44 protein-coding genes and 2 tRNA genes (2 of these 46 cut by a window edge) are annotated in these 57,671 nt (G+C 46.6%); 13 read left to right on the forward strand and 33 right to left on the reverse strand.

The features are described from left to right. From glmS to BOCO_RS03470, 8 genes are all read right to left on the reverse strand, one after another. Positions 1-1,485: the 5' portion of a glutamine--fructose-6-phosphate transaminase (isomerizing) gene (glmS, locus tag BOCO_RS03435; RefSeq protein WP_094722684.1), read on the reverse strand. It extends 408 nt beyond the left edge of the window; the window shows 1,485 of its 1,893 coding nt (coding positions 1-1,485); the start codon lies at positions 1,483-1,485; the stop codon falls past the left edge of the window. Positions 1,486-2,256: 771 nt separating this feature from the next. Beyond that, on the reverse strand, positions 2,257-2,733 hold the full coding sequence (gene smpB / locus BOCO_RS03440) for an SsrA-binding protein SmpB (RefSeq protein ID WP_094722685.1): 477 nt from the start codon (positions 2,731-2,733) through the stop codon (positions 2,257-2,259). A 124-nt stretch (positions 2,734-2,857) separates the two neighbouring features. Beyond that, on the reverse strand, positions 2,858-4,189 hold the full coding sequence (locus BOCO_RS03445) for a CHAP domain-containing protein (protein ID WP_094722944.1): 1,332 nt from the start codon (positions 4,187-4,189) through the stop codon (positions 2,858-2,860). A 191-nt stretch (positions 4,190-4,380) separates the two neighbouring features. Continuing rightward, the gene (gene ftsX, locus BOCO_RS03450) at positions 4,381-5,304 is read right to left on the reverse strand and encodes a permease-like cell division protein FtsX (RefSeq protein WP_094722686.1); all 924 of its coding nucleotides are present in this window, start codon (positions 5,302-5,304) and stop codon (positions 4,381-4,383) included. Continuing rightward, the gene (gene ftsE, locus BOCO_RS03455; protein ID WP_094722687.1) at positions 5,301-6,437 is read right to left on the reverse strand and encodes a cell division ATP-binding protein FtsE; all 1,137 of its coding nucleotides are present in this window, start codon (positions 6,435-6,437) and stop codon (positions 5,301-5,303) included. The genes ftsX and ftsE overlap by 4 nt, the downstream gene beginning before the upstream one ends. A gap of 126 nt (positions 6,438-6,563) precedes the next feature. Then, positions 6,564-7,688: a peptide chain release factor 2 gene (gene prfB, locus BOCO_RS03460; RefSeq protein WP_094722688.1), complete on the reverse strand. Its 1,125-nt coding sequence runs from the start codon at positions 7,686-7,688 to the stop codon at positions 6,564-6,566. 172 nt (positions 7,689-7,860) lie between these two features. Next, positions 7,861-8,640 (reverse strand): type I methionyl aminopeptidase, encoded by a 780-nt coding sequence (map, locus tag BOCO_RS03465; protein WP_094722689.1) that lies wholly within the window; start codon positions 8,638-8,640, stop codon positions 7,861-7,863. A gap of 71 nt (positions 8,641-8,711) precedes the next feature. Then, on the reverse strand, positions 8,712-9,404 hold the full coding sequence (locus tag BOCO_RS03470) for an HdeD family acid-resistance protein (protein ID WP_094722690.1): 693 nt from the start codon (positions 9,402-9,404) through the stop codon (positions 8,712-8,714). 189 nt (positions 9,405-9,593) lie between these two features. On the opposite strand from BOCO_RS03470, the gene BOCO_RS03475 reads away from it, so the two are divergent. Beyond that, positions 9,594-11,678, forward strand: a complete 2,085-nt coding sequence (locus tag BOCO_RS03475; protein ID WP_094722691.1) for a M13 family metallopeptidase — start codon at positions 9,594-9,596, stop codon at positions 11,676-11,678. A 27-nt stretch (positions 11,679-11,705) separates the two neighbouring features. On the opposite strand, the gene BOCO_RS03480 is transcribed toward BOCO_RS03475, so the two are convergent. After that, a complete protein-coding gene (locus BOCO_RS03480; protein ID WP_094722692.1) occupies positions 11,706-12,125 on the reverse strand; it encodes a single-stranded DNA-binding protein in 420 nt (139 codons plus the stop codon). A 308-nt stretch (positions 12,126-12,433) separates the two neighbouring features. On the opposite strand from BOCO_RS03480, the gene BOCO_RS03485 reads away from it, so the two are divergent. Continuing rightward, on the forward strand, positions 12,434-13,306 hold the full coding sequence (locus BOCO_RS03485) for an exodeoxyribonuclease III (RefSeq protein ID WP_094722945.1): 873 nt from the start codon (positions 12,434-12,436) through the stop codon (positions 13,304-13,306). 143 nt (positions 13,307-13,449) lie between these two features. On the opposite strand, the gene BOCO_RS03490 is transcribed toward BOCO_RS03485, so the two are convergent. From BOCO_RS03490 to BOCO_RS03525, 8 genes are all read right to left on the reverse strand, one after another. Continuing rightward, positions 13,450-15,267 (reverse strand): proline--tRNA ligase, encoded by a 1,818-nt coding sequence (locus tag BOCO_RS03490; protein ID WP_094722946.1) that lies wholly within the window; start codon positions 15,265-15,267, stop codon positions 13,450-13,452. An 82-nt stretch (positions 15,268-15,349) separates the two neighbouring features. Next, complete coding sequence (locus BOCO_RS03495; protein WP_094722693.1) at positions 15,350-16,762, reverse strand: PIF1 family DEAD/DEAH box helicase; 1,413 nt, start codon at positions 16,760-16,762, stop codon at positions 15,350-15,352. A gap of 39 nt (positions 16,763-16,801) precedes the next feature. Further along, the gene (gene orn / locus BOCO_RS03500; protein ID WP_094722694.1) at positions 16,802-17,506 is read right to left on the reverse strand and encodes an oligoribonuclease; all 705 of its coding nucleotides are present in this window, start codon (positions 17,504-17,506) and stop codon (positions 16,802-16,804) included. Between the two features lie 98 nt (positions 17,507-17,604). After that, positions 17,605-19,152, reverse strand: coding sequence for an IMP dehydrogenase (gene guaB / locus BOCO_RS03505; protein WP_094722695.1), 1,548 nt, complete (start codon positions 19,150-19,152; stop codon positions 17,605-17,607). A gap of 78 nt (positions 19,153-19,230) precedes the next feature. After that, positions 19,231-20,385, reverse strand: a complete 1,155-nt coding sequence (locus tag BOCO_RS03510) for an MraY family glycosyltransferase (protein ID WP_094722696.1) — start codon at positions 20,383-20,385, stop codon at positions 19,231-19,233. Beyond that, positions 20,382-21,041, reverse strand: coding sequence for an L-threonylcarbamoyladenylate synthase (locus tag BOCO_RS03515; RefSeq protein ID WP_094722697.1), 660 nt, complete (start codon positions 21,039-21,041; stop codon positions 20,382-20,384). Before BOCO_RS03515 ends, BOCO_RS03510 begins: the two co-directional genes overlap by 4 nt. Before the next feature lie 174 nt (positions 21,042-21,215). Beyond that, positions 21,216-23,456, reverse strand: coding sequence for an LTA synthase family protein (locus tag BOCO_RS03520; RefSeq protein ID WP_094722698.1), 2,241 nt, complete (start codon positions 23,454-23,456; stop codon positions 21,216-21,218). A gap of 108 nt (positions 23,457-23,564) precedes the next feature. Next, positions 23,565-24,515 carry a metal ABC transporter solute-binding protein, Zn/Mn family gene (locus BOCO_RS03525; RefSeq protein ID WP_094722699.1) on the reverse strand — a complete coding sequence of 317 codons (951 nt, stop codon included), beginning with the start codon at positions 24,513-24,515 and terminating at the stop codon, positions 23,565-23,567. A 192-nt stretch (positions 24,516-24,707) separates the two neighbouring features. On the opposite strand from BOCO_RS03525, the gene BOCO_RS03530 reads away from it, so the two are divergent. Together BOCO_RS03530 and BOCO_RS03535 are read left to right on the forward strand one after the other, a co-directional pair. Continuing rightward, positions 24,708-26,072: an alpha/beta hydrolase-fold protein gene (locus tag BOCO_RS03530; RefSeq protein WP_094722700.1), complete on the forward strand. Its 1,365-nt coding sequence runs from the start codon at positions 24,708-24,710 to the stop codon at positions 26,070-26,072. 20 nt (positions 26,073-26,092) lie between these two features. Further along, a complete protein-coding gene (locus BOCO_RS03535) occupies positions 26,093-28,837 on the forward strand; it encodes a bifunctional lysylphosphatidylglycerol flippase/synthetase MprF (protein WP_094722701.1) in 2,745 nt (914 codons plus the stop codon). Positions 28,838-28,870: 33 nt separating this feature from the next. On the opposite strand, the gene BOCO_RS03540 is transcribed toward BOCO_RS03535, so the two are convergent. Beyond that, a complete protein-coding gene (locus BOCO_RS03540) occupies positions 28,871-29,284 on the reverse strand; it encodes a Fur family transcriptional regulator (RefSeq protein ID WP_094722702.1) in 414 nt (137 codons plus the stop codon). Between the two features lie 752 nt (positions 29,285-30,036). Between BOCO_RS03540 and BOCO_RS03545 the strand changes: the two genes are divergently transcribed. From BOCO_RS03545 to BOCO_RS03560, 4 genes are all read left to right on the forward strand, one after another. Then, positions 30,037-31,233, forward strand: coding sequence for a thiolase family protein (locus BOCO_RS03545; protein WP_244568720.1), 1,197 nt, complete (start codon positions 30,037-30,039; stop codon positions 31,231-31,233). A gap of 120 nt (positions 31,234-31,353) precedes the next feature. Further along, a complete protein-coding gene (locus tag BOCO_RS03550; protein WP_094722703.1) occupies positions 31,354-32,616 on the forward strand; it encodes a hydroxymethylglutaryl-CoA reductase, degradative in 1,263 nt (420 codons plus the stop codon). A gap of 111 nt (positions 32,617-32,727) precedes the next feature. Beyond that, positions 32,728-33,891, forward strand: coding sequence for a hydroxymethylglutaryl-CoA synthase (locus tag BOCO_RS03555; protein WP_094722704.1), 1,164 nt, complete (start codon positions 32,728-32,730; stop codon positions 33,889-33,891). Between the two features lie 164 nt (positions 33,892-34,055). Next, a tRNA-Arg gene (locus BOCO_RS03560) sits at positions 34,056-34,132 on the forward strand. Positions 34,133-34,256: 124 nt separating this feature from the next. On the opposite strand, the gene BOCO_RS03565 is transcribed toward BOCO_RS03560, so the two are convergent. Next, positions 34,257-34,889: a 3'-5' exonuclease gene (locus BOCO_RS03565; protein WP_244568721.1), complete on the reverse strand. Its 633-nt coding sequence runs from the start codon at positions 34,887-34,889 to the stop codon at positions 34,257-34,259. 166 nt (positions 34,890-35,055) lie between these two features. Between BOCO_RS03565 and BOCO_RS03570 the strand changes: the two genes are divergently transcribed. After that, on the forward strand, positions 35,056-35,652 hold the full coding sequence (locus BOCO_RS03570; RefSeq protein WP_094722705.1) for a DNA-3-methyladenine glycosylase: 597 nt from the start codon (positions 35,056-35,058) through the stop codon (positions 35,650-35,652). A 17-nt stretch (positions 35,653-35,669) separates the two neighbouring features. Here BOCO_RS03570 and BOCO_RS03575 read toward each other — a convergent pair whose 3' ends face one another. The 5 genes from BOCO_RS03575 to BOCO_RS03595 all read right to left on the reverse strand — a co-directional run bounded on the left by BOCO_RS03575 (position 35,670) and on the right by BOCO_RS03595 (position 45,009). Then, positions 35,670-36,926, reverse strand: coding sequence for an MFS transporter (locus BOCO_RS03575; RefSeq protein WP_158520406.1), 1,257 nt, complete (start codon positions 36,924-36,926; stop codon positions 35,670-35,672). A 419-nt stretch (positions 36,927-37,345) separates the two neighbouring features. Continuing rightward, positions 37,346-38,758 carry a uridine transporter UriT gene (gene uriT / locus BOCO_RS03580; RefSeq protein WP_094722707.1) on the reverse strand — a complete coding sequence of 471 codons (1,413 nt, stop codon included), beginning with the start codon at positions 38,756-38,758 and terminating at the stop codon, positions 37,346-37,348. A 5-nt stretch (positions 38,759-38,763) separates the two neighbouring features. Continuing rightward, positions 38,764-39,705, reverse strand: coding sequence for a uridine-preferring nucleoside hydrolase UriH (gene uriH, locus BOCO_RS03585; RefSeq protein ID WP_094722708.1), 942 nt, complete (start codon positions 39,703-39,705; stop codon positions 38,764-38,766). Positions 39,706-39,943: 238 nt separating this feature from the next. Continuing rightward, entirely contained in the window at positions 39,944-42,121 is a 2,178-nt protein-coding gene (locus BOCO_RS03590; protein WP_158520407.1) for an AAA family ATPase, read from the reverse strand. A gap of 239 nt (positions 42,122-42,360) precedes the next feature. Then, positions 42,361-45,009: a DEAD/DEAH box helicase gene (locus BOCO_RS03595; RefSeq protein WP_094722710.1), complete on the reverse strand. Its 2,649-nt coding sequence runs from the start codon at positions 45,007-45,009 to the stop codon at positions 42,361-42,363. Between the two features lie 65 nt (positions 45,010-45,074). On the opposite strand from BOCO_RS03595, the gene BOCO_RS03600 reads away from it, so the two are divergent. Beyond that, on the forward strand, positions 45,075-45,245 hold the full coding sequence (locus tag BOCO_RS03600) for a MazG-like family protein (RefSeq protein ID WP_244568722.1): 171 nt from the start codon (positions 45,075-45,077) through the stop codon (positions 45,243-45,245). Between the two features lie 59 nt (positions 45,246-45,304). Here the strand turns inward: BOCO_RS03600 and prmC are convergent, their stop codons facing one another. The 3 genes from prmC to rpmE all read right to left on the reverse strand — a co-directional run bounded on the left by prmC (position 45,305) and on the right by rpmE (position 47,972). Beyond that, positions 45,305-46,246 carry a peptide chain release factor N(5)-glutamine methyltransferase gene (prmC, locus tag BOCO_RS03605; protein WP_094722950.1) on the reverse strand — a complete coding sequence of 314 codons (942 nt, stop codon included), beginning with the start codon at positions 46,244-46,246 and terminating at the stop codon, positions 45,305-45,307. A 252-nt stretch (positions 46,247-46,498) separates the two neighbouring features. Beyond that, positions 46,499-47,587, reverse strand: a complete 1,089-nt coding sequence (gene prfA / locus BOCO_RS03610) for a peptide chain release factor 1 (protein ID WP_094722711.1) — start codon at positions 47,585-47,587, stop codon at positions 46,499-46,501. A 166-nt stretch (positions 47,588-47,753) separates the two neighbouring features. Then, positions 47,754-47,972, reverse strand: a complete 219-nt coding sequence (gene rpmE / locus BOCO_RS03615; RefSeq protein WP_094722712.1) for a 50S ribosomal protein L31 — start codon at positions 47,970-47,972, stop codon at positions 47,754-47,756. Positions 47,973-49,363: 1,391 nt separating this feature from the next. On the opposite strand from rpmE, the gene BOCO_RS03620 reads away from it, so the two are divergent. Beyond that, positions 49,364-49,828, forward strand: coding sequence for a DUF4234 domain-containing protein (locus BOCO_RS03620; RefSeq protein WP_244568723.1), 465 nt, complete (start codon positions 49,364-49,366; stop codon positions 49,826-49,828). Between the two features lie 217 nt (positions 49,829-50,045). Here BOCO_RS03620 and BOCO_RS03625 read toward each other — a convergent pair. From BOCO_RS03625 to BOCO_RS03635, 3 genes are all read right to left on the reverse strand, one after another. Beyond that, positions 50,046-50,122 (reverse strand) — tRNA-Ile (locus BOCO_RS03625). Positions 50,123-50,216: 94 nt separating this feature from the next. After that, on the reverse strand, positions 50,217-51,857 hold the full coding sequence (locus tag BOCO_RS03630; protein ID WP_094722713.1) for a peptide ABC transporter substrate-binding protein: 1,641 nt from the start codon (positions 51,855-51,857) through the stop codon (positions 50,217-50,219). 47 nt (positions 51,858-51,904) lie between these two features. Next, the gene (locus BOCO_RS03635; RefSeq protein WP_094722714.1) at positions 51,905-52,558 is read right to left on the reverse strand and encodes an ECF transporter S component; all 654 of its coding nucleotides are present in this window, start codon (positions 52,556-52,558) and stop codon (positions 51,905-51,907) included. A gap of 389 nt (positions 52,559-52,947) precedes the next feature. Here BOCO_RS03635 and ettA point away from each other — a divergent pair, with 389 nt between their 5' ends. Together ettA and BOCO_RS03645 are read left to right on the forward strand one after the other, a co-directional pair. After that, a complete protein-coding gene (gene ettA, locus BOCO_RS03640) occupies positions 52,948-54,624 on the forward strand; it encodes an energy-dependent translational throttle protein EttA (protein WP_094722715.1) in 1,677 nt (558 codons plus the stop codon). 145 nt (positions 54,625-54,769) lie between these two features. Next, complete coding sequence (locus BOCO_RS03645; RefSeq protein WP_094722716.1) at positions 54,770-55,672, forward strand: acyl-CoA thioesterase; 903 nt, start codon at positions 54,770-54,772, stop codon at positions 55,670-55,672. A 27-nt stretch (positions 55,673-55,699) separates the two neighbouring features. Here the strand turns inward: BOCO_RS03645 and BOCO_RS03650 are convergent, their stop codons facing one another. The 3 genes from BOCO_RS03650 to ftsH form a co-directional block, all read right to left on the reverse strand. Beyond that, on the reverse strand, positions 55,700-56,227 hold the full coding sequence (locus BOCO_RS03650; RefSeq protein WP_094722717.1) for a DUF3180 domain-containing protein: 528 nt from the start codon (positions 56,225-56,227) through the stop codon (positions 55,700-55,702). Beyond that, positions 56,224-57,273 (reverse strand): dihydroneopterin aldolase, encoded by a 1,050-nt coding sequence (locus BOCO_RS03655; RefSeq protein ID WP_094722718.1) that lies wholly within the window; start codon positions 57,271-57,273, stop codon positions 56,224-56,226. Before BOCO_RS03655 ends, BOCO_RS03650 begins: the two co-directional genes overlap by 4 nt. A 79-nt stretch (positions 57,274-57,352) precedes the next feature. Then, positions 57,353-57,671: the final stretch of an ATP-dependent zinc metalloprotease FtsH gene (ftsH, locus tag BOCO_RS03660; protein WP_094722719.1), read on the reverse strand. The gene runs 1,802 nt beyond the window's last position; only the last 319 of its 2,121 coding nucleotides appear in the window; its start codon lies beyond the right edge, outside the window; it ends in the stop codon at positions 57,353-57,355.

Genomic DNA, 57,671 nt, shown 5'->3' on the forward strand with positions numbered 1-57,671 from the left:
TGGATAACCCACATGCCTTCCTAAGAAGAGGAAAGATTTAGCAGTAATAAGGCTCTTTGCAGCGCGTGCGATCGTTTGAGTTTGTGTATCTAACACCCATTGGATTTTACGCGGCATATCCTTTAAGGATTCCACTACCTGATGAATTTCGTCACGGAACATAGTTCCTTTGACTTGTGCAAGATATAAACCAAGCAGGTATGCTGCTACAACCTGTGAGACAAAAGCCTTGGTTGAAGCCACTGCAATTTCCGGGCCCGCATGTGTATACAAAACGGCATCAGATTCACGGGGAATAGAAGATCCCTGGGTATTACATATTGCCAAAACACGTGAACCTTGCTCACGAGCATGCCTCAGGGCCATGAGGGTGTCCATCGTCTCTCCAGACTGAGAGATGGCAACCACAAGTGTACGAGGTGTCAAAATTGGGTCCCTATAACGGAATTCATGAGCTAGTTCTACTTCTACTGGAATGCGCACCCAGTGTTCAATGGCATACTTGGCAACGAAACCCGCATACGAAGCGGTTCCACAAGCGACTATGATAATTTTATCTATTTGCCGGAACACTTCAGGCTCAATGTGGACTTCATCCAAGTTCAAATCGCCGTTAGGATTGAAACGACCAAGTAAGGTGTCAGCGACGGCCGTCGGATCCTCGTGAATCTCTTTATCCATGAAGGAGTCCCAACCACCTTTTTGGGCAGAAGAAGCATCCCAATTAATGGTGAAACGGTGTGAATCTGTAACAGGATTGCCATCAAAATCAGTAACTTCAATTGATTCTCCGCTGATACAAACGGCCTCATCCTGCCCCAACTCCATAGCCTGCTTGGTATGAGCTACAAAAGCTGCTAAATCGGAGCCCAAGAAATTCTCATGCTCACCTAGTCCAACCACCAGTGGTGAATCATGTCGTATTCCCACCACAATTCCTGGTTGACGCACATCTACTGCAAGAATAGTGAAAGCTCCAGTAAGCATTCGGGCAGTGCGGCGAATAGCTTCAAAAAGATCAGGTTTGCCGGTTTCCGCTATGATGGTATCAGCGACTTTACCTGCCAATTTGGCCACAACTTCAGTGTCTGTATTAGATACGAACGTATAGCCTTCAGCTTGCAGGTCGAATTTGAGCTGAGCCGCATTTTCAATAATTCCGTTGTGAATAACAGCGATTTTCTCGTCTTGGCTGATATGAGGATGTGCGTTCACGTCATTAGGTTCGCCGTTAGTGGCCCAACGGGTATGGCCTATACCGACTGTAGCTTCGGGCATAGGTTGGGACTCAATACTGTGGACAAGGTTATTGAGCCGGCCCGCCTTCTTACGCCAAGCAACTTTCCCCATACCAGGTGCAACAAGAGCCACACCTGCTGAGTCGTAGCCACGATATTCTAACCGTTCAAGTCCTTGTAGGCAGACCTCAAGAGGTTTGGCACAGGCAGTATTCGTCAATGAAGCATATCCAACAATTCCACACATAAGTATCTATACTATGCCGCATGCTGCCAAAGTTGTACTGCAAGCGTACCTCTTGCCGAAATTTCTACATACTTCTGCTCGTCTACTCTTAGATTTCAACTCCTGATTCATGCCACAAAGCCACCTTGGCTGCTACCAGCATCATATACCATCCATAAACTGAGGTCTGGTGACACTCACAGTAGGCTGAGACTACCTGTGAAATTCACGAACAGTGACAGTCTTAATCTTTCATGCAGCCTCTCGAGAATAGCTGTTTGTGGAACTTGTACCCTGGTATATCTTGCAACACAGAGACGGAATGTAGTCGCTGTGCTGATAGTCGCAGTCCATGGAAACAGTTGTCTTCTAAGAATTAAACTACCATCAGAAGTTGCGGTCCTAGTTGGGTTGTTTTGATGATATGCACAGGACGAATCTAGTCAGCGACACTATACTCATTCAGGCAGGCCTCTGACCAGTGCTGATTACCTATCACTATCCTCTGCCGAACCATTCGTCTTCCAGTTTTTGACCTGCATAGGTATGCCACTCCGGCATACACTAGGTATTGTTGTGGGTAATGCCGTATCTGTATACGGTTATAGTGCCCCATGTTTTTAACCCAATAATCAGTGCAGTTCAAACATATGGAGATGATCCAGCTCGCTGTCTTCAAGAAATGAACAACTATGCAAGTCGTAAACATTTCATGTACGTAAGACAGGAATACAGCAAGCTCTAATGACGCTATTAACAAGCGTCCGGGTGCAGCTTGAGAACAGTCAACACTTATCCATGTAAGTTCTTGTATCGCATAGCCCTCTGAGCTTCGCGCTTATCTTGTTCCTCTTTTAAAGCTTGTCGCTTGTCATACTCATGTTTACCTCTGGCCAAAGCGATGGAAGCCTTGACCCTGCCATCTTTGAAATACAAACTCAGAGGCACAATCGTATAGCCCTTAGCCTCAGTTTGTCTGCTTAATTTGCCAATCTGCTTGGCGTGTAACAATAACTTACGCTTACGTTTGGGAGCATGATTATTCCAAGTACCGTTCAAATACTCAGGAATATTTGCACCCTCAAGCCAAACCTCACCTGCCCGATCGATCGAAACGAAGGCCTCGGCAAGGGACGCCCGGCCCTCACGCAGGGACTTAACTTCAGTACCTGTTAAGGCAATGCCAGCCTCATACTGATCTTCAATCACGTAATCATGACGAGCCCTACGGTTTTGGGCTATCACCTGAGTGCCTTCTTCTCTGGCCACTTCAGCCCCCTTCCATAGAGCACTTTTTGTAAAACCGCAACAGCTTGCAGTAGTAACCCTCTTAGACGATAGCAGAATGTTGCTCTGAATTCATATCCTTACGAGATGCATACGTGTTTTATATTTAGTAATGCACATACTGGTAGTTGCTAGCATTGTATATGACTTCAGCATATGGGAAGGTTGGAAAACCTGTTCCTCCCTCAGACACTAAAACAGAACCATCTGAATTAACGCGCTCAACAACAGCAACATGCCCATACGTAAGGTCAGCAGTCCAATTCGTCACTCGTTGCCCACGAGCAAACACCATTGCAGCGCCGACATGAGGTGTGTTGTTAACCAAATATCCTAGACTCCGACCTGTATCTGCCCATTGCGCGCCGTTACCCATATACGAACCGACCGGTAATCGTAACTCAGAACGCCGTAAGTAAGCCCACAAGGTGCACTGACGGGCAGGGTATGCCGAGCCACCTACCGTATTGCCGGTATTGTGTCCATAACAGAAACCAGACCCAGGTGGGCAGGAACCTGGAACTGCATAATTCATTCCCGATGCAGATCCACCACCGATAGGAGCATTAGGTCCTGGAGCAGGTACACTCGGTGCGGAGATTGGACCAGTTTGCTGCACCCCTCCTGTACCAGGAGTTGCTACAGCATTGACAGCAGATTGCTGCGCTGCCATAGCATCAATTTCAGATTTCATAGCAACGATATCTGCGGCTTCTCTAGCGCTCTGCGAAGATAAGCTTCCTTTTTGCGCCTCCAGTGCAGCTCTTACCTGGCTACCTTGATCCCGCAAAGCTGTGAGTTGGGTCTGCTTATCCTGAGCATCCTGCGCAGCACGCTGTGCTGCAGCCTCTTCCTGATCGGCCTGTTTTTTCAAGACCGCTATTTGTTGTTCAATAGCTTCAAGACGATCTTTACGATTCCTTGATGTGCTTATAGTACCCGCAGCATCATTAGCCGCGTTAGCTTGGCTACGAGACAAAGCCGCATCAGATTGCATCTTATCAACAAAATCTTGGGTTGACGCTGACTTAGTTACCACATCCATAACTGCTGATGCATCTGAACCATGGAAACTGTTCCGGGCCATTTGTGCCACTGCATCCTTAGCATCATCATATTCGATACCAGTTTGCTTGATTTTATCTTGCAACGTCTGTTTGTCTTTTCGAGCAGCTTCAAGCCGGTCATTGGTAGCCATAACCTGGCTCTTAGCCTGATCCAACCGTTGCTGGGACTGAGTTAAGGCCATCTGAGCTGCAGGAATCTGATGAGAATTCAAATCATCCAGAGCTTCGATTTGTTGCACTAACTGGGCATTGACTCCAGCAAGCTTACTTCGTAAAGCTTCATTATTGTTGACCTTCTGCTGATATTCACCCCATGTTACAGCCTGCGCAGGTTCATAATCTGTAACAATACTGACTACGCCAACAACCATAAAGGCGCAGCAAGATACCACAAATCCAACACCAGTGCGCAAGCGTCGTACTTGTTTCACGATGAATATTCCCTTTCGTCAACTACCTGTATGTAGGTATTCTATACAGCACAAGTTTCTATTGGTTGAAACATCCGCAATCTTTCCTCGAGATGCTCACTTCAACCTGGCAACTGTTGCTTTACTGAGTTTCACACTTGCAAATACCGTCGTAGAGAAATCGTGGATGCCAGAGCGGAAAGCAGCATAGCCCCTAAGATTAAGGCTGGAGCCATGATCCAAACAGTTGTCTGACTGATGTATGGCATCCACTGTACGGTCTGCGCTAGCCAGTCGGTCACAAATACCTTCACAATGGCACTCAGGGCAGCAACTGAAAGTACAGAACCCAAAAGTGAAGCTACCATGCCTTCCAAGATAAATGGCAATCTGATTGTCCAATTAGACGCACCAACGAGGCGCATAATCTCAGTTTCGTTTTTCCTGGAGGCAGCGCTTAGCCGAATAGTTGTACCGGTAAGAAGGATAGCCACCAAAACCATGACCGCAGCTAACACGACAGTTACAACAGTTGCACGGTTTAGTACACTAAAGACGGGATCGAAAATCTCTCTTTGATCCTGTACTTCTTCCACACCTTCACGACCTGTTAAGACCTCTGAAACCACTTGGTATTTGGTAGGATCAGTCAGCTTGAGCCGCAAGGAGTCCTGCATATCAGCAGCTGTGAGTGTACGTCCTTGGTAAGAACCATTAGGATACTGCTTGAGAAAAGTATTCTTATAAAAATCTTCCCGGCTCTCATACGCAATATTCGAGACAGACTTACCTAATTCTGAATGGATTGTGGACTCCAAATCAGCAATTTGTGTCTGCGAAGGTGCTTTCCCTGATGCACAAGAAGCAGCTTGACTAGCCCCATCAGGACATAACCAAACTACGACTTCTACCTGGGTGTACCAATCTCCTTTAGCTTTTGCAATCTGAGCTTGCATCAACCCAGAGGCACCGATAAAGAGGAAGGAAATAAAGGTAACAAGCATGACAGAGAGAATCATGGAACCGTTGTGCTTGAGGCTGTCCCAAGTGCCAGACAGGATAAATCTCAACCTCATAGCGCACCTTCTTCGTTCTTGCCTTGTTTCCCGCTGTCGCTGTTGGTCTCACCTTCAACATGACCTTGGCTACCCTGCTTATCTCCTGGCGAACCAGCAGTCTTTTTACCAATACGTGTGAAGTGTTCAGTTATAGGAGACGGAGCCGATGGTGCGTCTGGGGCTGGAGGCACAAATGTATCACTACCCCTGCGTTCAGCCTCCGCCGCTTCCTCTTCTAACCGTAAACCTTTACCCCATGTCAGAGTTTGTTCAACAGGAGCAAATACTTCTCCGTAGCGCCCGGTCCTGCCTGAGTGGACTGAAGAAGCCAATCGAGCAATGCCTTCGTTACTGAATTGAGTGTCTGTCATTACAGTCGACTGAGGGTTGCCAGTATGCAAAGGAGCTGTACCCAGAGCCTGTTGAGCCTTAGCCTCCACATCCGCATCTGGAAAGAACTTAGCTGAATCATATGAGCCATGCGCTTCATCTCGCATAATGTGACCTGAGTGAAGCTCGATAACCCTCTTACGCATAGAATTGACAATTTCTTCGTTATGCGTAGCCATGACAATAGTGGTACCTGTACGATTAATCGCATCCAGCACTTCCATAATGCCTAAGGATGTCGTTGGGTCCAAGTTTCCCGTCGGCTCATCAGCTAAAAGAATACCTGGATGATTCACATAAGCTCTCGCTAAAGCCACACGTTGAGCTTCACCACCTGACAGCTCATGAGGATAATTATTTTCTTTACCAGTCAACCCCACTGTCTTGAGCACCTGAGGAACCATAGTCTTGATGGTTGATCGACGGGCACCAATCACTTCCAACGTAAATGCGACGTTCTGCCAAACTGTTTTGTTAGTTAGTAGTTTGTAATCCTGAAAAACGAAGCCGATGGAACGCCGATACAGTGGTATCTGCCGGCTTTTTAATCGTCTGAGGTCATTGCCAGCAACACGAATCTCACCTTCAGTGGCCTCTTCTTCACGTAGAAGGAGACGTAACAGTGATGTCTTACCTGAACCTGAAGCACCTACCAAAAAAACAAAGTCGCCACGCTCGATATCGAGATTAATACCATCGAGAGCAGGACGAGAACCTTTTGGATAAATCTTGGTCACGTCTTTCAATGAAATCAGCGCCATGCCCTCTCCAATCCTTTTGCACTATCCAAAGATTTAGACTACATGAGTTATGAAGTAAGTCCACTCTTTTTCATGAGCTTACTCAGAAGTATTACTCTTGAATGTCAGGCACAGTAGAGGAATCTCCTACTGTGCAGTCTGCTCCTGCCTGCGCTGCTGGTGACGCCAGCGGATACCAGCTTCGATAAACGCATCAATATCACCGTCAAAAACAGCTTGTGTCTGAGAGGTTTCGTAACCAGTACGCAAGTCCTTAACCATTTGGTATGGATGCAAGACATAAGAACGCATTTGATCACCCCAGGAGGCTTTAATATCTCCTGCGAGTTCTTTCTTCTTCTTTGCTTCCTCTTCATGACGCAAGACCAGCAAGCGCGATTGCAATACGGCCATGGCAGCTGCTCGATTTTGAATTTGACTGCGTTCATCCTGCATAGTCACCACGATGTTAGTGGGTAAATGCGTGATACGAACAGCTGAATACGTAGTGTTAACACCTTGCCCACCCGGTCCGGATGAGCAATAGGTATCTACTCGAATATCCGAATCTGGAATATCAATATGGTCGGTAGGTTCAACCAACGGGATAACTTCTACAGCCGCAAAGGAAGTTTGCCTTCTACCTTGGTTATCAAAGGGCGATATACGCACCAAACGATGGGTACCACCCTCTACCGAAAGACGGCCATAGGCATAAGGAGCATTCACTTGGAATGTTGCAGACTTAATGCCCGCTTCCTCCGCATAGGAAGTATCCATAACTTGGGTCTTGTAACCATGCCGCTCTGCCCAGCGTAAGTACATGCGCAGCAACATCTGAGCCCAGTCCGCCGCATCAACACCGCCGGCACCAGAGCGAATAGTAACCACTGCCGGACGTTCATCATATTCCCCGTCAAGCAAAGTCTGAATTTCCATGTCAGCTAAATCTCTACCGATAGACTCAACTTCCTGCTGAGCCTCCTCGAGAGTTTCACTGTCGTTCTCTTCCCTGCCCATTTCTTCGAGAGTTTGGACATCATCTAAGCGGTCTTTTGCTGACTCCAATTTACGAAGTTGGGACTGCAAGCTAGAAAGCTTGCTAGTGACTTGTTGTGCATGTTCTTGGTTGTCCCACAGACCTGGCTGACTGGCCTCTTGTTCCAGTTCATCAATGCGAGCCTGTAAAACGTCTACATCGAGTGCCTTCGCAATCATAGTGTATTTAGCCTGAGCTTCGCCCAAGGCTTGAGTAAAATCAAATTCTGCCATTTTCTGCCATCTCTTTACAACTGCTGCTGTTTTTATCGTTGGTGAGAGACCTGATGTCAAAGATCGTGCTTGACGGCTATAGCGCTGAATTTGTTGTATATACTCATAGTGTTTCTAGTCTAACCAGAGCTGGCCCCAGACACACTGAAACCAGCTCTACTAAGGTCAGACTTTATTCATCTCTCGCGGTAAGGATGATAGGATCCCCTTCAGTGATCGCAATCGTATGTTCACTATGGGCTCCACGAGATCCATCTTGAGAACGCAGTGTCCATCCATCGTTGGGATCCTGATAAATTTCATCTGTTGTAGCCATAAACCAAGGCTCGATGGCAATCACCAACCCCGGTCGCAGCTTAAACCCATGGTGGGCTCTACCATCATTAGGCACTAATGGGTCACCGTGCATAACGTGACCTACACCGTGACCTCCAAACTCTACATTTACACTGTACCCTTGCTCATGGGCCACTGCACCAATGGCTGCGGAAATATCACCCAAACGGTTACCGGGCTTTGCCTGCGCAATACCAGCCTGTAAAGCATCCTCAGTGGCTTTGATAAGACGCAGGTCTTCGGGGTCAGCTTGCTCACCGACAACTAAGCTGATAGCCGAGTCTCCTACCCAACCATCCACATCAATAGCCAAATCCATGGATAACAAGTCCCCATCAGTGAGGGTGTAATCAAAAGGAACTCCATGAAGTACCGCATCGTTCACGGAGAGGCAAATATAGTGGCTGAAAGGACCCGTCCCAAAATCTGGAGCATAATCGACATAACACGAAGTCGCTCCCTTTCGGGATTCAATCTGCTGTTTGACATAATTATCAAGGTCTAAAAGATTAACTCCCGGCTTGGCCATATTCCGTAGATTGTTGAGGATGGACCCCACAAAGCGACCTGCCGGTTTCATCTGTTCAATCTCTTGTCGCGTTTTAATTTCAATCACTGATTGTCAGTCCTTTCACTCACGCAATCTGCTTCTCACTGTATGCGCTAGTACCCCCTGGCACTAAAACCTCAGCGTTGCTTTCCAAAAGTAAAAGCACGAATTAAAGAGGTAATACCCAACACCAGCAAGGCACAGCCACCAAATATAACAAGAACGACCGTGGAGCTCAAAGGATTGATGAGGACGAAAATACCGGCAATTATAGAAACTACTGCGCTGAATATAGCCCAACCACTGTGAGGTACTGCCCACGTTTCAGCAAGTGTCATCACACCTTCCATGATCCAGCCAATTCCCACAATCAAGGTGACCATCACCATAAGAGTAGAGGCTGAAAGAGTGGTGTTCTTCACCACGATGATTCCACCGATAGTCAACAAGAGCCCTACTATGATACCGAGAACTCTCCAACCAGTCGGCATACCCTGTGCCACAATAGAAGTAATCAACCGAACAAGCCCAGAAATAATGAAGTACACACCCAGTGCGACCGTGAAGACGATGAGCGTTTTACCGGGTACCAGCAAAAGGGCTAAACCAATAATGGTAGCTGCGGCACCTACAATTCCAATAACAGTACGAATGGCATTGACAGACCGGTGAGACAGTTCTTCTACGATTAAGCGGAAGGGGTCATTCACAGGTGTAGGCCCTTGATACTGAGCCTGATATGGCCCTTCATATTGTTGCTGCTGACCTTGTGGTTGCTGTGCATCTTGATCTTGATTGTGATTGTACTGCCCATACTCTGGCTCGCTCATAGTGTCTACCTCCAATATCGAAACGTAACAAACGCTTTCAGTCTATGCCCCCCAACAGAGCTAATACGCCAGTTTATGCAATAAATTGGTTATTATCCAATTTCTCTCGCAATGTAATTCTGTGATAATCCTCCAGTAACGAGTCGGCATCCTTGCAACAAACCCCATTAGGGTTTAGTCTCGAATAGTATGATTAACAAACAGCCCATGTCCGGCCTGGATCCGGCATCATTCTCTTCGGTTATCAGTCCCAAAGATGACCTATTCCGTTTTGTAAATGGACCGTGGATTGACACATACTCCTTACCAGCAGACCGATCTCGTTTTGGTTCATTTGACAAACTAGCAGAAAATGCTGAAGAACAGATTCGCGATATTTTGGAAGATCCGGACAGCCCAGCACGCAAGTCAGCTATCATATATCGGAGCTTTCTGGATACAGATTCTATTGAAGCAGCAGGCTTAACTCCAATACAATCCACTTTAGACCGCATTGATCAGGTATCGAACAAGATAGCTCTCACAGAGCTACTAGGAAGCTTAAGTCCCTTTGGAAGTCCTGACCTGTTCAACATGGGTATCTACGGCGATCCAGGCAACCCTAAAGTGAATGTAGTACATATGGAGCAAGGCGGTATTGGACTTCCTGACGAGGCTTATTACCACGAAGACCGCTACCAAACTATACGACAAGCATATATAGAAATGGTCTGCCAGATGCTACAGCTTGCTGGTTATGCACATAATGAGGCAGAGGCTCAAGAACAAGCTGAGCGTTTTATGAGCTTTGAGACCAAGCTTGCTGCTCAACATTGGGACAATGTATCTACTCGTGATGAGGACAGAACATATAACCCCACTAACTTCAGGGATTTACAATCTGCATTATCTTATTTTGATATCGAATCTTGGGCGCAAGCTTGGCAGCATTCATACAATGAGACAACAAGCGCTCAGTCTCAACCCGTCAACCTCCTCGACGCACTCAATCTTGTTATCGTCCACGAACCTAGTTTCCTAGAAGGTTTGAATGCACTCTGGAAGTCCACTGATATAGAAGATTTGAAGTTGTGGCTTCGTGTCCACACTCTTATTGGGCAAGCGTCGTACTTGGACCATAGTTTTGATCAAGCTAGTTTTAACTTCTATGGGAAAGTACTTTCCGGCACCACCGAAATGCGAGACCGTTGGAAGAGAGCTGTCTCTTTAGTAAACAACGTTTGCGGTGAAGAAGTTGGTATGGAATACGTTAAGCGTCACTTCCCCGAGTCCTCAAAAAATCGCATGGAAACACTTGTCACTAACCTGATAGCTGCATACAGAGCTTCAATCTCAACATCGGACTGGCTCAGTGAGGAAACTAAAAACAAAGCATTAGACAAGCTCCATAAGTTCGAGCCGAAAATTGGTTACACCAACAACTGGCGTGATTATAAGGCACTGCATGTGTCTTCAGATTCGAGCCTTGTTGAGAATATGAAACAGGCAGCCTTATACGAATCTGGCTATCAATTTGCAAAAGTTGGCAAAGCCGTCAATAAGGATGAGTGGCTCATGAACCCGCAAACGGTGAATGCATACTATGAGCCTTCGCTAAACGTAATCGTCTTCCCAGCAGCCATTCTACAACCTCCTTTCTTTAATGCAGACGCCGATGATGCCGCAAATTACGGTGGTATTGGATCAGTAATTGGACATGAAATTGGACATGGTTTTGATGACCAAGGAAGTAAATATGATGGCGATGGTCGCCTCAACGACTGGTGGACTAAGCAAGACCGGACCAATTTCGAGGAGCGTACTACTAAACTCATAAACCAGTACAACGCTTTCGTACCCCGGCAACTAGCGGATAAATATGCCGACAGCCCGGAATCTGCTCCACATGTGAATGGAGCATTGACTATTGGAGAAAATATCGGCGACTTGGGGGGTGTCAATATTGCACTCAAGGCCTATGCGTTTTCCATACAGGAGCGGGCTGGCAAAGCCCAGGATGCTTCAGATAGTGGCATTAAATCTGCCCTAGAACAAGCACCTGAAATAGATGGATTTACTGGATTACAGAGATTCTTCCTCTCCTATGCTTCTATCTGGCGTAACAAGCAACGAGACGAGCTAGCCGAACAGTATTTGCAAATCGACACACACGCACCGGCAGAATTTAGAACCAACGGTATCGTTTCAAACGTCGATCTGTTTTACGAAGCTTTTGACATCAACGATGAAGACAGAATGTGGCGCTCTCCTGACGAACGAGTGAGTATTTGGTAGATTCTTTTCTCTTCACAATATCTCTCATCAGAAGGCATCTGAACCTGCTTCAGATGCCTTCTGTTCTACCGAATTGTCAGCAATCTTAAGCCGCTGAAAGTGTGAAACTCCCAAATTTAAGTCATGCCCCAAACTATCAGCTTCAAGAATTAATGATGACTTAATGCTCCCATCTTTCGCCCATTCCTGTGTAACTAGCGAGCCAGTAACCAATACTGGATCTCCCTTGTGCACAGAACGAAGAACATTATTAGCCAAGGATTTGAATGCTTTTACGGTCAGCCAAGTAGTTGGCAATTCTCGCCAGGTCCCAGCTTTACCATCAAAATAGCCATCCGCTGAAGCTATGCGAAAACTACAAACCGGAGTCGATCCCTCCTGACCTATGCGTATAGGGTTCTTACCCACAAAACCTGCTATCGTTATTCGAGCCTGGTGTAACGTCATAATCAGTTCCTTTCCATCCGTCTTACCTTCATCCCCTAAGCCGGGTCTTGGGTTGGACCACTCGGGTTGAATCGGTCAGCTGAGAGCGTCTGCACAAGAAAAAACATACGCCACCAGTTCCGTGCGATTCAAACCCGGCGGTGAAACTATCATGCATCAGTACACGTTCAAAAAATACGCAACAGTTACAATGTGGTTAACTGTGTTTTTTGGTTTCAGATGTGGGCAAGACTACTTTGCGCAGGCTTCCACCATGCAACGAAGCCACATAGACTAGTGAATGAAAGATGTTTCGAGAGGACACAAGTATGGCTTACACGTTCATTTCATGGAATATTGATTCCCTCAACGCTGCATTGACTGGTTCCAGCGATCGTAGTGCACTTTCACAGACAGTTCTGGACAATATAGCCCAGACTAGTCCGGATGTGCTCGCTGTACAGGAAACAAAACTCAATTCGTCAGTCCCCAAGAAAACCGCTAACCTTACCGACCTCCTCTACCAGCGCTTTCCTGACTACAACATCGTATACAACACCTCTGAGCCGCCAGCCCGCAAGGGATATGCAGGCACAATGATGTTATACAAAAAGTCGTTGCCTACTCCCCAAGTCCAGTATCCTTCTATCGGTGCTCCTGAGCCCATGGATAGCGAAGGTCGAGTTATAACACTGGAGTTCCCGGACATGTACGTTGTAACTGTGTACACACCAAATGCAGGATCTGGTTTAGTTCGTTTGAGCGAACGCGGTCTGTGGGACGATTGTTTTCGCCAGTATGTACAAGGTTTAGACCAGTCGAAACCCGTTTTTGTTGGTGGAGATTTTAACGTGGCACATGAAGAAATCGATCTAGCAAACCCTGAATCAAACCATCATTCTGCAGGATTCACTGACGAGGAACGTAACAAATTCAGTCAACTACTTAGCGCTGGGTTCACCGATACCTTCCGCCAGCTATACAAGAGCGCATCTCCCACCTTCTCGAGTGAAGATGGCGAGCATAGCATCTACACCTGGTTTGCGCAACGAGTTCCAACCGCTAAAGCTCACAACTCTGGCTGGAGAATCGATTACTGGCTCGCTTCCGACCGAGTAGCAGACAAGATTACCGTATGCCGCCCGCTTGATACTGGTGCCCGCCAAGACCACGTCCCACTAGAGTTACAGTTTAGCCTGTAAGTGTTGTTAACTCAGTTTTTCTTGCAACATGATATCAACACAATTGTCCGGTTGAACCTTACGAAGGCAGAGCACATGTGATACACGTGTGCTCGTGTCGGAGATCACAAAAATTCTCGAACACGAACACCGTTGCGATTCATTCAAGCCAGAGCAGCAATCCTATTTGCTATGGTCTGAGCTGCTTCATCTACTGGAACTGAAATTGATTCAGAACCATCGCGATTACGGATTTCAATAGTGCCATTGTCGATCGTATCCCGTCCAGCTATAGCAATAAGGGGCATACCTAACAGCTCAGCATCCTTGAACTTCACACCAGGAGAGACCTTGGGACGATCATCGTATATCACTTCGATATCGCGTTCCTCCAGTTCTGCTACCACCTTCTCAGCAGCTTGGAAGGCTTCTTCCTTCTTACCAGTAGCGAGAACATGTACCTGTGCCGGAGCAATAGCCAACGGCCACGCCAAGCCCTTCTCGTCATGATGAGACTCAGCAATACAAGCCAGGACTCGCGAAACACCTATACCGTAGCAACCCATCCACACAGGGACAGCCTTACCATTTTGATCCAGAACTTGTAAGTCCAGAGCCTTTGAGTACTTGAGGCCAAGTTGGAAAACCTGCCCTATTTCTACACCACGTTCAAAGCTCAATGGACCCGAACCGTCTGGACTCATGTCCCCCTGACGCACTGCTACTGCTTCAACTGTGCCATCAGCTTCAAAGTCTCGTCCATAGACCGCGTTGAAAATGTGCATTCCATCACGATCACCGCCAGTAATCCACTGTGAACCTCGAGCAACATGTGCATCCATAAGATAACGCACTGGCTCAGAGATCTCCTCCTTCGCACGAGCTTGGGGTCCTAGAACCATAGGCCCAATGTACCCCTTAATGAACTCAGGATGAGCCTTCAGATCTTCCTCAGTAGCCTCCTCAATCTCGTAGGGCGCAAACTGTGCTTCCAAACGTTTCATATCTACCTGGCGGTCCCCGGGTAGGCCAATAGCTACGATCTCTCGCCACGGCATATCGTGGTTCTCATCTTCTGTACGCTTGACGGCAATGATCAAGTTCTTCAGTGTATCCGCAGCAGTCCAGTCTTCTCCATTCTTGCGGTGATGCAGAGCATTCGACTGGCTGACCAACTGGTCAATAGTACGAGAATCAGGGGTTTCTAAGGCTGTCATCTCTGGAATTCCAGAGCAGTCTATGTCCTCAACTTCTGGCGTGGTCAAAGCTTCAACATTCCATGCCTTTCCCGAAGGAGCTAGAGCAAAGGTATCCTCACCAATAGCCAGCGGTGCCAAAAACTCCTCAGACTCGGACCCACCCATCGGACCAGAAACAGCATGAACAATAACATATTTCAAACCAAGTCGCTGAAAAATGCGCTCGTAGGCTGTTCGCTCATTCTGATAAGCCTCTTGCAAACCTTCTTGATCAAGGGTAAACGAATAAGCATCCTTCATGACAAATTCGCGTCCACGAACCAAACCGGCCCGGGGACGGAATTCGTCACGATATTTGGTCTGAATCTGGTATAGGGTGACGGGTAAATCCTTGTAGGACGAATACATGTCCTTCACCAGAAGGGTAAACACTTCCTCATGCGTGGGAGCCAACAGATAATCTGCTCCGTGGCGATCCTTGAGACGAAAAATGTTGTCGCCGTATTCCTCCCAGCGATGGGTTGCTTCATATGGCTCTCGGGGCAGCAATGCCGGAAAATGAACTTCCTGTGCGCCAATAGCATTGATTTCTTCACGTATGATGTCTTCAACCTTGTTCAGGACACGCAACCCTAATGGCAACCATGTCCAAATACCAGGAGCAGCCTTGCGAATATAGCCTGCACGCTGGAGCAGCCGAGCTGAATCTACGTCTGCATCGGCAGGGTCCTCACGCAAGGTGCGCACGAAAAGGGTTGACATACGTAAAGCACTGGATTTCATAGCCTCAAGAATAAGTGCTTTCACAGACAAGAGAAAACACCAAGCGGGCGTCTCACACAGAGATAACCTATCTGATCTTATCTCAGAAAAGCCCACCTTGGCTAAAGTCGCTTCCATCAAATTCTTGTACACTCGAGTGTTTGCTGAAAGAACCTGCACCTTCACCTGCCAGCCGTGAGCATGCTGCTTTAGAATTTGCCCGTAAGTCAGCATCAAGGATGACAGCATCAGGCGACACTAAGAATGCATGTTCGTTGATACCGTCCAGATAGAGACCGTCCAGAGCTTCCACGCGAGAAAGAGCTACATAGCCCATTCCCGGTGCAAATGTCCGACGCAAATCCATGACAGCCCTGTCCAGCGTCATACCTTGAGACTTATGAATTGTGATAGCCCAGGCGCAGCGTAGGGGAACCTGGTTGACTGCCGCCAACACCACATCACCATCTGTCATCTCCCAAGCGGCAGGTTTCATGGTTACCGTATTACCGTTATCAAATGCAACAATTGGCCAGCCGCCTTGAGACTGAGGCATAAACCCCTTTACCTTACCAATAGAGCCATTGACATATTGATGGTCTGGGTCATTACGCAAGGCCATCACTGCGGCACCAGTCTTGAGCAGAAGTTGTTCAGGGGCAAGCATATTTTTCTTCAGGCGGTCTACTAATAGGGGGTCTCCAGACTGAGTAGCCGCATACTGATGAGCCTCCTCCCCTATTTGTCCAAGACGAAAATCGTTCAAACTGTCAGCTTGTTTATTGACCGGGAAAAGATGAACCGCTACTTGACCTGATTCAGGTTGAGTACCCACTCGACCTGCGAGCACATTGTGGTCATCTTGAGTAACAGAACCCTCTCGAATGTCGGTCAATACCGTTAATAGCTGGCCGTCATCTTGACGGTGCTGCTCGGTCAAATAGCAAATTACCGGATCCAACTCCTGCCACACTAATGACTCGGTCACAAAACCCTCAGGATTTCTTCCAGCATCTGCATAACGAGCACGCGACTCTTGAAACTCTGGGCTTGCCGCCAGCACATCAGTATTACGACCAGAACGAGACACCGGCGGCAACTGAAAGAAGTCACCAGAAAGAACGACTTGTAACCCACCAAAAGGTTCAGGACTGTGTCGAATAGACCGGCATGCCTGATCCACCATATCGAAGAGCCAAGCATGCATCATAGACACTTCGTCGATTACGAGTATGTCGGTTTTACCTATCTGCCGCTTGCGGCGAGACCGAATCCTCTTGAGAAGACTGTCGGTCATAACACTGGCTATGCCCACACCCGACCACGAGTGTATTGTTTGCCCATTGATATGAGTAGAGGCTATACCCGTAGATGCGGTGATAGCTACAGTAGCTCCTCTTTGGCGGGCAGTGTCAATGAACTCATTGAGAACAAAAGTCTTACCAGCGCCAGGTGCACCTGTAAGAAAAACGTTGGCACCAGCATCGAGAATATTGAGAGCTTCAGATTGCCGCATAATGTAATACTGTCATTGTAGAGCGCACATTCTGACAGCTTAATAGTCTTTCTTTTCAGGAGTAGAAGCATCCTCAATCGGCTGACCTTCTTGTTCGTAAGTACGCAAAAGAGAAGTCTGCTCAATCTGCTGCGCTCCAGCCTGGGCAGCGATCTCATCCGGCCCAGGTGTTGGCAAAAAGAACATATCACGGTAATAACGCAGCTCGTCAACTGACTCAATGATGTCAGCCAGTGCCCGATGCCCACCGTGCTTGGCAGGCTTATTCCTGTAGACAGCAGGGTACCAGCGACGTGAAAGCTCTTTCAAGGTAGACACATCGATGACCCTGTAGTGAAGGAGTTCCATCAGATTGGGCATATACCGGTCCAAAAACTTCTTATCCGATCCAACTGAATTACCAGCTAGATGAGCTCTGCCATGCGCCGGTAGGAACTGTTTTACATACGCAACAACCTGCCTCTGAGCCTCTTCCAGTCCTAATCCTTCTTTGTTCCATTCGTCAACTAATCCTGAGGAAGTGTGCATATTACGGACGAAATCGTCCATATGGGCCACAGCCGTATCAGAAGGTTTGATGACTACATCGATGCCCTTATCCAAAACTTTCATGTTAAAGTCTGTAGGGACAACAGAGACTTCGCACAACTCATCATGGAAAATATCCAGTCCAGTCATTTCGCAGTCAATCCAAATCATCCTCGATTCCTCGGGGGTGAACACTTCCTCATTTGTATCGCTCATCTATCTGCTTTCCTTATACTGTCGACCGCTGGAAAACCTGATTATCGTTTAACTCCAGCCAAAACGTCCTATCTATTTCACAAACCCCTACCTCTTAATCAGTCATGAAAACCGGAGTAATTGGGGGCTTCTTTCGTCATAACGATGTCATGAGGATGAGACTCTCTCAAGGCCGCATCAGTAATGCGAATAAATTGACCCTTCTCCTGTAATTCTGGAATCGTGCGAGCACCTGTGTAGAACATAGTTTGGTGAAGACCACCCACTAATTCGTAAAGTACATAGCTGAGAGGCCCACGGAAGGGCACCTCTCCCTCAACGCCTTCCGGTACCACTTTGTCTGAAGCGGTAACATCAGCTTGGAAGTAGCGGTCTTTAGAATACGACTTTTTACCACGTGGGGCCATAGCACCCATCGACCCCATACCCCGATAAACCTTATATTGCTTACCATGGAGAAGAACTCTTTCACCTGGAGCCTCTGTGGTGCCAGCCAAAAGACCACCAAGCATAACTGTATCTCCACCAGCAACAATAGCCTTAGCGATATCACCCGAGTAATGAATACCACCATCAGCTATTAGGGGAACTCCTGCTGGTTTGCATGCCAGGGAGGCTTCATAAACTGCTGTCAGCTGAGGAACTCCGATACCAGCCACGACACGAGTAGTACAGATTGAACCTGGGCCTACTCCGACTTTTACCGCGTCTACCCCAGCATCAATAAGCGCTTGCGCTCCTTCTCTGGTTGCAACATTGCCTCCGATGATATCCACACTGTCAAAAGCATGGTCGCTCTTGATGCGGTGGATCATATCTAGCATAAGTTTGGCATGTCCGTGCGCCGTATCAACCACTAGCGCATCTACACCAGCATCCCGGAGGGAAGTAATCCGCTCCCATGCATCACCAAAGAAACCAACGGCTGCGGCTACCCGTAGACGCCCACGCTCATCTTTGGTTGCATCAGGGTATTGCTCAGTCTTAACGAAGTCCTTAACAGTAATCAGACCCGTCAACCGTCCTTGCTTATCTACTAAAGGCAGTTTTTCTACCTTGTATCGTTCTAGGATCTCATGAGCGTCCGCTTTAGTAATATCTGATGGGCCGGTAATGAGGTGATCTCTTGTCATTACTTGGTCTACTGTTAGCTTGTCATAATCATCAGGATTGACAAAACGCATGTCTCGATTGGTGATAATCCCAACCAAGCGCTGATCACGATCTACCACCGGCAAACCCGATACCTTATACATTGCGCAAAGTTTGTCGAGTTCAGACAGTGAAGCTTCAGGAGTAACAGTAAGTGGATCTGAGATCATGCCAGACTCTGACCGCTTCACAATGTCAACTTGATTGGATTGATCTTCAATGCTTAAATTCCGGTGAAGAACTCCAATACCCCCATTACGAGCCATCGCAATAGCCATGGGAGCCTCTGTAACCGTATCCATAGCGGCAGAAATAATAGGCGACTTCATGGTGATATGTCGAGTCAGGTTAGTAGTCGTGTCGACTTCAGATGGAATAACATTTGACTCATTAGGAAGAATGAGCACATCATCATAAGCTAAGCCAAGTCGCTGGAACTTGTCAGGAAGAGGCTGATAGGCGGAAGAAGTTTGGTCTGTAATAACTGTAGACATAGCAACATGATATAGATGAGCACAGACTATAAAACTACCAACATGTATTACTCACACCTTGATACAGGCACAGCTGTTTCACTGGTCCCTATGGTCTAACTCCCGCTGTTTTGAAGCTTTCAGCACAGCATTCTCCTGCTGAATTTCTGGAATTCGCCGTCGATAGTACGGATACAGTGTGGCTACTGTCAACAGCATAGCGGCCGCAACAAAACCGATGAACGCATATCCAGCGGGCACAAAGAGGATGGTCAGCGAACCAAATGAAAACAGTGCTGCCCAACCCCACAAAATCAACACCGCAGAGGGTACTGAATGACCGATCCTCAACATCCTGTGGTGCAGATGCATCCGGTCTGGGTGCATCGGGGACTGACCATGGCTTAACCTGCGTACAATGGCCAAGCACATGTCAAGCACAGGTAGAAACAGCACCAAAATAGGCAAGAGAATAGGCATAAAAGCTGGTAAATATATGCTGGTATGGATAGTTGCAGGATCCAAACGTCCAGTCACCACAATCGAAGCACAGGTGATCAAATAGCCAAGAAGCATGGATCCGGAATCACCCATAAAAAGTTTAGCTGGATGCCAATTATGGAGCAAAAAGCCAACGCAGATTCCTACCAGAGCAACATCAATAAGCGTTGCCATAGAAGCATAAGAGGGCGAAATCCTGGCTATTATATATGAGTAAGCTCCAAAAGCAATTCCACCGATAGCCACAATACCTGCTGCCAAACCGTCAAGCCCATCTACGAAGTTAACAGCATTAATCGAAGCAACAATAAGGAAAGCGGTAATAGCCATAGATAGAGATGGGGAGGCTGTGACCAGCGAACCCAGTGGCAGCGAAATAATTTGAATACCACCCCAGGAAACAAAGACCGAAATTAACAGCTGACCAGCTAGCTTGAGCATCCAGTCTAAATCCCACAGGTCATCAGCCATACCGAGTAAGCATACTGCTACTGCCCCGATCAAAATCACCCAGGCTTGATGCCCTGTTTCAAATAAACCGGAAATAAATGGAATACGAGAAGCAAAGAGCATGGCCACTGCAAAACCGACCAACATGGCAAGTCCACCCATACGTGGAGTAGGAACTGTATGCACGTCTCTCGCACGGACCTGACCTACAGCACCTATACGGATGGCAAGGTGACGGATGAGCGGAGTCACCAACCACGTGGCACCTCCAGCAACAGCAGCTACCAGTATATAGACTCTCATTGGATCAGATCCTGACTGCCAGCAGAAAGCAGCATATGAATCTGTTGAGAGCTAACAGCACCCTCACGCAGAACACTAACCCCATATCTGTGACTTGCATCACAGGCCACAACAGTCGAAGGCACTGGCCCTGGTGTAGGTCCTGCATCCAAATATAGATCCACCGAGTCCCCCAACTGTTCATATGCTTCTTGGGCAGTCTGTGCACTAGGCTGACCAGAACGATTAGCCGAAGATGCCGCTAGTGGCCCTATAGCTGCAAGTACAGACTGGCAGGGAGCTGAGTTCGGTACACGAATAGCTTGCGTGCGAGCACTGTTTTCTTGACGCAGCGTCTTGAGTTTACAATGAGTGCGAGCTATACACACCGGAGAAAAAGCACCTGGTAATAGTACTTCCGACAGTTGATCTAGAGGAGCAGGAAGAATCAACCCTAAATGCTCAATAGCTTCGACAGAGGGCACTAGGACTTGCAACGATTTCGAACGTGGCCGCTGTTTGGCAGCAAAAAGAGCGTCTATAGCTGCATCATTACATGGGTCACAAACGACACCGTAGACCGTATCCGTGGGGATAACACCAAGTCCCCCTTCGCGTATGACATCTGTCAGCTGTAATACAGCTTCCTGGTCAATAGCACGAATTCGACCTGTCATGTTCTACCAATCTCTACACTACTCAAGGCACTAGGCCCCCGGCTCATACATACCCTATTGTGCCTCAAGGTCTGTGCAAAAAGTTGATCTGCGAGCTACACAATATTCTCTCAAGACACCAACGCCAGCAGGCAAAGACCTTTTCTGATTCACCTGCTACAACTATCGCTGGCGTCACTGGGCGGTTGTATGGTCCGGCCCAGGAATCACTGGAGTCTCGGTCCGTTCCTTTCGAGCCTGTTGGTCAGCTTGTGTTGCCTTACGTTTGGCTGCTGCTTCAGCTGCTTTCTTATCAGATGCCCTAGTAGGTGCTGTCATAAAATTACTACCCCGTAAGTACTGCTTACCAGCCATGATGTCGTACTGGATGAGCTTATAGTCATGAAGAAGCTGCTGAGTTCTCTCATCAAATGAACGAGCGTCCATGGGTTTGCCCGTAGCATCAAGGTAGATAGTCTGTCCTTCAGGTATACGTTCCCAACCTTGAATCTGATTGACAACAGGAGGTTCAATCGCAGATATCTTATCCTGCAAACCAGTAAGGAAAGCCAAGTATGGTGAAACTTTGGCATTCATATGACGAGCTGCTTGAGCAGTAAAGAAGTTAGGTGACGTGTACGCTGAATTAGGTAAATCTGTGCCATGTGAAGCTGAAGCCTTATTTGACCAGATAAAGTAATCTGTCAGGTGTAAGGCCAGTGAATTGTTCATATCTGCTGAGGCTGTGTTGTAGATACCTGGCAAATGGTCTCCATAAAAGACAACCGTTACCGGCTTATCCAAATGGTTAATGGAGTCTATGAATGATTGAGTAGCTTGATCGGTCAAGCTGACACCTTTCGCGTATGTGTGAATAGAGGTCAGCTCGTCCTCCCCCAAGTCAGGCGCACCTTCTGGAACAGAAACCTGGAAGGTGTTGTCTTTGTACCAGTCATTGTACGGCATGTGGTTCTGCATGGTAATGACCTCGACAAACTGGTTAGACCGATGAGCCTGCATCGCCTCTAAAGCAGACTGGTAAGCCGCCGCATCGGACACATAAGGAGAATTGTCGATATGCTCTTGGTGGTTAATAATATCGTTGCCAGCCAAGGTGTAAAAATGCGAGAAGCCGAAAGTCTTATAGTTCTGCGCTCGCGAGTACATAGAAGGCTCATAGGGATGGAAAGCCAGTGAGTGCTCAGACCCACCCCAGTTTTGGTTTACCATAGGCATCCACTTAAGATCGGGAATCACCTGTTGATAAGGACTAGTGAGTGAAGGATCGAAATTAGCCATTGACAGACCAGACAAAGCTTGGAATTCCATATTTGCTGTGCCGCCACCGTATCCAGAAGACAGCATTAAGCCGCTAGTAGTGTCTTTTTTAATAGAGCGGATATTAGGCATAGGATCAGCATTTAACTGCACACCTGGCGCTCTTGAAGGATCTGAGAATGACTCAGAGAGAATATACACAAGCGTATTCTCATTGAGGTACGAGGCCCTATCCTTGTTGATAATATCCGCCTGCTTGCTGTAACGCTTAACGATCTTCTCCATAGACGCCTGGTTATAGTCACTAGGCTCATCCATGATTTTCGGATTGAGCTGACGAGAGAAGGACACAAAGGTACCGTTACGCTGGGCATCATAGACCGAATCCCACATCGAAGGCAGGTCTCCCATCCACCGGGAGAAGGAGTTAGCCCAAGTTCCGTAAGTGCCTACAGACGACATAAAGAGCGCTAAGACTAGCGTGGGAACTACCACACCAGCACAACGAATAGAAGCACCAAGACCCTTGTTACCTGTGCGCACAACTCGACCGTGCCAGCTATCTACCCTACTCAATAAGATACTGGCGAACATGAGAACGAAGATCAAAACAACTGTCAGCACAATCAGGAAGAACGATCCGGTTGGCAAAAAAGATACGATATTGCCTGCATCAGCGTGCAAAAAATTCAAATCAGAAGGCAGTATTGTTTCATAGCGAGAGGCTACCTTGAAATGCTCTATGACTGCAATGACTCCTGCAACAGTCAACAGCACTGGCGTGGCAACCCAGAAGCGATTACACAGAAACAGCAACAGGAGGTATACCAAACCGATAGCCAGTAGGTTCAAAATGAACACAAATCGATGTCCGTTCCACATGGCCGATACAAAGCCCCAGAAACCTATCAGGGGATTTGATAAAGCAACTCGAGATGTGCTCAGAGTCACACCCCACTGCAAAAGTGCAACAGCAACGATATCAAAAACAACGAAGAGGACAGCATACACCCATGTGGCTGGTTTCCACTTGCCACGTAAACTGACAGCTTTGAAGCGGTTACTGACACCCTTTCCTTGCTCTTTTGAATCCTGCGTGTGCTGCAACGGGGCTGTGTTATCGGTGCCATGCTCTGCTGCCTTGTTTGCTTCCGTCACGCTAGATCTTGCACCTTTCTATATTCTAAGGACAATCTGTCCTTGGTATTGCTTTTATTCTTCCTATTGAGTCAGACAATCCATACTGCTCATCCTGGCTCATCAAGCCTAGCCTGCATTCGATACATCAAAAGCTTTTTCGAATTCTGTGAGTAAAGAGCCAATCCAATCGACCAAATTATGATATTCGGCAGGCATTTGTTCACTGACTTGCACAACTGGAAGAGCTGCAGTATGAGCAGCACTTACCAGTTGATTGCTAACGCCACTAACCTCTTGGTTGTTAAAAATAAGAAGTTGCACTTTCTTATTGAGCAATAGCTGTTCTGTGGAATGAATGTCTGCTGGAGAAGGCTCACTCTCATTGGCTACTGCTTGACTAAATCCGACCGGCGTGTTGTCAGTAAGACCTATATCTTCCGCCAGGTAATGTGCTGCTGATTCTGTTGCAATGTATGTAGATCCGCCAACTTTCGTTTTCACCTGCGCTAGACGATTACTCAAACCTTGTTCTGATTGCTGCCAGCGCGCATGCTGCTGACTAAAATACTGCTCTTCTTCAGGAAGAAGTTCCTGGTAGGCCTTGGTGATAGCTTGTGCTGCTTGCTTACGGGCCTGACTCGAGAACCATAAGTGAGGATTGTCCCCAGACTTATGTCCAGAACTGGCAGCGATATCCACTATTTTATGTTCGTTGGTATTGGCTGCCTTACTTGCCCAGCTGTCGTAACCAGCCCCATTCACGATAACTAAATCGGCCCTACCAATATGACCAATATCTGACGTAGTGGGTTCATAGTCGTGTGCATCTGCATTTGGATTATTAATGACTGGCTGGGACTTAACTTTGTCTCCTCCTAGCTGTTGCGCCAAGGCTGACCACTGTCCAATGCTTGTCACTACCTGTATAGTCCCCTTGCTAGCAGATCCCTTAGTATCTGTTGGATTACCACATGCAGCCAATCCAAAAAGCAAAGCTAACGCAAAGGTGCCAGCTATGCTTTTCCGTAGCAGATTTGAAGGTCGATCAAACTTCCCTGTTACTGGTCTCAACTGCATCTATGTAACTCCTTTTGGCCCACAGTCATGCCGTAGTTCCTGGGTAGCAACTACGTTATTGATATTCATTATCAATAACGTATCATGTCCCCTATCCAGCTTCAAGCAAGGAGTGCTATGCTCATTCCAGTTATGGAAGACTCATCTCCTCACTCTCATGACTCGCTATACTGGTGACGACGGAAGGTTTTCATGCTTAGACACTTCGCTCATATTCACTTGCTTGTTGGCTGGTTCCCTGCTCTTATTTTCGGGATAACTATTATCGGGTTAGCTGCTCTCATACTAGCGCAGTGCAGCAAAAGTCAGAGAAAAAAACTCAGGCTGGCACTGCTGGTTGCCATACTGTCAGGAGCATTCGGGCTCTTGGCAGCATGGCTAGTATCAGACGTTTTCATGCTTTTTGAAGTAAGTCTGGGATGGATGGTCATCTTCGCTGTTGCAGCAGGATTTACTGCCATGGGTTTTGTCGTAACAACTCTCATTACTCATCACGGCTGGAAGCGCTTCCTAGCGTCAGCGATGGCAGTAATGGTAATCCTCGCTACTGCCCTACGAATTGACATGATATACGGAGAATTCACCACGATTGGTTCCATATTTTCCGTATCGGCCTATCCGCGTCTCCACCACAATGATGTACAGCCAGCAAGCATGAACGTCAAAGAATGGCGAAACCTTGCACAGGAAGGCAAGCTACCGGCCTACCCAAAGCGGGGTAAAGTTTTTTCAGCAAATATCAACAACACCAGGTCACACTTTGAAGCCCGCCCTGCCGACATTTATTTACCTCCAGCGGCCTTAAGCGAGAAACCACCAGCATTGCCTGTGTTTGTTATGCTTGCCGGACAACCTGGTTCTCCGGACCGACTCTTCACCGCAGCAGGCATCGAGTCTATGATGAACGCATATGCTGAGAAACACCATGGTCTAGCACCTATTGTCGTATCACCCGATCAGAACGGCGCTTCTAACCACAACAGCTTGTGCGTAGACTCTCCAGTTTATGGAAATGCGGAAACCTACCTCACCCAAGATGTCCCAACATGGATTACTTCCCATCTTCCCGTAGCCGAAAGCTCCGATATGTGGGCAGTTGGTGGTTTCTCTCAAGGAGGCACATGCTCTACCCAGCTGGGAGCCCGACACCCCGACATCTATGGCAACATGCTGCCCGCAGATGGAGAAATAGGTCCTAGCCAAGGCTCACGCGAATCCATGATTAAGAATTACTTCCATGGTAATGAGCAAGCTTTCCGCGAACAAGAACCCATCTATGCCATCGAACAACACGCTCCATCCAAGCAGACACTTTTCGCAGGTTCGGGGGGTAAGGATTCCGTTTCAATTAGCAATATGACCGCAATTGGCCAAGCTGCTAAACGTGCTGGTATGGATGTTAAGTTGGTTGTTTCCCAGGGTAACGGCCATGACTGGCATGCTGTCAACGCATGTTGGGAACCAGCCTTAGACTGGTTAGGGGAACGCATGGGGTTAGGGGACATGGGTAAACCAATCAGCAATTACCCGAATATCTCAGAGATAGCTCTAGAATAGTAAGTAGAGGGTTGCATAGTATGAGTGAGACATATAAAGGACCAAGTACCATGGAGAAATCTGCTCTGTCTGTCCTTTTTGATGATTTGAAACGCTGGCTGCACGCGCATTCACTCGCAGTGTTCTCGACCCTGGCGATAGTTGTTATCAATTTAGCAGCTTGGCTCCTTTTCGCCCTTTTACGGGTACCAAAAAACGATCGTATCAGTACGCCACTTGCTACCTTTTTTAGGGATCCAGCAGGCCCACTCCAGTCAAGCGCTCCACATCAACCTGGAATGCTGGAACAATTTGCGAAACTCATACTGTCCCTGTTTATCACCGCAGGACCCTTGCAGTTGATTGTCGATTCTGCAATCGTTCTTTTAATTCTTTGTATTGCTGAAACCCGCCTAGGACGACAGCGGGTGATTATTTCCTCATTAATCTCTGCCTTGGGCGGCACAGTTATGGGGCTAATAATTTGTTACGCCATTAATGAGATACAGATTCATTGGTCCTGGTTTGCACGAATTCCTATGTCATTAAATCCTGTGACGCTTGTCATCGGATCCCTGATGGCTTCAAGTTCATACAGCAACCTCCTATGGAGACGGCGCATAAACCTCATTGGCTATACGTCACTCATCTTGCTGGTGCTTTACACAGGGAACCCTGGCAATTATTGCGCTCTAGCGGCAGCTCTTATTGGACACCTCGTAGGTAGAATTTGGCATGGCCCTATCACAGATCACGCTTTAGCAGGCCGCCGATCCTCATACGAAACACGTCATCTGTTAGGTGCAATTTCTACAGTACTTGCTCTGGGACCAATCGTTACCGCATCATCCAAGGTCAAAGCAGGTGTTTTTACTCCATTAGGCATGTTCATGGGACCTGGCCCTCATAGCGCAGATCAACTATCAGCATGTCTGAGGGCAAACACTGCTACCTCATGTTACGTGCAGTATGGATTAACTAGGCCAGTAAGCACACCAACGTTCATTAGCATGCTTATTCCAACAGCGGTCATGCTTGTGGTTTCGTGGGGCATCTACCATGGGCGCCGAGTAGCTGCCACCACCAGCATAATTCTTAACAGCCTAACTGTAGTGTTAGCACTGATTTACTACCTAGTCGTACCCTTAACCCTTGGGGAAGGGCTAACAAGAGCTATTCGACATGGAGCAATTCCCTCACTCTTGGCCATTGCTCTGCCGCCCCTCATTTTCACCTACTTCATTTGCCGCTATATGCGTTACTTCCCCGTACGCACAAAAGCAAGCCGTCTACGTTTTGGATCGATTATTATTTTCTTGACCTGGCTTGCAACCGCTGCTTTCTACCTCTTCTGGATCTCTGTATCACCGGGTTCTTTCAAACCAAAACCAACGCTCAGTATGGCTTTAGCGGAACTACCAACCCGTTACTTGACAAACGGCATTGCCAGTCGTTTCCGCCCCCGCTTTATCCCACGGACACTGACAGGATTAATCCTTAACAACTCCATTGGCTTTATTTTTTGGCTAGTAGTACTCATAGTTCTCCTTTCTTGGATGCGTAGCTCTGTCATCCAGCATGAGGATGAACGCATACGAGCCAATGCACTCGTCGAAACCGGCGGTGAATCGATGACCTTCATGACCACTTGGGAGGGCAATAACTATTGGTTCTCCCCCAGTGGTCGCTCAGCTATCGCCTACCGAGTCCTCCACGGCATAGCATTAACTACAACTGGCCCCTTCGGAGATCCAGACGAGTATATAGCCGATTTACATGCGTTCTGGCACTATTGCTCAGAACATTCCTGGTCCCCCGTCTTCTACTCTGTCCATAAGCCTCAGCGCGACGAACTAGTTGCACATGGTTGGACTTCTCTTGAAGTCGGCTCAGAGATGATCGTTATTCCTTCCAAATGGGAGACCCGGGGCAAGAAATGGCAGGATATTCGCACAGCCATCAATAAGGCAAAAAAGAGTAATTATCACGATGAACTTTCCACCTTCAACGATGCTCCTTGGAACGTGCAGTCCCAGATAGTAGCAATTTCTGAACAGTGGGCTGAATTGAAAGCCCTGCCAGAAATGAAATTCACTTTGGGAGGATTAGACGAACTCAGGGATCCTCGCGTAGCCCTCCTCTATGCTATTGACGCTGAAGGTACTGTCCTAGCCGTCACCTCCTGGATGCCTACTTACCGTGATGACAAAGTTGTTGGCTGGACCCTAGACTTTATGCGCCACAGGACAGACTCACCTAATGGCATCATGGAATTCCTTATAGCTCGAATGGCTGAACGTTTGCGAGATGAAGGACAAGTTGAGTTTATGAGCTTATCTGCAGCACCTCTGGCAGGCATGAATCCAGAACGAGATAATCAAGGAGAAAATTCCCCACAAATCTTGCAGCATGCCTTACAACTGGTAGCTGACCTCATGGAGCCAGCATATGGATTCAGCTCACTCTTCTTCTTCAAGAAAAAGTTCCAGCCAACTGAGCAACCAGTCTATATTTGCTATCCAGACCCCGCCCAACTAGTACAGATTGGACTAGCTGTACTCCAGGCTTATCTTCCTGACCTAAAGGCTTCACAAGCCCTCGATGCTATAAAATCCCTGAGGCCGGCGAAAACAGCAAAAGAGAAAAACGCCACAAACCAGGAACAAGCACACGCTAGCGAGCTGAGTAAGAGTACAATCACAAAGACAGGTAGTCACGAACCAACCTCGAACAGGCCAAATAGCGACGAAAAAAGTTCACAACCTACCTCTTCGGAAGAACAATAACTCTTCCAAGAACAACCAACACAACCATCTCACTTACTTAATGAGGGTATTGGTTGAGTGTTGACATTCGGCACACAAACCATATACCTCGAGCGTATGGGAAGAGACTGTAAACCCTTGAGCTGAAGCCACTGACCGCAGCCAGTCCTCTCGTGGCGGTTGAATCTCTATCGTTTTGCCACAAGCTTCGCAAACTAAATGATGGTGATGACGCCTCTGAGCCGCACAGAGCCGGTACAGCCTAGAGCCTTTGTGCTCGATAGTGTCTACTGACCCACCTTGAGCTAGCGCGCTTAACTGCCGGTAAACCGTTGCCAAACCTACATGCTCTCCAGCCTGATTGAGCAGTTCATGCAACTCTTGAGCAGAAACAAACTCACGTTGAGTGCGCAGCATACGACGCACAACTTCTTTTTGCCTAGTCTGCCGCGAGCTACTCTCTGCCATGATGTCCTCCCCCAAGCTCGACCTTTCTCACAAGACCGATACTCTTAGTTTGACTTACCCCTGTAACATTAGCGCACATGAGAGCCACAGCGCTATAGTTATCGACGACCGCGTATTGTTACCAAAGCAAATTCATCTCAGAATATATCAAATGACTAGAAAAAATGATAGGAAGTAATCCGAGAACTTGTATATTGTAACAATGCGATGAAAATGCATGGATCATCCCCGCATGCACGGGGAGCACAGAGGTGTCATTTTGACAGGTCTAGAATCCCCGGGAACACCTATAACTACGAGGACACAATGCAGGAGTCTAGTCATTTTTAGCACAGTGGCTGCCTATAGCACGCAGTACTGCCCCAAGCACATCTCATAACAGGTAACTGATTGTCCTGTAAGACATAAAGTGCTTGCATATACAACAAGCCCTTTGATAAAGAGACATTGAAAGCACCTGCCATGTAGGTGTATAACATGGTTGACCAACCCAGCACGCAATAGCTGAGCTTCTCTAGAAGAAACGATTGCAAACAATCACGCCCCAGACACTTGACGCTTCATACAATAACCTAGTTTTGGTGCAACCTAACAATCTTGTGGAGACTGTGTAAAGTGCAGTAAAGACTTCGTGTATATCCGTTGCAAGCCTTGTCTGAGACTCTAGTGTGTAGACAGGAAAGAAAATTGGTTTATTCGCACAAGTAACGCAAGTAGACCAAACAACAAGGTGTACTGCGCCACAGTAGGGCGTGAGGCTAGGTATATGGACGGTGCTTTTGAAAGCTATTCACAGTTCAACAGATATTGTAATTACTGCTGCCAAACGAACAACTATTGGTAAATTTGGTGGATCTCTTAGTACCTATACCTCGGCCCAATTAGCGACAGTACTATGCCAAGACCTTACGCAATCCTGTGGATTGGATCCAGATGCCGTTGACCAACTCATTCTCGGTAATGCAATTAGCGCTGGCGAAGGGCAGAATGTAGCTCGACAGGCACAATTGAATGCTGGATTCAAATGCTCTGGCACTGCCATGACTGTAAACCAAGTCTGTGGATCTGGACTTAAGGCCATACGGCTTGCTCAATCCGCAATACTTATGGGCGACGCTGATGTCGTAGTCGCAGGAGGGGTAGAAAGCATGTCAAATGCTCCTGCGCTCGCCAAGCGTACAGGGAAACAAAGCTTTGACGTCAACACCTTATCTGACAGCCTTTTCCGCGATGGTCTCAACGACGCATTTTATGATTATCCGGTTGGCAGGACAGCAGAAAATCTCGCACAGCGATTCGGTCTTACTCGCCAAGAAATCGATGAATATGCCGTAATCTCACAAAAGCGCGCAGCACAAGCAACCCAGGCAGGCTGGTTTGTGAAAGAAATAGCACCAATCGCTGGTCTCGAGCGCGATGAATCCATACGTCCAAATACCTCAAAGGAGGCGCTGGCTAGACTTGAGCCCGTCTATGGTCCAAGTGGTATGGTTACCGCCGGTAATGCTTCTCCAATAAGCGATGGCGCCAGCATTCTAGTGCTTACTACAGCCGCCAAAGCTAAAGAGTTGAAGATGAAACCACTGGCAAGAATTTGCGGTTATGCCGAAGCAGGATATAAACCAGAACTCATGGGATACGCTCCTGTGCCTGCTATCAAAAAACTACTACAAAACCATGAACAGAACATAGACGATATAGACTTGTTTGAAGTTAATGAAGCGTTTGCCTGCCAGGCGCTCGTTGTCCGTCAAGAGCTGGGTATTTCACCAGACCGTTATAACATTTCCGGTGGCGCAATCGCACTGGGACACCCCCTTGGTGCCTCAGGAGCTCGTATCCTCACTACATTGATACATAACCTTCGCCGGCTGGGCCTTCGTAGGGGTGTGGCTTCACTATGCGTAGGCGGCGGTCAGGGAATCGCCATGGAAATAGAATCCATGTGACACGGAGAGGATGCGAGGGACAGCCTTGGCATGCTTGCTCTTACCTTTTACACTATATAAATAGTTTGCCGATACGACAGCTGGTACTTGGATAAGAGGTTTGGGGCTAGGAGAATCGTGATGAAATTCCGTGACATGTCTACAGAAGAACGATTGAGAATGTTGCTTTCCGAAGGACATCTTGACGAACAGGATACTGGCCTACTTGCGCAGTCACCAGGATTACCTACCGATGTGGCCTCAAATATGATTGAAAATCAAATTGGCACATTCCCCGTTCCCCTAGGCTTAGCTCAGCATTTTATTATCGATGGAAAGCCTACGATAGTGCCACTTGCCGTCGAGGAACCATCGGTGATTGCCGCTGCAAGTAACGCGGCAAAACGTTGCTACGAAACCGGTGGTTTCACAACTTCGGTAAAACGGTGTGGTTTAACCGGCCAAGTGGTATTTAATGGGACATTGGACCAGCCTGAACAGTTCTTAAAGGAACATCGAGAGGCGGTTGAAGTAGTGGCTCAGACTGCCCATCCAAGCCTTGTTGCACATGGAGGTGGTCTTCGCAATATTGAAGTACTGACCTATAGAGAATGCAATTTCATAGAATTCAGGCTCACTATTGACCCGGCTGAAGCTATGGGAGCCAACGTGGTCAACACCATTTGTGAGGCTGTGGGACATTACCTCTGTGAACAAGCACCAAGTTTGAAACTGCTCATGGCAATTCTTTCCAACAACGCGCCGTTGCAAAGCGCTCATGCACGGGCAGTGTTCCCCTTCACTCAATTGTCCACAGCTCAAATGGATGGGGCTCAGGTAGCGGAGCGCATGATTCTCGCTAGTACATTCGCTGAGATTTCACAACAGCGTGCGGCAACCCAAAACAAAGGAATCATGAACGGAGTTGACGCATTAATCCTGGCTACAGGTAACGATACGCGTAATATTGCCGCTGCTGCATACTCAGTTTTGAATCCAGAACATCGCACTTGGACCAACTGGACGGTTTCAGAAAACTGCCTGATAGGAGATATAGACATACCCATGCCTCTAGGTGCGATTGGTGGTGCCATTTCAACACTTCCTATGGCCCAGTTAGTCATGAAATTGCTCGGCAACCCTAGCGCTTCACAACTTATGGGTATAGCAGCCAGTGTGGGGTTGGCATCAAACATGGCAGCCCTGTTTGCTATAGTGACCGACGGCATCCAAAAAGGACATATGAATTTACAACTTCGCAGTCTAGCAATTATGGCAGGAGCCACCGGAGAACAACAGATAGAGCAGGTCGCCAACTTGCTACGTCAAAACGTGAAACATGCAAGTTTAGACATCGCAAAGAAGGCTGTGTCACAGATAAAACGGGGGTCTCTAGACGTTTAGAGTTCACATGATGAGCACATCTCGAGAGCACACAACTATGTAGCCGTAGTTAATGTTAGTTTGATGTAACAAGAAAAGCATGAGTCAAAATGATAGTGAAGGTAGGGAACGATGGATAGTTTTGGCATTGAAAAACTGAATTTCTATACACCAAACCAATACATAGATCTCGTAGATTTAGCTCATGCGCGTGGGGTCGACCCAAACAAATACCTTATCGGCATCGGTCAAGAGAAGATGGCAGTCGCACCGTTGGATCAAGACATCGTAGCCATGGGCGCCAATGCAGCGGAACCGCTTATGGATGAAGATCTGAGGACATCATTAGGTTTGTTGGTCGTTGGAACAGAGTCAGGAATCGACCAATCCAAGGCTGCTGCACTGTTTATACATCAACTACTAGGCTTGCCGGAAAGCATGCGTGTTATGGAAATCAAGGAAGCTTGCTACGGAGGTACCGCAGGGCTGATGGTTGCTTTAGACTTCGTGCGATCACATCCTGAGAGCAAAGCACTTGTTATCACTTCCGACATTGCACGCTATGGATTACAAACTCCTGGTGAGGTGACACAGGGAGCTGGTGCGGTGGCCATGATTGTCGGAAACAAGCCTGGAGTGCTTGCGATTGAACCAAATACTGTCGTAGCAAGCCGGAGCACTTACGACTTCTGGAGACCCAACTATTCAAATGTGGCTTTCGCTCAAGGCAAGTACTCTGAAGAAGTGTACCTGTCTATGTTTACTGAAGTTTGGGATAGGGCAGAAAACATGTCCTTAACCCAAAGCGATAACCTCGCAGCGCTATTGTTCCATATTCCATTCTCTAAAATGGGGCGTAAAGGCTTACGCACTCTTGAATCGAAAGTAGATGCTACGTCGTATGCGCGGATCGTAGAACGGTTTGAGAACAGTATCATATATGGCCAGCAAGTGGGGAACATATACACCGGATCACTATATTTGGGCCTGCTCTCATTGTTGGAAAATGATACCAGCCTTGTGGAGGGAGACAGGTTCGGTCTGTTCAGCTATGGATCCGGATCAGAGGCTGAACTCTTCTTTGGCACTATACAACCGGATTTTCGAGCGCACTTGGATGCTAAAAAGCACAGCAGCATGCTTAAAAACCGCCGTAGACTCAGTGTTGCTGAGTATGAACATGAGTTTGAAAAAGAACTCGTGCAGGACGGTACGGAACAGATTTTGAAGAGAAGTGACTTCAATGCTCCACACCGTTTGATCGGTCTCAACAAGCATCAGCGCTCTTATTGCTGAGAGTACACTCCAACCGATTGGTGTGAGACAGTTACAGTACAAAGTTTGAGGATGCCTGGCCCTAGAAGAGTAGAATCGTATTGAAATATCGTGCCCTTCAGAACGTATTGAGGACAGTTATTTCTGACAGAGTCTGCCCTAGGCCATATACTTATCCTTCGCAAGGCCCCGTAGCTCAGTTGGATAGAGCAACTGACTTCTAATCTGTAGGTCGCCGGTTCGAATCCGGCCGGGGTCACCAATAAGTCCTTACTCTCACATGGGAGTAAGGACTACTACTTTGTGCCCTAGACCAAGTAGTACAAACACTTACATACCAATCATCATTGCAGGTGCTCTATGACCAGAAAGCTCAGCAATAAACGTCAAACTTGCATCATATATGATCGCATCCATTCGAAGCATTGATGGGTCTGCTCAGCATCCGATAGTGCTCGATGCTCCTCAATATCATCAATATCAAACCGTTGGATGAGATCCGCTAACCGATGATGACGATGCTGGGGAAACAACCTGCGACTCATATACATAGTGTCATAGGTCGATACGCGGGGAACTTTCTGTCCCAAGAGTTCCGCCTCAGCTTGAAGGAATCTCAAATCAAAGTTCAGATTGTGTCCGACTATAGCCATACCTCCTAACCACTGGAAAAAACTAGGAAGTATCTGGCTGATGTGGTCTTCTCCGGCGAGCATTTCATCGTCAATCCCAGTCAACTCAACAATTGTCGAACTGAGCACCATACCAGGATTAACTAAAGAGGAAAAACTATCAACAACTCTTCTGTCTCTTACCTTTACCGCCCCAATTTCAATAATTCGGTCTCGTCCTGCACGCAACCCTGTTGTTTCAGTATCGAGTGCCACATACTCGTCAGGTAGTCCCTCAACTGTAGGAACCGACTTCATTGCCCTCACGACACTCTGCCCAGAATTACTCTCAGCACTTCCTACTCGACCAAAATACGTAATATGCCTATACGCCTCAGGTATCCTCATATCTCATTCCCTCACAGATAGTAGTCTCTCATCTCACCTTGTCCTCATCACACTGCATATACTAGTGATTGCCTAGAATCTCTAGTATGCCTCTTCCACCAGCCAAGACAAGAACCCTACATAGCGTTAGAGGAAGAAAACAGATCAAATCAGATGGGATACTGCCATGAGAGTATGCACTATTTCTACCATTTCAGATTTCCCCGATTTTCTCGACGCCCACGTAGAACAAGTAGCACAAAGACTTCTGGGTTGCCTCATGGTTCGCAGCTACGAGGATGGCAGCCAATCGATCGTCCGCATTGTAGAAACAGAAGCCTACGATCAGGAGGACCCTGCTAGCCATGCTTTTCACGGCATGAGCGCACGCAACCGAACACTTTTTGGACCATCTGGCAGACTCTACGTTTACTTTACCTATGGAATGCATTACTGCTGCAATGTATCCTGCGACAGGGAGGGCTATGGTGCTGGAGTTCTGATACGAGCAGCAGAACCAGTTGAAGGCATCAACATCCTGCAAGCTCACAGAAAGGGTAAACACTCTGATACGAACCTTACTAATGGTCCAGCTAAACTATGTCAAGCCATTGCAGTGGACAGCAAATTAGATGGGCACGATTTGAGACAAGCACCCTTACGCTTAGTATACGGTCGCTTGCATTCTCAAGAACGTATAGAAGCCACTCCACGTATTGGCATTTCCAAGGCAAAAGATACCTTGCGTCGCTTTATTATTGCAGGCAACCCTTATATCTCCTGATTGCTACATATCGTATATCAGTATGCAATATACCGGTCTTCTACCCGAGATTGGAAGTTACAAAGCGCCAACAAAACAGCAGCCAAAATAGCTATCAGCACCATCCCCCCAAAGCTAACCATCAAGGGATCTGTCTTAAGCAGACCAGCCACAAACTGGAAAACCCATGTGGAAACGGTGAAACCTAGACTGGTCATAGCAGAGAACACGCCCATGACCAAAGGATAGTGCTTTCTATCAGCCAGGTTTGAAAGGAGGAACGGACATGTTGACATGATAATGGCACTGCCTGATCCAACCAAGAACGCCGCCAGGCACACTAGCGGGAACGAACGTGTAGCAATGAAGACGAGTGCACCAGACGCCATCAAAAGAAAAGCAAAGGGAAGCATATAGTTACGGAAGCAGGCACGTAGACGGTTAATGGATAGACCTATTACTACTGATGAACCAGTGTTAAACATAAGAGCAAAGCCAGAAGCATCAGTACCACCTAAATGATATTGACTGATATATACAGCTAGTTTGTTGTAGAGGACAGCTACCAAAAAAATACTTAAGAAACCCAACAAAATACATAAGGCGATAAAACCCGTACTCTGTTGCTTTTCTCCATGTTCCCCACCCGACGCATGATCTGAGACAGCATGGTTTTGACTCTCTGTGTGCGGCTCGTCAGCAGACACTTCCTCTGAACCTGCTGCCTTGACACCAGGCACGAATACAGCCACCATAAACAGGCCCAGCAGACCGAAGCCATACAGCCAATAGTTACGAATCCATCCTCCTGTAGCTAGAAGACCTCCTAACGCCAAGATGATCATAGACGAGCCGTCTTGCATAGCGAGGACCTTCCCCATGAGTCCTGAAAGCTGAGGACCATGGAAGAAACGGGCAGAGAGACTAGGCAACACTGTAGTGAGGATACCTGCGCCAAAGCCAGTGATAACAGCAAACAGTAAAAGCTGACGGAGATTGGAATGAAAAATCAAGGGCATGAGCCCACCGAATGAAATAAAAAGACAGCTGATAATGCCAGCAGCCTTAAAACTCAACCACTCCATAAGCTTGCCAAAGAGAAGTGCTGAAACTACTGCCGCAGTTGCACCAATAGTTGCTAGAGATTCCACAGTTGAGGGGTTCTCCATCGGGAACGAAGCTTGAATTGCAGCTACAGAAGGCGAAATAATTGAATCAAAACGCGAAAGTAAAGCGAGAGTGAAGATACCTGCCAAAATACCGGCATTGCGCTTAGTGAATATTGACGTTCCCAATGCATACCATCCAATCTTGCGAAGCCGTTAATACCAGTAAACAACCTGTTCATTACAGTATAAAAGGTATTTAGCAAATCATAAGAAACCCCAACAATAGGTCTATTCGTCTTGTTGAACACCAACAATGAACTCAAAACCATATGACGATATTCTCACAATTGTAACCAATACATACCAAGATAAAAACAGCATGTAGGATGATTAAAATCAATCTTGCTGTTGCATGTCAGTCTGGAATATATTACCGTCAGTATCGATACGGCAACCAGCATGTACTGCTTCCACTCAAACGAAAGCAAATTCCTTATACTTTGAGAAGATCCTTGCAGCTGCCACATGTGTAGCTGCAAGGACCTCAGTAGACTTCCAACGGGTTTTTAACGGTCCCCCAGAATGAACACCTTACTCACTGTTGGTCAGTCATCGCCATGCTTAGGGATAAGCAGTGACGCAAGATAAGCCAAGCCCAAAAGGATAACAGCACCAATCATGCTGGCAGCATAGCCAGTTGTAGCGTTACTCGATGAAGTGAACGCATTCATAAAGGCATATAGCACTGCGTAGCTCAAACCAGCACCTAAATTAAACGCACCAGCGTTCAGACCAGGTAAGTAGCCAGTATTATCTGCTGGTGAAAGCACAATACCCAAACCATTGAGCATAATATTAGCTGTGCCAGCGTATGAAATACCTAGTATTACAGAGAGCACTACGAGAGCCCAGACGCTTGGCGCTTTGCAGACGTAGATGCCAAAGAGAAGACCGATGACCGTAACCACTAACCCAGCACGAAGGACCGCATGGTAGCCGAACTTGGAGGCCAAAGCTCCTGCAAAAGGACCAAAGGCGAGACCAACGAGTGCATATGGGGTCAACGTTGCAAAAGATACAACTGAAGCGCTCATACCCGCACCAAACTTTGCATCTTGAGCCAAGGCTGGAACAATTCCGTTCATAATAGCGAAGACACCAGTCATGGTTAGCAGTGTTGTTAACAACAGGCCCCATGTTCTGCGCTGCTTGAGGTAGTGAGTGGTGACCATTGGATGCTTGGCACGAGTCTCGATCTGCCAGAAGGCTACAAAGAATACCGCGGCAACAACAACTTCAATAGCCACGATCAACCAATTTGCTGCACCCAGCTTTTCAATCTCGTTGATAGCCAAGTATGCCAGAAGGAAGGCCACACATAGGGTAACCACGCCAGCCCAATCCATACGGGGGGTCTCGCTAGCATGACTCTCATCAGCGTACATAGCGACAAGAAGAACAGCGACTACGGCGATGGCAACCATGAACCAGAAGACAGACCGGAAACCAAAGCTTCCTGCCAGCCAACCACCTAAAATGGCATCCACACCGCCAATACCACCGTTCACAGCAGTCAGAATCGACATGAGCTTTGCGTAACGCTTGTCATCAGTCACCCGATGGTGAAGCATAATTAAGGTCATAGGAACTACAGGACCTGCAGCACCTTGAATAACACGACCCACCATAAGCATAGTTACATTGACCGCGAGCGCAGAGACCACACAGCCGATCGCCGTAAGAGACAGCATGCCAAGCAGGACTTTCTTACGACCAGCTAGGTCGCCTAAGCGAGGTAAAAACAGAGAGAAAACAGCACAAGCAGTGAAGAAAACAGTCTGCGTTAAACCAATTTGCGCACTATCCGTATTGAGTTCATGCTGCATAGTCGTCAATGCCGGTGAGAGCATGGACGCATTAAGCTGGAATGCAAAGACAGCTGCCATAAGAGCCGTCATCAAAGCAACGATTGACTTCCCATCCTTGTTATAAGAAGTTTTTGCGGTAGATTCAACCATCTGTCTCAACCAATCCTCTCAATAGCATCGGTCACTAGATCCCAGAACTTCTCAAAGTCAAGTTTGGTTGCCACTTGTGTGTGGCACTCTTCAGCAGAAGGCTCTGGACCCCGTAGGTCAGCCACTGTCATACCAAGCGTGAGGTCACCTTGCAGCTCCACATCAACAGGACAACGTCGTGTCTGAACCACACTAGGATCGATGAGGTAGGCCACAGTGCAGGGATCATGAACAGGCGGATCAATAAAGTCCTGGTTATCTTGATAGGTCTTACGGAAGAAATCCATAAGGCCAGAGACAAAGTGAGCTAAGTCAGTACCCAATCCATCAATACGCTGCTGAACATCAGGGGTGCACAGGGCCTGGTGGGTCAGATCGAGACCAACCATGGTTACTGGCCATGACTCATTGAAGACAATATGGGCTGCTTCTGGATCGACTTTGATGTTGAACTCTGAAACTGCGCTCCAGTTGCCGGTGTGGTATCCGCCACCCATGAGGACAACTTCCTTCACACGGTCAACGATACGCGGCTCCATACGCACAGCCATTGCTATGTTGGTCAGTGGGCCAGTCGGTACAAGCGTTATCGATTGAGGCTCGGCAGACATGATTGTTTCAATTAACCAGTTAACAGCATGACCTTCATCAAGTGGTCGAGTTGGTTCAGGCAGATCCACACCATCCAAACCAGTTTCACCGTGAATAGAAGCCGCAACCTCTTGCTTACGGACAAGCGGTCTATCACAGCCGGCATGCACAGGAATATCAGTTGCGTGTGCCTTTTGCAGCACCGCGCGAGCATTATAGGTCACTTTTTCCAGGCTCTGATTGCCACCAACTGTAGTAACACCCAAGAGTTCAATGTTGGGATTTCCCAAAGCCAACAAGATGGCTACTGCGTCATCATGCCCTGGATCCGAGTCCAAGATTATCTTTCTCGCCATTACGGCTCACTCCTCCTCTAACTCTGAGAGCTTGCCGAAACAGTGATCCAGCACCCCAGCAAGCCCACTAATGGCAGCTGAACTGCTGCTACACCTTCTATTGTATCGAATAAGCTACCAATGGAGGTCAGTCTGGTCGTAACAAGTTTGCGTTTGAAAATATTCCTCCACAACCCTGTCTACCATCACATATCTATACAGTTATCGATAGAACTTAGTTAACCAGCTCCTCATCCAACTATGAACTTTTACCAGGATCTTTGTGTTCACACCAGTGAGCCGCATAGTGTTCACTATGGTTTAAACCCGAGAAAAACTGCTCCATGTAACCTCGGATTTGTTCACAAGTACTACCATTGGTTTCGGAGTAACAATCTAACAGTTCATGCGAGTTAACATCCATCGACTTCCTAAAAGCTCCACATAGAACACTATCAAGCTTATCCGACGATTTTCTGATTATTGTATTCAAACTAAGATTGTTAAATTCACAGAAAGATATGATGATGCGACGCATCGAATTCCACATAAACTCAGGTTTGTTTTCGGCATAAGCAAATTTGAGCTCTTCCCACAACTCGTCATAGGACGTATGGATATCGTCCTTTTGATCGCTCACACATACAACTTGAGTATGACTTGCACCTTTTCTGAGATGAATATACTGTATTTTATCAGAAAAGCGATTATTTTTATAGGGGCGTACATTCAGATAGAAATGCGTATTGTGCGTTAAAACTAGCAACTGATTTCCCCTATGGTTGTTTTTAGTTGTTCGATCGTACAATAAGGGAACATAGTATCTTTCAATTAGGCTAATGATTAGATACTGATATGTGTCGTCGTTACTCGTCATAGGGTCATCAAGTACTAGGAAAAACGGTTTATCGGTGTCTCGAGGTGCTTTGATTGCTTCCATAAAATACACAAACGCAATGATATTTTTCTCACCCGTACTCAATTTTGTGATAGGCCTTATATTTCCATCAGAATCTTGAATTGAGTAAAAGCCACGTTCTGCCTCTGACTGCAATACAAGCTGGAAACCTATTTCTCCGTGCGCCCGTAAATACTTGTTTATTCTCTCAGCTATAAGTGACTCATCTTTTATTTGGCCAAATAGCTTTTCCAGATTTTCCTGGTAGTCAGAAAGTTTCCTCTCTAACTCCTCTTTCTGTTTACAGAGTTTTCCACTTTCTGTTTCACACTTTTGAGCGTCTTGATCAAGTTTGACAATTTCATATTTTTTCTCATATTCTAAAATATGGTGATATCTTAATTGCTCTTTTGCTAAATCTTGACGACACCTTACAGTATTTGAAAGACCAGCATGTTCTGCTATCAATTGTTGAGCTATGTCAGTAAGGGCCTTAAAATCTGGCCACTCAACTTGCTCAATTGGAGGAACCTGCTGAAATAAACTGTCTTTACGTCCATTTAAAGCAGTACGGAACGACAAAATCGTTTCACGAGCTACTTCCTTGCTTTTGCCAATACTGTCATTAAGATCAGCAACTTGCGCCCTGAGCGACGGATAAAAGCTAGACGAATCGTATTGAGTTATCTTATTGATGCTGTTCTCTAATGTTTGAAAATCGTCGATACACGTGTTAAGCGCTGTTTGAAAAGCAGTAACTTTACCACTAAAATAATTCTCGAGTTGGTCCCATCGCTTTTGAGTCAACTCTCCGCCACAGAAAGCACATACCTTGTCTTTTTGTCTGTTATGTACTTCCATTCCCCTTTGTGCAAAATTTGTCTTTTGGGGATTATCAGCAAACTCCGGCAACCTCACACTTTCAACCACAGTTTGGGTAAGAAGACCATTAGCGCGTTCTTTTAATTTCTGAAAATCAATAGGAATAGAGCTAAGCGCGACAGGCAGTTTTAAAAGTTGACCAATAGCTTCCTCTTCAAAAGCAGTCCTTTCTTGAGGGGAAAGCCTTTGAGCAGAGGCTCTTTCTTTACTGTAGTCTATACGATTATAGGTTGTTTTCGCGATCCGTGGATTGTCTTTCTCTTTAATGTCTTTCGCTGCATTCATCATTGCATTATTTAACTTCTTTGTCGCACTATCGTATGCACTTTTAGCTTCTTGTACTTTTTCAGCGAGATCGTCATTTTCCTCTTTTGTAGCTTGGATTTTTGTTTCCAAATCTTTGATTTGATTTTGAATCTCTGTATTTTCCCTACCTAGAGCCACTGCATTCAATTCACGATTTTCGTCCAACAAAGACTCAAAACCATCAAAAATACGTACATCAAATTCGTTTTGTAGTTGCTCTTTTATCAGACGTGTTAACGTTGATTTTCCAGTACCATTTCTGCCCAGCAAAAAGTTAACTGATGTCAATTTCAACGTAGGTTTCGAATACTTCAAATACTCAGACGCTTGTAAGTTAATTTCGCAAACCACAAGGCACTCCTTCGTTACCGATACCCCTAGTTTGTAATGGTTGACAAAATTAATGATAACAGCAATTACACTTTTCTTTCATATTACTTATGACGTGAGAATATACACAGCACAATATGCACCCTATTCATATGCCTATACGAGTAACTTTATCTCGTATCTGACAATGTGCTCTTTTCCTAAATTATTATTCACATCGAAATTAAAAAGCCAATAGTTTATCCCACCAGCATTCTCAATTAACGAGGCAACTTGCGTAGACAGAAATCTCCATGCTGAGCAAGTTTTGCAATGGCCTTCATACCAGGAGAAGAAGCGCTAGATATAAAACACCAATCGCCGATAATATATAAATGCTTTTTAGCTCGAGTGACAGCAACATTGAGAACTCTCGCAGCACCTAGTGCAATATCTGAACCGGAACCGACCGCAGCACTTGCTATCCAACGAGCTTTCTCTCCATCTTGCATCAAATCCACAATTACTGTGTCAAATTCTCGACCTTGAAAACGATGTGACGTTCCACACCCCACAGTCTTAGGCAAGTAGCCTTCTGCCAGTCTAGCCTGTTCACGGTATGGAGTAACATATCCTACCGATTCATCCCCAACGTTATCCAAAATGAGGGAAGCCGCTAGCTTTGCGGTTTCTATACAAGTCCAGCTTCCGCGAATTTGTTCGAAATGAATATTCATATTCGAAGTGTCGATAAAATCAATAACTGTATGATCCTCTTGTACTGGCTTACCTGGACTTTGAATTAAACCGTCATAACAAAAATCGTTGACTAAATCTGCTACGATTCTTGGAAAACGATGCTGTTCATCCAAACAGACACAACGCGGATTGTGCATGGCACTAGTCTTATCAACAATCCCGACAAGTTTAAAAATATCGTCATGCTGCCACGATTTAACATTCTTATTTGGAGCCAAACTTTTTTCTGTTACATCTTCCACTACAGGAGCATTTTGCAAAAAGTCTCCCACCAAAACACAAGTTGTTCGCGCTTTTGCAGCAGTATAAATGACTTTGCTGGCCTCAGCACTGGAAACTTCATCAATAATCACTATATCGAACGTTCTGTGCTGAAGGATTTCATCATACATGAGACTTTCTATAGTGCATGCCATCACTTGAGCGTTCTTCAACAACGCTTGTTGTTGTTTCCGCAACTTGTCGTTTAGGTTAGTTTGTTCAGCTTTCAAAGCACTCTGCTCTTTATCTAGCCGGGAAACTGAATCAATTGTTTCAATCCACGAGCGCCCGAGCTCAATTTGCCCCGTATCTTGGAATTCAGCATATTGGTGCTTTACTATATCGAGAGTGTAGCCTTTCTCTCTTATATTTGTCTCGTACTTGTGTTCATCATCTCGACATTTATCTATTTCGCCGGTAACACTTTGAATTTCTTGCGCAATTCTTTGTTGCTGCCATAAAAGCTCATTTAACTTGCTGACAGCTGTGTCATACTGCAGTTCAAGCTCTTTCATAAGTGACTTGGATGTCTCCAGTTCTGCACGGGCAGTAGTTAAACGAACTCTACTAGCAGCAACCTCTTCATCTGCTCTAGCTACATAGTTTTGATACTTACTCGCAATCGTTTTCCCCGTATAAAACGATTCCTCTAACCACTGAACGATGCTCTCTATTTTCTTAAGACGATTTCTTCGCTTTATTACCATGTTATGTATTGCTTGACAGTTTTCATCATTCCTCTCCTTCTCATAGTATGTATTCCAATCGTTAACTGACCTCGTTTCAAGAGAAACAATAGATTCGTTATATTTCCTAATTTCCTGTGAAACTTTGCACGCCTGCTCTACCAGTCCCTCTTTTTGACTATGGTATTCTTGAGAGGCAGCTTTGCATTGTTCATATTGTGTGTAGTCATCCAAAACATCGAGAAATAGTCGTATGCCTTGCTGATCCCTGTCAAGCATGTAAATCTCGTTTTTAACGCTCTCTTCTTTCTTTCGATCAGGATGCTGTGCGTTACTTACTATGAGATTTTCAAGTCGTTCGTATTCTTCTTCATACCCTATAATTAAAGATGCCGCTTTTTTATCACAAATCGCAGGTTCGTTTCGTATAATTTCACTAACCTTAGTGATATTTTTAGGCGTTTTCCTAATGATATCGCCATGATCAAATAGGCCAAAGTGTTGCTCCTTGTTAAGTTCCAACAATCGTTCAAGAGCATTGTCAATGGCAGCATTGGTATGGGACGCAACAAGAACCGTTTGCCCGTTGTCCACAGCCTTCTTAATTGCAGAAGCAATCACTGTAGTTTTTCCAGTTCCAGGCGGCCCCCAAATAAAAAAACCTCCTGGGGTACTCATTGCAGCAAGAGCCTCCTGCTGACGTTTACCTAACGGATACTCAAGATACTCTGGTTGCCATGGGATAAGTTGGGATCTTTGTTGAGATCGTAACTGAGCTACTGGTTCAGAAAATTCTAGTCCTTCCACTGCCTGATACCATTTTAAGGCGACTTCCAACTTATGCTCGTATGCAAAAACCCTGATCCTTGCACTTTCTATACCCTTTAACTGATGTCGACGAGCTTCTTCACTAATCGAACAGTAAAATGTTCCAATCTTTCGGTTACTCCCCTTCTTGGTGAGAGGAAAGAGATTGAGAGGATTTTTACTAGTTTTACCATCAACAAGTCCATATAGCTTTTTCCCAGACAAATAACTTGCAGCACCAACATCACATCGTATTTGGTTATATCTGCTGTTCCAAGGAAAGGGTGAACCGGGTATTTCTTGCACTGGAATCGAGGATTTTATTTCTAAATAGTTTGTTTGAGCTGCGGAAAGAGCTCCTTGGTATAGTACTTCCCATTCTTTTCCCCGATTAGCCGAATATTCCCTATTGAACATACCGTTGCCTCCCTCACTGTAAAAGTATAGGATGCCGATCGTTCGAATACCTATTCGTATCTAAATTGCTTTACCCAATCGAACTCGCAGATGTATTTACCTACTGCATCGAACTAGCAGCCCTGCTCAACCTCGATATCGACAGCATTGTTCGAAAGAAGCTGGTAAAGACGCAACACAAATATCCTGTTACACAAGCCAAAGGCAAGAGCAACAAATACCGTAAACTTCAGTAGACCAGCAGGCAGTAAACCGACCAAGACCCATCTTTTATATTGGTTAACTTCACGCTCATTCAAGCCTTGCTAGCAACAATATATCGCTGCCGACCTGCATAATCCTTGCCTATATGGCTGTATTGCAAACCCGTGGCTACCACACTTCGCTGAAGCAAAACTCCCTGAGAAGGGTCATGTTCCATCACTAGGCAACCACCAGAGCGCAACAAGGATGCAGCTCTAGCAAGGATCCGTTGGGGAATAGCAATCCCATCAGCAGAACCACCATACAGAGCCTGAGCAGGATCCCACTCGGACACCTCAGGCTGAGTAGGAACCTGAGATTGTGGCACATACGGTGGATTACTCAGGATTACATCCACCTGACCGTCCAACTGATCTAAGGTCGAAGGCAAGGTAGCATCCCCCACTACTAGGTGGTAGTTCGAACCAGCAGCTTCAATATCAGCAGCATAACGCTCAACATTACGTCTCGTCCACGCAGCCGCATCCTCAGACGCTTCAACAGCATACACCTGGGTTCCTGGAAGCTCAGTAGCTACAGCCAATCCAATCGCACCAGATCCAGCACACAGGTCCACCACTACTGGATGTTCCGTTGCCTCCCCTGCTAGCCAATCTAAACCAGCCTGCACTACTGTCTCGGTCTCAGGGCGTGGAATAAAGACACCAGGGCCAACAGCAAGGTCCAAAAATCGAAAAGGCGCATGGCCAACGATGTATTGCAGGGGCTCACGGTGAGCTCGACGTTCAGTAAATCCGCCAAGAGTAGTTACGACAGATTGCTTAGCCATCTCTTTTTCCAGCTCACTGGCAGCACCCGTAGCAGCAACAGCCATGTCACCGATGCTCTCCCCCATCAACAGTGCTCTATCAATCTCATGAAGATCGACTGTACAAGCCTCGGCTAAGAGCAAACGAGCATCATGTTCTGGCGTTTCAATTCCAGCTACTTTCAGTACATGAGCTAGCTTTGTCAAAGCGAGCCGCACAGTCATGGCTGCATCTACCACTGGCACCCTGGAAGCAGATTCCGCCATAGCAACCTCCGGAACAGTACAGAACTACGAATACGCAGGTAAGGCAACAATATAATTTATGAGCGAAGGGAAAGAAAGTTCGAGAGCACCAAACGTACTTCTAGGAAACCCAGCTCCGGCTGGTTGCCCTATCAGCAACACCAGTGCTCATTGAGTTTATTAGAACATTGGATTTGCATCCGGAATTCACTGGAAGATAAACCTGCCGGATCACTCCCGACTTGCTAAGCGATCAGCTTCGTCAGCTTGAACATCAGAATCAATAACCGCCTGCAAGTCCCCATCTAAAACCTGGTCCAAGTTGTAGGCCTTGTAATTCGTCCTGTGGTCAACAATACGGTTTTCAGGGAAGTTATAGGTTCGGATACGCTCTGAGCGGTCCATGGAACGCACTTGCGAATGCCGCATATCCGCGGCCTCAGCAGCCTCCTGCTCGTGCTTCATGGCCAGCAAACGGGATTTCAACACACGAAGAGCAGCAGCACGATTCTGTATCTGCGACTTCTCATCCTGCATGGAAACCACGATACCTGTTGGGATATGAGTCATACGCACAGCAGAGTATGTAGTGTTGACTGACTGCCCACCAGGGCCAGAGCTCATGAAAATGTCAATTTTCAGATCCTTCTGGTCAATCTCAATTTCATCATCATCGTCGTCAGCCTCAGGGAAAACGATCACACCAGCAGCTGAAGTCTGAATACGCCCTTGTGACTCAGTTACAGGAATGCGCTGCACCCTGTGTACTCCACCCTCATACTTAAGAGAGGCCCAAACACCATCAGCTGGAGCCACGGAACCCTTTGCCCGAATAGCTACCTCGACGTCTTTGACTCCACCAAGCTCGGTGGAGTTCTGACTCATTATTTCTACGCCCCACCCCCGTTTTTCCGCATAGCGTGTATACATACGCAAGAGGTCACCAGCAAACAAGGCAGCTTCTTCGCCACCAGTTCCTGCTTTGATCTCCATGATCGTGTCTCGTGAATCGTCAGGATCACGTGGAATCAGTGAAGTCCTTAACTGTTCTTCTACTGCGGGAAGCTGAGCTTCCAGTTTCTTGGCTTCGGCAGCAAAATCTGGATCCTCAGACGCCATACTTTGGGCAGCTTCATAATCATCTTTTACCTCTTGCCACGCCCTATATGCATGTACAATGACACCGAGTTCAGCATGACGACGTCCAAGCTTGCGAATTTGCGCTGGATCAGATGCAACTTCAGGTTGGCTCATCTGATCTTCTAAACGCTGGTATTCCTCTAGCGCTGTCTGTGCCGCTGGAAATTGCTCACTGCCCATAATTAATTATCTTCCACTCACGTCAGGCGAACTGAAAATGATGTTCTTTTAACCTTCCCGTAGGGTACATACGTCAGGTTGGTTATAAATATATGAATACAAAAACGCCAGCTTCTGCTAACCAGTAACCATAAGGGAACCGACACAAAAGCTGACGTTAATCGTGCTACTTGTTGGCGTTCTTCTTGCCGTAACGAGCCTCGAAGCGAGCCACACGACCACCAGTATCGAGAATCTTCTGCTTGCCGGTGTAGAAGGGGTGGCAGTTCGAACACACATCAATAGTCATGTGATCGTTAGGTGCAGTGGAACGAGTAACAAAAGTATTGCCGCAAGAGCAAGTAACCTGCACTGCGTGATAATCAGGATGAATACCCTGCTTCATAGTTTCTCCTAGGGTTAGAAGGGACCCGGGTCGCCAACCCCAATGGCGGGCGTGAACCGGAACCAGTTATTAAGTGTACCTCGGAGCCAAGAGAATGAGACCGCAACTGTCATACAATCTTGAGAATTGGCCTTGTCTGACTGCATTCTCAACAGCCTGTACGCTCATACATCCTAAGTCTGATTGATGCTTATTTATTCCTTGCTAATATGACGACACGCCGTATAATGTCACATTTCTGTTTCACTACTGCAGCTCTTTTCATGGGAACTCTTGAAATTACAGGTATTTCAAATATCACCCGTAGTTTTTTAATCAAAATTTGGCAACAATTAAGATTTGACTTTGAACATTTTGTCCCTTATTGTCTATATTCAGAGAGCGATCTCGCATGTATTGGGGAGTACATGAACGGTCTGATGACATAGGTTGGGGAGGGTTATTTGTCTTTCCACTCTATCCTGAACAGACTCCAAAGATAAAGGATTTGTAAGCATTAGCTTTATAAGGAATGGGATTAACCTATATAGCTATATGGTTGGGGTTATCTTTGATAGCTGTAAGACCAATAATTGAACTTTTGAAGGGGATTCGTTAAGAATCTGGACCCGGGTCAGGATTATAGAGCAAGGTGTCCGGATGAGAACTCAATGTATGGGTTTGTCATTTGCTTTGCCTCCCAGCTACGCTGGGAGTCTGATCCGAAGGGAAAGAGGACGCAATCCGGTTCTATTCCCCCGGCTAACGTGAGTGGATCCCACTTGCTACAGCGAGAACCAGATTGCGGAATCGCGGGTTTCGGCGTAAGCCGGGACCCGCTTTTCTTAATGAATCAGATAAATTATCAAGGACAACACATTTATTTCCACTCGAATTGTTTCGTTCATTATTCATCCCACTTAAGTGATGCACAACAGCCACCATATAACACACGACCAGTGGCCTCATTCCCCATACGTTCGAAGTCCAACTTAAACTTCGGTGAACCAGCACGCTTACAACAACAATGTTCAGCGGCAAGTGATTTTCTTACATTATGAGGTTTATCATAAATAGTAGAACGCACTACCTGTCAATTGACGCAATGAGATGTGCTAGCTCAGTAAATTAACTGAATGATAGCTTCGAGGATTCAGCGAACCCAAAACTGCTGTATTCAGATATAGATTTGACAATTCATGATCATAAACTCACCGCAGGTATTGCACTACTTTTCAACGAAGCCAATATTCAGTGCATAGGATTTTAAACACTTTTGTCATGGTCCCTCCTAGCCTAAAAGCTTGTCATTATACTCGTTTACTCCGATTCGACTTACTTTTGACTTGATATAAACACATCTTTCCTATACGCTGTTCAAGTCAATATACGCTACGAGAGAAGGAGTACCCATGACGAGTCAACCCTATCCCCCGCAAACGCAAGATCAAACCGGCATGCCATCAGTTCAGGCTCCACTAGAACAGGAAAAGACAAACCGGTCTCTGTTGAAGTTCATCTTATTAGGCTGCATTACTTTCGGCATATACAATATTGTTGTTCTCACTGAGTCCACTAATGCACTCAACAGAATAGCCAGCAAGCATGATGGCAAAAAGACCGTGCACTATTGCCTCATGTTTTTCCTTTTTGGTTGGATGTCCTTTGGAGTCGCATGGTTCATCTGGTACCACACCATTAGCAACAGAATTGGCGACGAACTCCAACGTCGTGGCCTCGATCGTATGCTGAGCGCGTCCGATTATTGGCTGTGGAATATCCTCGGAAGCATTATCATCGTCGGACCGTTCATTTATATGTACAAGTTCTTGAAAGCTATGAATGCTCTTTGTGAAGATTACAATATGAAAGGCTGAGTTCCATCTCAACCAACTAGCCCTGCTTCGGCGGGGCTTTTTGTATAAATAAACTGTTTTATTGTAAAAAAGCCTAAGGCTGATATATCTTCTTTGACATAGAGTGCTCGATACCTGAACGCTCGCATGGCATATGCCCTCTAGTACATATATCAAAACTACCGTCAGACAAGATACAAACCCGCTCCCCTGCGACCATTTTGCGCTTGGATGAAATTGGTGGGGCCTCAGGGGCTTGAACCCTGGACCGAACGATTATGAGTCGTTTGCTCTAACCGACTGAGCTAAGGCCCCACGTTGATGATTACCAACAGAAGTACTTTAGCAACAAGACCGGTCAAATGACTCTTGCTCAACGATGAGCATCACGCTCGCCTCAATAATGAGGTCACTTACGTATGTGATAGTAAGAAGGCAAACCCATGTAATTGAACGCGACATCCGTCACATGTTTGCTTGTCGCCGCGCTAGTCTTGATGTACCACAAGGGGATCGCTGGAAGGTCATGTAGTAATACTTGCTCAGCTTGCTGATAATATCCAAGAGATTGAGCTTGCTGAGTCTGCTGAGCTGCCTGGGCAATGATCTGGTCGAAAGCCGGATTCTTGTAATCCCCATAGTTGAGGCCTTTACCGTCCGCGGCTGCCGATGAATATCCTTCAACAAGGTATCCTTCGAGATGCGGATAATCAGACTGGTGTCCAGAGCTAAAAGCGCTATGAATCTGCCGTTGGTTGATAGCAGTTTTAAACTCTTTGCCCGTAGGAAAGACATTGCTGGTAGCATGTATTCCTAGCGTTTCGTGTATGGAATGAGTCAGAGCGTCCACCCATTCCTTATCTGTTCCATCAGCACTGTATGCAATTTCAAAGCTACCGGACCAAGCGGAAATAGTATCAGCCTGTTTCCAAAGTTGACGAGCCTCCCGTTGGTTATAATCAAGTACCTGAGTCCCTTTCAAGTCTTGAGAATATCCAGCAATTGTAGGAGCTGCAAAGTCTGTAGCTGGAATGACTGTGTTGCGAAATACCTTCTGAGAAATTTCTCTACAATTAATAGAATGCGAAATAGCAGCCCGCCGTAATGTACCTTCGTCTCCTTTAAAGTGCGCCAATTTTGAAGGAATAGTTAGTGATTTACATGAGGGACTGGGCTTTGAAAAAGCTTGGATAAGTTTGTCATCGCGATATGTAGCGAGGGAAGATACTGGCACTGCATCTAACACGTCAAGGTTACCTGCTTCAAGATCAGCGTATGCAGAATCTAAACTCTGGTAATCCACAAAAGTAATGCCGGCATTGCTTGCCTTACGTGCTCCTTGATAATTCGGATCCTTTTGTAAACGAATGCTCTGATTAGGTGTCCAAGACTCGAATTTGTAAGGACCATTGCCAATTGGTTTACGCCCATACGCTTTCATATCCTCATATGCCACGCTCGGTAGAGGTAAAAAGGATACATCACCGACCTTGTACACAAAGGATGAGTCAGGAGCAGATAACCTCACCTGAAGTGTTTGGTCATCCACTACGGTAAGCCCTTGTAGTAAAGCATCCGGTGAACCATGCGGATTCTGTAGCTTGTCATAACCATCAATAATGGAGAAAAGCGCCCCTCCAGTTTGCCCGTTAGCTGCATTCGCTGCAAATGACCAGGCACGCGCATAGGTGCTAGCAGTGTTCTGCTCACCATTCGAGAATTTGAGACCTTTTTTCAGTTTGATGGTAAAGGTTGTAGCATCCTGGTTTGGTACTATAGACTGGGCATTGGCATAAACTAAATCACCCTGTGGACTGAAAGTCACTAAACCATCGAAAAGCTGGGTGACAACCTTCCATCCAGCTGTATCTGTAACCTTGCTGGGAATCAAATCTGAAACTGGTTCCACATTATTAGCTCTAATAATAGCCCCTGCCTGGGGCGACTGGGAAGACTGTGACGTATCCATGTCGGGAGAATAACTACAACCAGCTAAGCTGGTTGCTACAACTAACCCTATAGCTATGACACGATTCAGCTTTCGTAACATAGAGTCCCACTCTCCCAGTTTTAGCGATTCAACTCGTTGTTGACTTACTACATAGCATTGCCGGTATGACCTGACGAGAAACGTTCTAACGCACCTGTTGCAACAATTGCTTTAAAGATTAACCAACTCAAGATTCCGCACAACAGTATTCCACTCAAGGCTTCACAGATCGTGCCGATAATACCTCGCGAACTCAAGAAGCTAACACCCTGATAGAAAAAAAGCAGAAGGAATGCATTGTATACCATCGATACAAAAAAGCCGGCAGCTATAGTTATGCCCAGAGTCCAGCGCTTATAGCGGAAAAGTGCATAGATTATTTCTGCACACAGCCCTTGCATGAGTGCTTCTAAAAAGACCAGACCTGAACCATAAAAATTGCCAAGCAACAGTTCAACAAGGACGGCAATAAAGTTGGAGTACACTGCAGCACCGGGCTTACGAATGATGAGTAAACTCAACGTCACTGGAAAATAGAAGAATCCGTGTAAAAGGCTTGCTAAACCAGGTAACAGTGCAGTCATGAGGGGAAATATCCAAGAAGATAAGCCTGAAGCGAGCCAGTAAATAATTCCTGAAACGACACCTAAGACCGCGCATACAGCTATATCGATGGGCCTCCATCGAAAAGGATGTATTCGTGCAGGAGCTGAACCACCAGATAGTGGTGAAGTGTTATCAAACCCATTATTTCTTTGCATGTAAGCTCCTAGCAAGCTGTCCGTTGAACCATCCACGGATTCGTGTGCACTGTTACTATTAGACACTATATCGAGATCACTGGTGATGAAGGAACAAGCAACAGCGTACGACTAGCGTGGGTAGCCTCTGACCTGCACACGTCGGGCGAAGATACCCTGTGGATACTTTAGCCTGCTTTACGCCAACAAGACAGTGCCATACATGTGTCATATCTGGCTCCTTCCGAAGCTAGGCTTCCCTATGACAAGCGTTCAATCTTGCACAACACTCTATCCATAAGCAAATCAGAAGTACAGATACAACTTTTGCAATTAGACAGTCTTATGGCTCCTCTAGCATGAATATAGGATAATGTATCAATTTTCAATAGTTTCAGTGAGGTTCATTCTTGGCCGAGTTTATCTATCAAATGATTAAGGCGCGCAAGGCCTTCGGAGACCGTGTCATCCTTGACGATGTGACGTTGAGCTTCCTGCCCGGCGCCAAAATTGGCGTCGTAGGCCCTAATGGTATGGGTAAGTCAACACTCCTCAAGATTATGGCTGGTCTCGACACCGTATCAAATGGAGAAGCCCAGCTCACTCCTGGTTATACCGTTGGCATCCTCCAACAGGAACCACCCCTTGATGAACAGAAAACTGTGGGCGACAATATTAAAATGGCCTTCGGTGACATCTTGGATAAAGTCAATCGCTTCAACCAAATTGGTGAGGAGATGGCAAATCCAGATGCTGATTACGATGCCCTCATGACAGAGATGGGAAAGCTTCAGGAAGAAATCGATGCAGCCAACGGATGGGATTTGGATTCCCAGTTAGAACAGGCCATGGATGCTTTGCAGTGCCCCGATCCCGACACACCTGTCTCTGTTATCTCAGGTGGTGAACGTCGACGGGTCGCCCTGTGCAAGCTCCTCCTAGAGGCTCCAGACCTTCTCCTCCTTGATGAGCCTACAAATCATTTAGACGCCGAATCAATTCTCTGGCTTGAACAGTATTTACATACCTATAAGGGTGCCGTATTAGCTGTTACACACGATCGTTACTTCCTTGACAATGTAGCGGAGTGGATCTGTGAAGTAGATAGGGGTCAGCTATACCCTTATCAAGGCAACTACACCACCTATTTGGAAACTAAAGCAAAGCGCTTGGAAGTTCAGGGGCAGAAGGATGCTAAATTAGCCAAACGCCTCAACTCTGAACTCGAATGGGTACGTTCCTCCCCCAAGGCAAGACAGGCTAAAAATAAAGCTCGTCTAGAGCGCTATGAACAGATGGAAGACGAGGCAAGGCGGAATCAAAAGTTAGACTTCTCTGAAATTCAGATACCACCTGGGCCACGTATGGGTTCCAAAGTTCTGGAAGCAGAACATATTCATAAGTCTTTTGGTGATCGTGTCCTTATCGATGACCTTTCCTTTACGCTGCCACGTAACGGCATCGTGGGCGTAATTGGTCCGAACGGAGTAGGTAAGTCCACCCTCTTCAAAACGATAGTCGGACTTGAACCACTTACTTCAGGCCAGCTGGAGGTTGGTGACACCGTACAAATTTCGTACGTAGACCAGAATCGAGCAGGTATCGATCCCAATAAGAATCTGTGGGAAGTAGTCTCAGATGGCAATGACTTTATGGAAGTAAGCGGCGTTGAAGTACCAACTCGTGCTTACGTTGCATCATTCGGTTTTAAAGGATCAGATCAGCAAAAACCGGCAGGCGTACTCTCAGGAGGCGAACGTAACCGTCTGAATCTGGCTCTGACTCTTAAACAAGGAGGAAACCTTCTTCTCCTCGACGAGCCTACTAACGATTTAGATGTTGAAACGCTGGAGTCATTAGAAAATGCTTTGTTGGCATTTCCTGGATGTGCTGTGGTTATTTCCCATGACCGCTGGTTCTTAGACCGTATCGCTACCCATATTCTAGCCTGGGAAGGCACAGACGATAACCCAGCCAATTGGTACTGGTTCGAAGGGAACTTCCAAGCTTACCAAGAAAATAAGGTGGCTCGTTTGGGTGAGGAGGCTTCACGTCCTCATCGCATTCATCGCAAGCTTACCCGTTAAATACGACGCACAACCGCTAAGCCTACAGTTCCTGAGCACCATCTCAGCCTGTAGGCTTTTGTTGTAGCCTGCTTATAAACTGCTCACCAGCACGTAAAGTAGTTTCGTGTTGCTATTGAGATAAGGGAAAAGGTTGGGAATAACGATGGCAGAAAAGACACCTCTAGAGGATGCAGTCCGCGTACTTACGCTAGAGAAAACAGGGTCGCAAGGACCAGTGACTGATTTTCAAGGAGAAAGTCTGCCCTTCCCTACCGGTCGAATATACGGCGGACAAATCATGTCCCAAGCCATAATGGCAGCTGCTCAAACCACCGATGAACACCGTGAACCGAATTCAATCCACGGATACTACATTCGAACAGGTCTGCTGGATCAGAATGTGAATTTCGCAGTAAGCAACTTACGAGATGGACGCTCCTACTCTACTCGCATGGTGGAGGTCAGCCAGCCTGATCGCTCTATCCTACAAGCACTCGTTTCCTTTCAGGAAGCAGGACAAGCCGGTGTTGTATACGCAGACCCCATCCCACAAGATCTGCCAAATCCTCAAGACTTACAGTCAGCTCAAGATCTCATGAGTCCTTATGCCGATAAGTCCGCTTTTGCTAACTATTATGCCAACCAGTCTCCTTTTGACATTCGACATATTACACCTACCATCATGCTTGGCCCCGATAAGGAAGCTCAGGAACATGATAGCGGTCATCAGTTGGTCTGGCTCCGGGCTAACGGTCAAATGGAATTGAGTCAGACACTGCAACGATCCCTGCTAGCCCTCGCCTGTGATCAGCTGATGATGGAACCTGCCCTACGTCGTTCGGGTTTATCAATAGCTACTCCAGGCATTTCATATGCATCCATTGACCATTCGATGTGGTGGTATCAGGATGTAGATGTATGCTCATGGTTGCTCTTTGTACAAGATACTACCGTAGCTGCTCATGGACGCGCCCTATGCTCGGCTAGAGTATACAGCCAAGATGGTGTCCTGGTTTCGGCTATGTCTCAGGAAGCTATGATTCGCATACCTGAAAACCAGAAGTAACAGTACAGCAGTTACAGTATCTGAAGGTCATTGCTTGGAAGACTGCCCTTGTGCAGCTGCTGCGAGTCTATGGCCTTCAGCTTGCTGACGCTGTTTAGGACTTTCGGGCCCATCTTTAGGCGGCAACTGACAGAGCCACTCTCCCACAACACCGATAAGGATGTCGAGTATACAAATAAGAGCGGCTACAGCACATTCAACAATAACTTGTTCATAGTAAGGTGCATCTCGGTGGTTCAAACACATGAGCGCTTGACTGCCATACCAACCCAGCAAAACTGAACATGCAATGCCAAGTGCTTTGGAGAGCAGTAAACTATTGACAGCAAATTGCGAATCTACATCCTTAATGTCACCCTTAGCATACCTGTGTACCCTACGAGCCATAAGCAAGATAACAATGCCAGCTATCAGCAATAATGCAGATACCAGCCAAGGAGCCCCTAGCACGTTCAACCGCCAATGTTCACTAGCATAAACAATGAACACGCCACCGATAAGACCTATACCAATAGATAACAGGTAGTGAGTAATTGGAGTTCTCTGCATTTTCATACCGAACCTCCTAAGATCCAAGAATCGGACAGAAGTTGCACATCATCTATATTTGGAGCCATTGGAAGAAGTTCCGAAACAGCACCTCCGTGGGGTCCACACAGGTGTGCATCAGGCTCTATGTCCAACCAAGGTTTAAGGATTTCTGCCTTCTGCCAAGCCTGTCGATGAGGTAACTGAATATCTCCCTGAGTAGCCCCTATCCATTGTGGAGCTCTCATCTGAGCTGATAGCTCCTCACCTGTCCACTCTCTATCATCAACATCTATGAGAACCAAATCGAGAGGAGTACTCGGCAGATCAACACCGGGAGAATGTCCATGAGCTAATTCCACCATTTTCAAAGCAGAATAGATATCAATAGGCTCCAGCCTTGTTTCAAGAGTGAGTACAGCGCACAGACTTTCAGCACCTTCCCTATCTGTAGAAGTGTAGAGGGGAGATATACCAAGAATTTGACTACCAGGAACTCCATCGAGTGAAACGACAGCAGTACGCATCGCATCACGAACATTACCAACGTTACCACCGACAGCGATGACTGCCCGGTGTCGGTTATATTCTGGAGATACTACAGCTGGAGCTGGCTCTTCTTCTGCACGAGTTTGTTTACGCAACGAAGCATCACTGTGCTTATTCGTATAATCATAAGACATGCCAGCAACTACAGAAGCAGGCGAAACACCGCTTTCATTGGAACTCTCTCGTTCCATGCTTACACCTACTGAAACAACGTCTCCATCGTTGCTGCTCATAGGATTAAGTCGGCGGACATGTACTTTTACTCGTTGGACCTGATGTGACAGCAGAATGGCATCTGCTACACGACTGGCTACCGACTCCACCAAACACTCTTCTAATCCTTCAATGAGAGTGATAATACGTCTGGTTATCTGCACGTAGTCGACGGTTTGTGCCAAATCATCTGTTCTGGCTGCGGCGTGTAAGTCTAGGTACATGGTGGCACTTACTACATAAGTGAAACCAACTTGTCCTGGTACACCACGAGAGGTAGCCCGAAGATCTGTTATCTCTATTGAATCCATCCCCACCCCCTATGCATTCGGGTCTGGGCTATGACCAATGCGCAGCTCAGACCCGAATGGATGCTATCAGTTTCAGCTCTCACTCTCCACTTTTCACGCCGACGCTTCGCTTGAGCGATTCCGGAATTTCTACCGGTGGTACATCTGAAACTGGCCTGTTTGAGTCGGAAAGCCAGAGCTGACGTTCAGGAGACATGCGCACATTGGCAAATATTTGAGCGAGTTCGTCCTTGTCCAAGGTCTCCTTCACCAAGAGTTGGCGGACCAATTCATCAAGAACATTTCTGTTTTGGCTGATTACTTGCCAAGCCTCGTTATGAGCAGTCTCTACAAGCTCATGAACTTCCTTATCAATGATCTGGGCAGTTTCAGCTGAGTACTTGACTGGCTTCAATGCG

The organism is Bombiscardovia coagulans, from assembly GCF_002259585.1.
Lineage (GTDB): Bacteria > Actinomycetota > Actinomycetes > Actinomycetales > Bifidobacteriaceae > Bombiscardovia > Bombiscardovia coagulans.

Excerpts from the sequence above, each read along its gene's own strand:
- BOCO_RS03445 (WP_094722944.1), bottom strand. The coding sequence starts at position 4,189 with ATGGTTGTTGGCGTAGTCAGTATTGTTACAGATTATGAACCTGCGCAG.
- ftsX (WP_094722686.1), bottom strand. The coding sequence starts at position 5,304 with ATGAGGTTGAGATTTATCCTGTCTGGCACTTGGGACAGCCTCAAGCAC.
- ftsE (WP_094722687.1), bottom strand. The coding sequence starts at position 6,437 with ATGGCGCTGATTTCATTGAAAGACGTGACCAAGATTTATCCAAAAGGT.
- prfB (WP_094722688.1), bottom strand. The coding sequence starts at position 7,688 with ATGGCAGAATTTGATTTTACTCAAGCCTTGGGCGAAGCTCAGGCTAAA.
- BOCO_RS03470 (WP_094722690.1), bottom strand. The coding sequence starts at position 9,404 with ATGAGCGAGCCAGAGTATGGGCAGTACAATCACAATCAAGATCAAGAT.
- BOCO_RS03475 (WP_094722691.1), top strand. The coding sequence starts at position 9,594 with ATGATTAACAAACAGCCCATGTCCGGCCTGGATCCGGCATCATTCTCT.
- BOCO_RS03480 (WP_094722692.1), bottom strand. The coding sequence starts at position 12,125 with ATGACGTTACACCAGGCTCGAATAACGATAGCAGGTTTTGTGGGTAAG.
- BOCO_RS03485 (WP_094722945.1), top strand. The coding sequence starts at position 12,434 with ATGGCTTACACGTTCATTTCATGGAATATTGATTCCCTCAACGCTGCA.
- BOCO_RS03490 (WP_094722946.1), bottom strand. The coding sequence starts at position 15,267 with ATGAAATCCAGTGCTTTACGTATGTCAACCCTTTTCGTGCGCACCTTG.
- BOCO_RS03495 (WP_094722693.1), bottom strand. The coding sequence starts at position 16,762 with ATGCGGCAATCTGAAGCTCTCAATATTCTCGATGCTGGTGCCAACGTT.
- orn (WP_094722694.1), bottom strand. The coding sequence starts at position 17,506 with ATGAGCGATACAAATGAGGAAGTGTTCACCCCCGAGGAATCGAGGATG.
- guaB (WP_094722695.1), bottom strand. The coding sequence starts at position 19,152 with ATGTCTACAGTTATTACAGACCAAACTTCTTCCGCCTATCAGCCTCTT.
- BOCO_RS03510 (WP_094722696.1), bottom strand. The coding sequence starts at position 20,385 with ATGAGAGTCTATATACTGGTAGCTGCTGTTGCTGGAGGTGCCACGTGG.
- BOCO_RS03515 (WP_094722697.1), bottom strand. The coding sequence starts at position 21,041 with ATGACAGGTCGAATTCGTGCTATTGACCAGGAAGCTGTATTACAGCTG.
- BOCO_RS03525 (WP_094722699.1), bottom strand. The coding sequence starts at position 24,515 with ATGCAGTTGAGACCAGTAACAGGGAAGTTTGATCGACCTTCAAATCTG.
- BOCO_RS03530 (WP_094722700.1), top strand. The coding sequence starts at position 24,708 with ATGCTTAGACACTTCGCTCATATTCACTTGCTTGTTGGCTGGTTCCCT.
- BOCO_RS03535 (WP_094722701.1), top strand. The coding sequence starts at position 26,093 with ATGAGTGAGACATATAAAGGACCAAGTACCATGGAGAAATCTGCTCTG.
- BOCO_RS03540 (WP_094722702.1), bottom strand. The coding sequence starts at position 29,284 with ATGGCAGAGAGTAGCTCGCGGCAGACTAGGCAAAAAGAAGTTGTGCGT.
- BOCO_RS03550 (WP_094722703.1), top strand. The coding sequence starts at position 31,354 with ATGAAATTCCGTGACATGTCTACAGAAGAACGATTGAGAATGTTGCTT.
- BOCO_RS03555 (WP_094722704.1), top strand. The coding sequence starts at position 32,728 with ATGGATAGTTTTGGCATTGAAAAACTGAATTTCTATACACCAAACCAA.
- BOCO_RS03565 (WP_244568721.1), bottom strand. The coding sequence starts at position 34,889 with ATGAGGATACCTGAGGCGTATAGGCATATTACGTATTTTGGTCGAGTA.
- BOCO_RS03570 (WP_094722705.1), top strand. The coding sequence starts at position 35,056 with ATGAGAGTATGCACTATTTCTACCATTTCAGATTTCCCCGATTTTCTC.
- uriT (WP_094722707.1), bottom strand. The coding sequence starts at position 38,758 with ATGGTTGAATCTACCGCAAAAACTTCTTATAACAAGGATGGGAAGTCA.
- uriH (WP_094722708.1), bottom strand. The coding sequence starts at position 39,705 with ATGGCGAGAAAGATAATCTTGGACTCGGATCCAGGGCATGATGACGCA.
- BOCO_RS03595 (WP_094722710.1), bottom strand. The coding sequence starts at position 45,009 with ATGTTCAATAGGGAATATTCGGCTAATCGGGGAAAAGAATGGGAAGTA.
- prmC (WP_094722950.1), bottom strand. The coding sequence starts at position 46,246 with ATGACTGTGCGGCTCGCTTTGACAAAGCTAGCTCATGTACTGAAAGTA.
- prfA (WP_094722711.1), bottom strand. The coding sequence starts at position 47,587 with ATGGGCAGTGAGCAATTTCCAGCGGCACAGACAGCGCTAGAGGAATAC.
- rpmE (WP_094722712.1), bottom strand. The coding sequence starts at position 47,972 with ATGAAGCAGGGTATTCATCCTGATTATCACGCAGTGCAGGTTACTTGC.
- BOCO_RS03620 (WP_244568723.1), top strand. The coding sequence starts at position 49,364 with ATGACGAGTCAACCCTATCCCCCGCAAACGCAAGATCAAACCGGCATG.
- BOCO_RS03630 (WP_094722713.1), bottom strand. The coding sequence starts at position 51,857 with ATGTTACGAAAGCTGAATCGTGTCATAGCTATAGGGTTAGTTGTAGCA.
- BOCO_RS03635 (WP_094722714.1), bottom strand. The coding sequence starts at position 52,558 with ATGCAAAGAAATAATGGGTTTGATAACACTTCACCACTATCTGGTGGT.
- BOCO_RS03645 (WP_094722716.1), top strand. The coding sequence starts at position 54,770 with ATGGCAGAAAAGACACCTCTAGAGGATGCAGTCCGCGTACTTACGCTA.
- BOCO_RS03650 (WP_094722717.1), bottom strand. The coding sequence starts at position 56,227 with ATGAAAATGCAGAGAACTCCAATTACTCACTACCTGTTATCTATTGGT.
- BOCO_RS03655 (WP_094722718.1), bottom strand. The coding sequence starts at position 57,273 with ATGGATTCAATAGAGATAACAGATCTTCGGGCTACCTCTCGTGGTGTA.